General features: G+C 44.1%; 53 protein-coding genes (2 of these 53 cut by a window edge). 47 read left to right on the top strand and 6 right to left on the bottom strand.

What is annotated here, in order from left to right; all coding sequences use genetic code 11:
- The 12 genes from DXD11_RS03825 to hisF form a co-directional block, all read left to right on the top strand.
- Positions 1-52, top strand: the 3' end of a protein-coding gene (locus tag DXD11_RS03825; RefSeq protein WP_004851223.1) for a KH domain-containing protein. 176 nt of this gene lie to the left of the window's left edge; the window shows 52 of its 228 coding nt (coding positions 177-228); its start codon lies off the left edge, out of view; its stop codon occupies positions 50-52.
- Positions 53-332: 280 nt separating this feature from the next.
- Complete coding sequence (gene rimM, locus DXD11_RS03820; protein ID WP_118757789.1) at positions 333-875, top strand: ribosome maturation factor RimM; 543 nt, start codon at positions 333-335, stop codon at positions 873-875.
- A 49-nt stretch (positions 876-924) separates the two neighbouring features.
- A complete protein-coding gene (gene trmD, locus DXD11_RS03815; protein ID WP_015534852.1) occupies positions 925-1,650 on the top strand; it encodes a tRNA (guanosine(37)-N1)-methyltransferase TrmD in 726 nt (241 codons plus the stop codon).
- Positions 1,651-1,787: 137 nt separating this feature from the next.
- Positions 1,788-2,432, top strand: coding sequence for a hypothetical protein (locus DXD11_RS03810; RefSeq protein WP_022216568.1), 645 nt, complete (start codon positions 1,788-1,790; stop codon positions 2,430-2,432).
- Between the two features lie 165 nt (positions 2,433-2,597).
- Positions 2,598-3,275: a response regulator transcription factor gene (locus tag DXD11_RS03805; protein WP_055273468.1), complete on the top strand. Its 678-nt coding sequence runs from the start codon at positions 2,598-2,600 to the stop codon at positions 3,273-3,275.
- On the top strand, positions 3,275-4,885 hold the full coding sequence (locus tag DXD11_RS03800; protein WP_117874255.1) for a sensor histidine kinase: 1,611 nt from the start codon (positions 3,275-3,277) through the stop codon (positions 4,883-4,885). The genes DXD11_RS03805 and DXD11_RS03800 overlap by 1 nt, the downstream gene beginning before the upstream one ends.
- Positions 4,886-4,986: 101 nt before the next feature.
- Positions 4,987-6,888, top strand: coding sequence for a DNA gyrase/topoisomerase IV subunit B (locus DXD11_RS03795; RefSeq protein ID WP_055273466.1), 1,902 nt, complete (start codon positions 4,987-4,989; stop codon positions 6,886-6,888).
- Positions 6,889-6,951: 63 nt separating this feature from the next.
- Complete coding sequence (locus DXD11_RS03790) at positions 6,952-9,228, top strand: DNA gyrase/topoisomerase IV subunit A (RefSeq protein WP_117549035.1); 2,277 nt, start codon at positions 6,952-6,954, stop codon at positions 9,226-9,228.
- 130 nt (positions 9,229-9,358) lie between these two features.
- Positions 9,359-9,625: a type II toxin-antitoxin system Phd/YefM family antitoxin gene (locus tag DXD11_RS03785; RefSeq protein ID WP_117549034.1), complete on the top strand. Its 267-nt coding sequence runs from the start codon at positions 9,359-9,361 to the stop codon at positions 9,623-9,625.
- The gene (locus DXD11_RS03780) at positions 9,618-9,881 is read left to right on the top strand and encodes a Txe/YoeB family addiction module toxin (RefSeq protein WP_117874254.1); all 264 of its coding nucleotides are present in this window, start codon (positions 9,618-9,620) and stop codon (positions 9,879-9,881) included. The genes DXD11_RS03785 and DXD11_RS03780 overlap by 8 nt, the downstream gene beginning before the upstream one ends.
- Positions 9,882-9,950: 69 nt before the next feature.
- A complete protein-coding gene (gene hisH / locus DXD11_RS03775) occupies positions 9,951-10,562 on the top strand; it encodes an imidazole glycerol phosphate synthase subunit HisH (RefSeq protein WP_117874253.1) in 612 nt (203 codons plus the stop codon).
- A gap of 3 nt (positions 10,563-10,565) precedes the next feature.
- Positions 10,566-11,327 (top strand): imidazole glycerol phosphate synthase subunit HisF, encoded by a 762-nt coding sequence (hisF, locus tag DXD11_RS03770; RefSeq protein ID WP_004851206.1) that lies wholly within the window; start codon positions 10,566-10,568, stop codon positions 11,325-11,327.
- A gap of 249 nt (positions 11,328-11,576) precedes the next feature.
- Here hisF and DXD11_RS03765 read toward each other — a convergent pair whose 3' ends face one another.
- A complete protein-coding gene (locus DXD11_RS03765) occupies positions 11,577-12,302 on the bottom strand; it encodes a hypothetical protein (protein WP_243104957.1) in 726 nt (241 codons plus the stop codon).
- A 3-nt stretch (positions 12,303-12,305) separates the two neighbouring features.
- Positions 12,306-12,779, bottom strand: a complete 474-nt coding sequence (locus DXD11_RS03760) for an RNA polymerase sigma factor (RefSeq protein ID WP_117874252.1) — start codon at positions 12,777-12,779, stop codon at positions 12,306-12,308.
- Between the two features lie 277 nt (positions 12,780-13,056).
- Between DXD11_RS03760 and DXD11_RS03755 the strand changes: the two genes are divergently transcribed.
- From DXD11_RS03755 to DXD11_RS03745, 3 genes are all read left to right on the top strand, one after another.
- Positions 13,057-14,007 (top strand): DUF1848 domain-containing protein, encoded by a 951-nt coding sequence (locus DXD11_RS03755; protein WP_118757788.1) that lies wholly within the window; start codon positions 13,057-13,059, stop codon positions 14,005-14,007.
- 35 nt (positions 14,008-14,042) lie between these two features.
- A complete protein-coding gene (locus tag DXD11_RS03750) occupies positions 14,043-14,717 on the top strand; it encodes a hypothetical protein (RefSeq protein WP_117874250.1) in 675 nt (224 codons plus the stop codon).
- A 143-nt stretch (positions 14,718-14,860) separates the two neighbouring features.
- Positions 14,861-15,070, top strand: coding sequence for a hypothetical protein (locus tag DXD11_RS03745; protein ID WP_117874249.1), 210 nt, complete (start codon positions 14,861-14,863; stop codon positions 15,068-15,070).
- 215 nt (positions 15,071-15,285) lie between these two features.
- On the opposite strand, the gene DXD11_RS03740 is transcribed toward DXD11_RS03745, so the two are convergent.
- Positions 15,286-19,506 carry a 2-hydroxyacyl-CoA dehydratase gene (locus DXD11_RS03740; protein WP_118757787.1) on the bottom strand — a complete coding sequence of 1,407 codons (4,221 nt, stop codon included), beginning with the start codon at positions 19,504-19,506 and terminating at the stop codon, positions 15,286-15,288.
- 214 nt (positions 19,507-19,720) lie between these two features.
- Here DXD11_RS03740 and DXD11_RS03735 point away from each other — a divergent pair, with 214 nt between their 5' ends.
- From DXD11_RS03735 to DXD11_RS03710, 6 genes are all read left to right on the top strand, one after another.
- Complete coding sequence (locus DXD11_RS03735) at positions 19,721-20,056, top strand: LysM peptidoglycan-binding domain-containing protein (protein WP_022216550.1); 336 nt, start codon at positions 19,721-19,723, stop codon at positions 20,054-20,056.
- A 173-nt stretch (positions 20,057-20,229) separates the two neighbouring features.
- Entirely contained in the window at positions 20,230-21,075 is an 846-nt protein-coding gene (locus DXD11_RS03730) for a hypothetical protein (RefSeq protein WP_022216549.1), read from the top strand.
- A gap of 47 nt (positions 21,076-21,122) precedes the next feature.
- The gene (locus tag DXD11_RS03725; protein ID WP_118757786.1) at positions 21,123-22,550 is read left to right on the top strand and encodes a hypothetical protein; all 1,428 of its coding nucleotides are present in this window, start codon (positions 21,123-21,125) and stop codon (positions 22,548-22,550) included.
- A 24-nt stretch (positions 22,551-22,574) separates the two neighbouring features.
- A complete protein-coding gene (locus DXD11_RS03720) occupies positions 22,575-22,898 on the top strand; it encodes a hypothetical protein (RefSeq protein WP_015534869.1) in 324 nt (107 codons plus the stop codon).
- 32 nt (positions 22,899-22,930) lie between these two features.
- Positions 22,931-23,827, top strand: a complete 897-nt coding sequence (locus DXD11_RS03715) for a DUF2953 domain-containing protein (RefSeq protein ID WP_118757785.1) — start codon at positions 22,931-22,933, stop codon at positions 23,825-23,827.
- A 1-nt stretch (position 23,828) separates the two neighbouring features.
- Positions 23,829-24,245 (top strand): GerW family sporulation protein, encoded by a 417-nt coding sequence (locus tag DXD11_RS03710; RefSeq protein WP_117549019.1) that lies wholly within the window; start codon positions 23,829-23,831, stop codon positions 24,243-24,245.
- A gap of 320 nt (positions 24,246-24,565) precedes the next feature.
- Here the strand turns inward: DXD11_RS03710 and rpmB are convergent, their stop codons facing one another.
- Positions 24,566-24,751 (bottom strand): 50S ribosomal protein L28, encoded by a 186-nt coding sequence (gene rpmB, locus DXD11_RS03705; protein WP_022059057.1) that lies wholly within the window; start codon positions 24,749-24,751, stop codon positions 24,566-24,568.
- Positions 24,752-24,975: 224 nt separating this feature from the next.
- Here rpmB and DXD11_RS03700 point away from each other — a divergent pair, with 224 nt between their 5' ends.
- The 8 genes from DXD11_RS03700 to DXD11_RS14150 all read left to right on the top strand — a co-directional run bounded on the left by DXD11_RS03700 (position 24,976) and on the right by DXD11_RS14150 (position 33,192).
- Entirely contained in the window at positions 24,976-25,335 is a 360-nt protein-coding gene (locus DXD11_RS03700) for an Asp23/Gls24 family envelope stress response protein (protein WP_015534873.1), read from the top strand.
- An 18-nt stretch (positions 25,336-25,353) separates the two neighbouring features.
- Positions 25,354-27,045, top strand: coding sequence for a DAK2 domain-containing protein (locus DXD11_RS03695; RefSeq protein ID WP_055144575.1), 1,692 nt, complete (start codon positions 25,354-25,356; stop codon positions 27,043-27,045).
- 42 nt (positions 27,046-27,087) lie between these two features.
- Complete coding sequence (recG, locus tag DXD11_RS03690; protein WP_118757784.1) at positions 27,088-29,124, top strand: ATP-dependent DNA helicase RecG; 2,037 nt, start codon at positions 27,088-27,090, stop codon at positions 29,122-29,124.
- A gap of 21 nt (positions 29,125-29,145) precedes the next feature.
- Positions 29,146-30,738, top strand: coding sequence for a cellulase family glycosylhydrolase (locus DXD11_RS03685; protein ID WP_118757783.1), 1,593 nt, complete (start codon positions 29,146-29,148; stop codon positions 30,736-30,738).
- A gap of 104 nt (positions 30,739-30,842) precedes the next feature.
- Positions 30,843-31,409, top strand: a complete 567-nt coding sequence (gene rsmD, locus DXD11_RS03680) for a 16S rRNA (guanine(966)-N(2))-methyltransferase RsmD (RefSeq protein WP_118757782.1) — start codon at positions 30,843-30,845, stop codon at positions 31,407-31,409.
- Positions 31,402-31,890, top strand: a complete 489-nt coding sequence (coaD, locus tag DXD11_RS03675) for a pantetheine-phosphate adenylyltransferase (RefSeq protein ID WP_117549014.1) — start codon at positions 31,402-31,404, stop codon at positions 31,888-31,890. Before rsmD ends, coaD begins: the two co-directional genes overlap by 8 nt.
- Before the next feature lie 46 nt (positions 31,891-31,936).
- On the top strand, positions 31,937-32,680 hold the full coding sequence (locus DXD11_RS03670) for a hypothetical protein (protein ID WP_118757781.1): 744 nt from the start codon (positions 31,937-31,939) through the stop codon (positions 32,678-32,680).
- A gap of 47 nt (positions 32,681-32,727) precedes the next feature.
- Positions 32,728-33,192 carry a hypothetical protein gene (locus DXD11_RS14150; protein WP_117549012.1) on the top strand — a complete coding sequence of 155 codons (465 nt, stop codon included), beginning with the start codon at positions 32,728-32,730 and terminating at the stop codon, positions 33,190-33,192.
- 480 nt (positions 33,193-33,672) lie between these two features.
- On the opposite strand, the gene DXD11_RS03655 is transcribed toward DXD11_RS14150, so the two are convergent.
- Positions 33,673-34,917, bottom strand: a complete 1,245-nt coding sequence (locus DXD11_RS03655; RefSeq protein ID WP_118757779.1) for a tRNA(Met) cytidine acetate ligase — start codon at positions 34,915-34,917, stop codon at positions 33,673-33,675.
- Between the two features lie 290 nt (positions 34,918-35,207).
- Between DXD11_RS03655 and recA the strand changes: the two genes are divergently transcribed.
- From recA to DXD11_RS03625, 6 genes are all read left to right on the top strand, one after another.
- Positions 35,208-36,266, top strand: coding sequence for a recombinase RecA (gene recA / locus DXD11_RS03650; RefSeq protein ID WP_022216537.1), 1,059 nt, complete (start codon positions 35,208-35,210; stop codon positions 36,264-36,266).
- Positions 36,247-36,879, top strand: a complete 633-nt coding sequence (locus DXD11_RS03645; RefSeq protein ID WP_243105800.1) for a regulatory protein RecX — start codon at positions 36,247-36,249, stop codon at positions 36,877-36,879. Before recA ends, DXD11_RS03645 begins: the two co-directional genes overlap by 20 nt.
- Before the next feature lie 74 nt (positions 36,880-36,953).
- Positions 36,954-38,507 (top strand): ribonuclease Y, encoded by a 1,554-nt coding sequence (gene rny, locus DXD11_RS03640; protein ID WP_022216535.1) that lies wholly within the window; start codon positions 36,954-36,956, stop codon positions 38,505-38,507.
- Positions 38,508-38,664: 157 nt separating this feature from the next.
- On the top strand, positions 38,665-39,198 hold the full coding sequence (locus tag DXD11_RS03635; protein WP_118757778.1) for an NUDIX hydrolase: 534 nt from the start codon (positions 38,665-38,667) through the stop codon (positions 39,196-39,198).
- Between the two features lie 245 nt (positions 39,199-39,443).
- Complete coding sequence (xerD, locus tag DXD11_RS03630; RefSeq protein WP_117549009.1) at positions 39,444-40,322, top strand: site-specific tyrosine recombinase XerD; 879 nt, start codon at positions 39,444-39,446, stop codon at positions 40,320-40,322.
- A 34-nt stretch (positions 40,323-40,356) separates the two neighbouring features.
- A complete protein-coding gene (locus DXD11_RS03625; protein ID WP_055222574.1) occupies positions 40,357-41,205 on the top strand; it encodes a formate/nitrite transporter family protein in 849 nt (282 codons plus the stop codon).
- A gap of 195 nt (positions 41,206-41,400) precedes the next feature.
- Here the strand turns inward: DXD11_RS03625 and aroC are convergent, their stop codons facing one another.
- On the bottom strand, positions 41,401-42,498 hold the full coding sequence (gene aroC / locus DXD11_RS03620) for a chorismate synthase (protein WP_022216531.1): 1,098 nt from the start codon (positions 42,496-42,498) through the stop codon (positions 41,401-41,403).
- Between the two features lie 286 nt (positions 42,499-42,784).
- Here aroC and DXD11_RS03615 point away from each other — a divergent pair, with 286 nt between their 5' ends.
- The 12 genes from DXD11_RS03615 to DXD11_RS03560 all read left to right on the top strand — a co-directional run.
- Entirely contained in the window at positions 42,785-42,955 is a 171-nt protein-coding gene (locus DXD11_RS03615) for a chorismate--pyruvate lyase (RefSeq protein WP_117549008.1), read from the top strand.
- 128 nt (positions 42,956-43,083) lie between these two features.
- A complete protein-coding gene (rpsO, locus tag DXD11_RS03610; RefSeq protein ID WP_004851136.1) occupies positions 43,084-43,350 on the top strand; it encodes a 30S ribosomal protein S15 in 267 nt (88 codons plus the stop codon).
- A 305-nt stretch (positions 43,351-43,655) separates the two neighbouring features.
- The gene (locus tag DXD11_RS03605; RefSeq protein WP_022216529.1) at positions 43,656-45,752 is read left to right on the top strand and encodes a polyribonucleotide nucleotidyltransferase; all 2,097 of its coding nucleotides are present in this window, start codon (positions 43,656-43,658) and stop codon (positions 45,750-45,752) included.
- A gap of 158 nt (positions 45,753-45,910) precedes the next feature.
- Positions 45,911-48,313 (top strand): GH36-type glycosyl hydrolase domain-containing protein, encoded by a 2,403-nt coding sequence (locus DXD11_RS03600; protein ID WP_118757777.1) that lies wholly within the window; start codon positions 45,911-45,913, stop codon positions 48,311-48,313.
- 112 nt (positions 48,314-48,425) lie between these two features.
- Entirely contained in the window at positions 48,426-49,082 is a 657-nt protein-coding gene (locus tag DXD11_RS03595) for a ClpP family protease (protein ID WP_022216527.1), read from the top strand.
- A 59-nt stretch (positions 49,083-49,141) separates the two neighbouring features.
- Positions 49,142-50,023, top strand: a complete 882-nt coding sequence (locus DXD11_RS03590; protein ID WP_118017555.1) for an undecaprenyl-diphosphate phosphatase — start codon at positions 49,142-49,144, stop codon at positions 50,021-50,023.
- Positions 50,024-50,044: 21 nt separating this feature from the next.
- The gene (locus DXD11_RS03585) at positions 50,045-52,942 is read left to right on the top strand and encodes an FtsK/SpoIIIE family DNA translocase (RefSeq protein WP_118017557.1); all 2,898 of its coding nucleotides are present in this window, start codon (positions 50,045-50,047) and stop codon (positions 52,940-52,942) included.
- Between the two features lie 19 nt (positions 52,943-52,961).
- A complete protein-coding gene (locus DXD11_RS03580; RefSeq protein ID WP_118017559.1) occupies positions 52,962-54,632 on the top strand; it encodes a formate--tetrahydrofolate ligase in 1,671 nt (556 codons plus the stop codon).
- Between the two features lie 12 nt (positions 54,633-54,644).
- Positions 54,645-55,487: a bifunctional methylenetetrahydrofolate dehydrogenase/methenyltetrahydrofolate cyclohydrolase FolD gene (gene folD / locus DXD11_RS03575; protein ID WP_015534883.1), complete on the top strand. Its 843-nt coding sequence runs from the start codon at positions 54,645-54,647 to the stop codon at positions 55,485-55,487.
- A gap of 28 nt (positions 55,488-55,515) precedes the next feature.
- Entirely contained in the window at positions 55,516-56,829 is a 1,314-nt protein-coding gene (gene rimO / locus DXD11_RS03570; RefSeq protein WP_022216522.1) for a 30S ribosomal protein S12 methylthiotransferase RimO, read from the top strand.
- Positions 56,826-57,350 carry a CDP-diacylglycerol--glycerol-3-phosphate 3-phosphatidyltransferase gene (gene pgsA, locus DXD11_RS03565; protein WP_015534884.1) on the top strand — a complete coding sequence of 175 codons (525 nt, stop codon included), beginning with the start codon at positions 56,826-56,828 and terminating at the stop codon, positions 57,348-57,350. The genes rimO and pgsA overlap by 4 nt, the downstream gene beginning before the upstream one ends.
- 240 nt (positions 57,351-57,590) lie before the next feature.
- Positions 57,591-57,671 carry the 5' portion of an acyl-CoA carboxylase subunit beta gene (locus tag DXD11_RS03560; RefSeq protein WP_055273023.1) on the top strand. The gene runs 1,335 nt beyond the window's last position, so 81 of the gene's 1,416 nt are visible here — the first part of the coding sequence; the start codon lies at positions 57,591-57,593; the stop codon falls past the right edge of the window.

Here is a 57,671-nt window from a genome sequence, read left to right as displayed (position 1 = left end):
CAAGGCAGCTGCTTCAAAGGGTGATAAGAAGGTTGTCGTTGATATTAAGTAGAACTGCATAAGCAGGATAAGTGGTATTTCTTAATCTTCATATGACAGAGGATTTTATTACCGAGTTAAGAGGGGGAGTTTATACTCCCCCTTATATTATATGTCACAGGCGTAGGCCTGATGACCTGCGCGCGCCTCAGCGTGCTACCACTTAATATGTCACAGGCGTAGGCCTGATGACCTACGCGCGCCTCAGCGCGCTACCACTTAATATGTCACAGGCGTAGGCCTGATGACGTACGCGCGCCTCAGCGTGCTACCATATTTATATAGGAGAGAGCATGGAACATAACACAGAAGACAGACTCAGAGTGGGTGTGATAACCTCAAGCCATGGTATAAAGGGCGAGGTTAAGGTATATCCGACAACAGATGACAATGATCGTTTCAAGACCTTGAAGAAGTGCTATCTGTCAAATGGCAGAGAGACTTTGGAGGTTAATTGTACATCTTGCAAATTTTTGAAAAATATGGTTATTCTTAAGTTCAAAGAATACGATAACATAAATGATATAGAGCGTTTTAAGAACTATGACATACTTGTTGACAGGGAGGATGCAGTTCCTCTCGTGGATGGAGAGTTCTTCATCTGTGATGTCCTTGACGCTGATGTATATGATCAGAATGACGAGCACATAGGAATCCTTGACGACGTGCTGGAGACTCCGGCAAATGATGTATTTGTCGTTAAGAAGGATGATGGCAGCGAGATCCTTATACCTGTAGTACCGGATTTCGTGTTCGATGTTGACACAGAGAATAAGAAGGTCAAGGTCAGAACATTTGAGATGGTAGAAGCAGATGATTCAGATGACGAGGATTGATCGCATACAGACGTTTGGTGAGATGATGAACATATACTAGGAGCGGACTATGAATTTTTATATTTTGACACTTTTCCCCGAGATGGTTATGAATGGACTTTCAACGAGTATCACGGGAAGGGCCATAGAGTCGGGAAAACTTCATATAGAAGCTATAAATATAAGAGATTACACCCAGGATAAACACAATCATGTGGATGATTACCCATATGGGGGAGGCGCAGGCATGGTCATGCAGGCGCAGCCTGTGTATGATGCATACACGGCACTGGTGGAGAAGCTTGGCAGAAAACCATGGGTCATATATATGACTCCGCAGGGAAGAACCTTCAATCAGGGTATTGCACAGGAGCTCTCGGAGAAGGAGGACATAGTTCTTCTGTGTGGTCATTACGAGGGAATAGATGAGAGGGTTCTTGAGATGATAGTCGATGACTATATGTCTATAGGCGATTTTGTGCTGACTGGCGGAGAACTTCCAGCCATGGCTATCGTGGATGCTGTGTCTCGTCTTGTCCCAGGGGTTCTGAATAACGAGGACAGTGCTGAGATAGAGACTTTTTATAACAATCTGCTTGAGTATCCGCAGTATACCAGACCTCCTGAATTCATGGGGAAGAAGGTTCCGGATGTACTGCTTTCGGGCAACCATAAGCTCATAAATGAGTGGCGACTTGAACAGTCTATCACCAGGACGAAGGAGCACAGGCCGGACATGTACGAGAAGTATATGATCGAGAATCCTCCTAAGGAGAAAAAGAAACGAAGAAAATAGCAGGTTGCCACCTGTGGTCTTAAGGTGGTATACTAAGAGATGGCAGAATTCGAGGTTATTCGAATTCTGCCATAACCTTGTGGAGACGCGACTGCAGGGCATACACAAAACAAGGAAGAACAAGGAGACAAAAGATTATGAAACGCAGATTACTTATGACTATGATGGCTATGGTTCTGGCATTCTCATTTACAGGATGTGGAAACAAGAAGGCAGACGAGACGACGGCAACCACAGAGGCTGCATCAGAGGTGAAGGATGAGTTCATCAAGTTTGTTGGAACAGATATCCCTAAGATGGATACAGAGGAAGCGGAGATCATGAAGAAGTTCAACTCATATTTTGCTGAGGGAACTGCTGTTGATACAGATGCTCTGCTCAAGGATTTGACAGACAATCTGCTTCCAAATTATAAGACATTTCTTGACGACGTACAGGCTATAGAAGTCAAGACCGACGAGGTGAAGGCGCTCAAGGATCAGTATTATGATGCCATGAATGCACAGTATGAGGCTATGCAGAAGGTTGAGGCTGCTGTTAAGGATAAGAACAAGGACATCCAGACAGAGGCACAGAAGCTTCTCTCAGATGCCCAGAGCAAGTATACAGCATACAATGACGCGGTATATGCACTTGCCCAGAAGGAGAATGTAACGTTGAACGGCGAGATAGCAACAACTGCAACCAGTGAGGCAGGAAGCACAACAGAGGCCAACACAGAGGCTATAGATCCAAGCGAGGCCATGACAGATGAGGTTGAGACAACAGAGGCAGCGCAGTAGTATTTAAGATATAGAAGAATATTTTGAAAAGCAGTGGATACATGAGTGTGTTCACTGCTTTTTGGCTGTGGTATACTGTAAAAAATATGCTCAGTTCACATTTTTTACAAATATCAATGTTATATTGAGATAAATTGGATATTATTCTATATGTGGAGGTACGATATGGATTCAATAAAGGTTCTTATGGTTGATGATGAGAGCAGAATGAGGAAACTTGTCAAGGACTTCCTCACAAGAGAGGGGTATATGGTTCTTGAGGCCGGAGATGGTGAACAGGCCCTGGATATATTCATGAATGACAAGAATATATCTCTTGTAATACTTGATGTCATGATGCCTAAGATGGACGGATGGGAGACTCTTAAGGAGATAAGAAAGTTCTCACAGGTTCCGGTTATCATGCTTACCGCGAAGGCAGATGAGCGCGATGAGCTCCAGGGCTTTGATCTGGGAGTAGATGAGTACATAACGAAGCCGTTCAGTCCCAAGATACTTGTTGCCAGAGTTGCAGCGATACTCAGAAGAACAACGGATGCCGCTTCAGATGAGAAGCTTGTAGCCGGAGGTATTGAGATGGATCTGTCGGCTCATGTGGTGACTATAGATGGCAAGCCTGTTGAACTCAGCTTCAAGGAGTTCGAGCTGCTGCAGTATTTTATCATGAATAAAGGTGTGGCACTGTCGAGAGAGAAGATACTTAACAATGTGTGGAATTATGATTACTTTGGCGATGCCAGAACCATAGATACTCATGTCAAGAAGCTCAGAAGCAAGATGGGCGATAAGGGCGAATATATCAAGACCATATGGGGAATGGGCTATAAATTTGAGGTGGAGTGATGACCGGATCAAAGAGAACTTCTATCAGAACAAAGATAACTTTATCGCTTGCGGCGACTATACTATTTATGGTTGTCATGTCGTGTGCCATAACCATGCTTTTTATCAAGAAGTATTTCTATCACGGCATGGAACAGATGCTGCTTGATACGTACAATTCCTGCAATGAACTGTTCGGTCGGGATGAGGATATAGACAGTAAAGAGCTGGCAAATGATGTGATCAATCAGTCAGGTGCGATGATATTTATCTTCGACAGCGTGAATATGCATGTGTACACGACGGTGAACGAGGAGGCTGCGGTATATAACAACCTGTCATTTATAGCGGACTACTTCAATTACAGTGGTGGCAAAAATCCGGATAATCCGAAGATAAAGAGAAAGCAGATTGAAAAGACAGATAAATATGATATACAGATCACAAATGATAAAAATACCGGAAACAGCTATTATGATGTGGTAGGATTTCTTGACAATGGTTTTGTGGTTGTAATCAGAAAACCAATCTCCAGCGTAGACTCAACGATAATTATATCACTAAAGTTTTTCTTTTTTGTATTCTCGGTTGTTGCGATACTTGGATTTGCCGTGATCTATTTTATCAGCAATGCGGTTGCAAAGCCGATAAAGAATCTTGCGTTGGTTGCCAATCGTATGGCACAGCTTGATCTCGATGTGAAGGTGGATCACGCATCCAACGATGAGATTGGTGAGCTAGCGGACAGTATGAACGAGATGTCATATCAGCTGAGGAACACGCTGACAGAGCTTCAACAGGCAAATGCTAAGCTGCAGACGGATATTGATGAGAAGGTACAGATAGATGAGATGAGGAAGGAGTTCCTGTCCCATGTGTCCCATGAACTCAAGACTCCTATAGCTCTCATACAGGGATACGCCGAGGGCCTTAAGGACAATGTTATAGAGGATGATGAGAGCAAGGAGTTTTACTGTGATGTCATTCTGGACGAAGCTGGCAAGATGAATAAGCTTGTCAGACAGTTACTTGATCTGAATGAGCTTGAATTTGGAGTGGACAGGGTTCATCCTGTGGTATTTGACATAGATGCACTCATAAAGAATGTAGTGGATTCATCATCCATTCTGGTGGAGCAGAACCATGCGGAAGTTGAGCTGGCGGATGAGCTGAATGATGTGTGCAACGTATATGCAGATGAGTTCATGATAGAGCAGGTATTCACCAATTATTTTACAAATGCACTTCATTACTGCAACGATGGAGGCAAGGTCAGAGTGTGGACGGCGAATAAGGACTATGATCAGCCGAGAAGGACTGAGGATGGACTCGTCACAGGCAACTTGAGAGTATTTGTATATGATGAGGGACCGAACATTCCTGACGATGAGCTTGATAAGGTATTCATTAAGTTCTACAAGGTGGACAAGGCGAGGACGAGAGAGTATGGTGGAAGCGGTATTGGACTTTCTATAGTTGCGGCGTCCATGGCGGCTCACAACAAGAACTATGGTGTTTACAATGTGGAGAATGGAGTGGTATTCTACTTCGACCTTGATATTATACAGCAGGATGATGGCGAACCGGAAATGATACCGGAGAATAGCGCAGATAACACGTCAGAACAATAAATACTTTGCAAGGAGGAAACTTTTAGGCTATAATTCTAAGGGTTTCCTTTTTCTGTTGGATTCTGGCATCTGCAAATATATTTATAAAATGGGAGAAGATTATGTCATATAGTGCAAAAAACATTGAGGTGTTAAAGGGACTTGAGCCGGTAAGACTGAGACCGGGAATGTACATCGGCAACACAGGGCGAAGCGGACTGAACCACCTAATACAGGAGCTTATAGACAACTCGGTGGATGAGCATCTGGCGGGGTATTGCAACAATATATGGGTGAGCATCAACGAGGATGGCTCGGCAACCGTGTCTGACGATGGACGAGGCGTTCCTGTCGATATACATGAGCAGGAGGGAATTCCTGCGGAGCGTGTTGTATACACAGTGTTGCATGCAGGTGGCAAGTTTAACAGCTCCACCTACAAGATAAGCGGCGGACTTCACGGAGTAGGTTCTGCAGTTGTAAATGCACTGTCTAACAAGCTTATAGTAGATGTTGCCAGGGATGGCTACCTCTATCACGATACATACGAGAAGGGAATACCGACAACTGAACTTGTTGATGGTATGCTTCCAAAGACAAAACTCAAGGAAAAGAGAACAGGTACGACGGTAACACTCTATCCTGATGATACAATATTTGAGACAGTAAAGTTCAAGGCGGACGCCATCAAGCAGAGGATTAAAGAGACAGCATATCTGAATCCGAATCTTACGATCACATTCCAGAACAAGAGGGATGGCGAGGAGCCTATAGTGTTCCATCAGCCAGGGGGACTTGCAGCATTTGTTGAGGATATATCCCAGGGACTCACACATACATCACCGGTTGTCGCCATATCGGGGGAGAAGGACGGAATCGCCGCAGATATAGTATTTCTGATGACGGAGGACGGCGAGGAGAATATCATAGGATTTACCAACAATATCACGAATCCTGAAGGTGGAACCCATGTGACAGGATTCAAGTCAGCATTTGCCAAGCTTATCAATAATTATGCGAGAAATGAGCTTGGAACTCTGAAAGAGAAGGATTCCAATCTGACAGGTGCAGATATAAGATCTGGCATGCAGGCTATCATATCCGTGAAGCATCCGGATCCTCAGTTCGAGGGACAGACTAAGACAAAGCTTTCCAACACGGACGTGTCAAAGGCCGTCGACGATATCGTGAAGGAACAGCTCACAGTTTATTTTGACAGAAATTATGATGTGCTGAAGGATATAGTGGACAGGGCGGTGGCTCTCTCCAAGAGAAAGGCGCTTGAGAAGTCCAAGATCAATATAAACAAGTTTTCATTTGAGGGAAATGGCAAGCTTGCAAAGCAGGAGTCCTCAGATTCGTCTAAATGCGAGATATTCATAGTCGAGGGAGATTCGGCGGGAGGCTCAGCCAAGACCGCGAGAAACAGAAAGTATCAGGCAATACTTCCACTTAGAGGTAAGATACTCAACGTGGAGAAGAAGCCTGTTGCAAAGGTGCTTGAGAATGCCGAGATCAAAGCGCTCATCAATGCATTTGGCTGTGGCTTCATGCAAGGCTACGGCAATGATTTTGACATAAGCAAGCTGAACTATGACAAGATAATCATCATGACGGATGCCGATGTGGATGGTGCGCATATAGCGACCCTTCTGCTGACATTCTTCTACAGATTCTATCCCGACCTTATAAGCGAGGGACATATATACATAGCGATCCCACCTCTCTACAGGGTTGGCGAGGGCAAGAACATCAAATATCTGTACTCAGATGATGAGCTTGCAAAGTACAGAAAGACACACACGAACAAGTTCACGATCCAGAGATACAAGGGTCTTGGTGAGATGGATGCAGACCAGCTCTATGAGACGACCATGAACCCTGAGACAAGACTTTTAAAGCAGGTATCAGTGAACAGCCGTGTTGAGGCAAATCAGCTCACACAGACGCTCATGGGAACTGAGGTTGCGCCTAGAAGAGAGTACATAGAGACACACAGTGCGGATGCGGTGCTAGATATATAAAAGTGATATTTGGGAATGCTTAGCAGCGTGTTTTCACAGTTTGTATGATGAAAGGGATAGATCATGTCGGAAAAGATATTAAATGTAGATTATGAGAGCGAGATGGGACAGTCCTATGTGGATTATTCCATGTCGGTTATAACAGAGAGAGCGCTCCCGGATGTAAGGGATGGATTAAAGCCTGTCCAGAGAAGGATACTTTACTCACTGGATGGTCTTGCAGGCTCCGACAAGCCACACAGAAAATGTGCGAGAATAGTCGGAGATACAATGGGTAAATATCACCCACACGGAGATAGTTCCATATATGAAGGACTTGTAAATATGGCACAGAACTGGAAACTGCCGATACCACTTGTTGACCCACACGGCAACTTTGGCGCGGTGGACGGTTCCGGTGCGGCTGCCATGCGATACACTGAGGCGCGTATATCTAAGTACACAGAGGATGTGTGCATGAAGGATCTTCCGTTCTTCAAGGATCAGTTCATACCAAACTTTGACGGAACGGAGACAGAGCCGACTTTCCTGCCTTTCCAGGTGCCAAATATCCTGGTGAGCGGTTCAACCGGTATAGCAGTAGGTATGGCGACAAATATTCCTACACACAATCTCGGTGAGGTCATAGATGCCACAGTTGCATATCTGAATGATCCTGAGATACAGCTTGAGGATCTGCTTGCGCTCATGCCGGGACCAGATTTTGCCACAGGTGGAATCATCAATGCAACACCTGAGGAGCTGTATAATGTGTATGCCACAGGACTTGGCAAGATCAAGGTGCGCGGTAAGGTAGAGGTCAGGGATATCGGATACGGAAGAAAGAGTATCTGTGTCACAGAGCTTCCATATACAATGATCGGAGGCACTGCCAAGTTCCTTGATACTGTCGCAGAGCTTGTCAGAAACAGAGAGCTTCCAGCGGTCGTGGATATCGCGGACAGAGGAGACAAGAACGGTGAATGCCTGTGTATAGATGTGAAGAAGGGAACTTCTGACGAGGAGATACAGAACATCATCAATATATTATATAAGAAGGCAGCCCTTGAGGATACATTTGGCGTGAATATCAACTGCATCAACAACGGCAAGCCGGAGGTCATGGGACTCAAGAAGATACTGAAGGTATACACAGATTTCAAGTACGGTCTGTATGACACGAAGTATAGAAAGCTTCTGGCACAGCAGGAGGAGATCAGGGAGATCAAGATGGGACTTCTCACAGCGGTTGACTGCATAGACCTGATCATAGAGATACTCCGCGGAAGTACAAAGGTTGCAGATGCAAAGGCGTGCCTCATGCACGGCGATACATCGAATATCAAGTTCAGATTCAAGGGCTCAGAGGCGGACGCAAAGTTCCTGTGCTTCACAGAGAAGCAGGCGGATGCAATACTTGCCATGAGACTTCAGAAGCTCATTGGTCTGGAGATCAATGCCTTAAAGAAAGAGCTGGCAGACGCTGAGAAGCTCATCAAGAAGTACACAAGGCTTATGGAGTCCAGGGATGCCATGAAGCAGCAGATGATAGATGACATGCTTGAGATCAAGGCAAAGTATGCCATACCTAGAAGGACTCAGATCCATAACTATGGAACTGTTGTTGTGAAGAAGGCTGAGGTCGTGGCTACAGATGTGGCTGTACTTCTCGACAGATTCTATTACATCAAAGTTGTAGATGCAAATGTATACGAGAAGAACATCGACCAGATCACGAAGGATTACAGATTTGCTGTTAAGTGTCAGAATCTTGACAGGATAGCGGTATTTGCTGACAATAATCAAGTGTATACGATCAAGGTTGCAGACATCATTAAGCTTCAGGCGAAGAAGAACACCAGCAAGAAGGGTGGCGGAAGCCTCATAGGACGTCTTGCCGACAAGGGAATCCAGGTGTTCGAGTTCTGCAACATGAATGGTGACGAGAATATCCTGTTCATGGACTGCATAGAGCATTTTGTGACTGACAAGCTGCTGTTCGTCAGTAAGCAGGGGCTTGCCAAGGTTGTTGACGGCTCCGCATTTGACACCACAAGGCGTGCTGCAAATGCTTCAAAAGTCGGTGATGATATCATATATATCGGCAAAATCTCCGAGGGCGACTTCATAATCGCACAGTCAGAGAAGGGCTATTACATAAGAGTTGACGCAGCGGAGATTCCTGAGAAGGGCAAGGGCGCAGCGGGAGTCAAGCTCATCAACTTAGAGGGTGACGATGTCCTTGAGTCGGTATTTGTGGGAAGCACAAAGGATACCTTCAAGGTTGGAGATAACGAGATAATCTTTACCAGAGTTAAGCCGGGCAAGCGCGGCGGCAAGGGAAGCAAGCTGAGGTTCTAAAGAATTACATGCGAGAGCAGAATATCTATTATAACATAGGCATAAGATAATACAGGTACTTGACGTACGGTTTTCTGTACAGTACAATATAAGTACAGAAAACTGTACATGAATTTGAGGAGGTGTTCTTATGTTAGCTGTTAATTATACAAACTTACGCGACAATATGAAAAAGTATATGGATAAAGTTACAGATGATTATGAAACCATGATTGTAACCCGTAAGGATAATAAAAATGTTGTTATGCTTTCAGAAGAGGCATATAACAATCTGATGGAAAATGTATATGTGATGGGAAACAAAGCAAACTATGACTGGCTTATGGAGTCAAAGACCCAGCTTGAGAAAGGAAATTTTGCTGTTCATGATCTGACGGAGGTATCTGCCGATGAATAAAGTCTTTACTGATAATGGATGGAAAGACTATGTCTATTGGCAGACGGAGGATAGAAAGACACTAAAGAAAATAAATAGTCTGATAGAAGATATATGCAGAAATGGAAATGAAGGCATTGGGAAACCCGAACCATTAACTGGAAATCTGACTGGCTTCTGGAGTAGACGAATAAATGATAAAGACAGAATAATATACAAGATAGATGATGATAACGTATATATTCTTGCTTGTAGATATCACTACAGTGACAGATAGAAGTTGTGTGCCAGTGAGAAGAGATATAATATAGATCAAAAGATGTTAGACTTGAAAGGACAGAGACAGATGATTTCAATTTTGGATTACGATGCAGGTAACATAAAGAGTGTTGAGAAGGCAGTCCAGTATCTCGGCGAGGAGGCTGTCATCACAAGGGACAGAGATGTGATCATGGCGAGTGACAAGGTTGTCTTACCTGGAGTTGGAAGCTTTGGGGACGCTATGGGAAAGATCAGGGAGTACGGCCTTGAGAATGTCATCTATGATGTTGTGGATGCAGGCAAGCCGTTTCTTGGGATATGTCTTGGACTTCAGCTTCTGTTCAAGACCAGCGAGGAGTCGCCGGAGGCAACAGGACTTGGAATTCTTGACGGTGAGATACTCCGCATACCGGATGCACCGGGACTTAAGATACCACAGATTGGATGGAACAATCTTGAGATAAATCCTAAAGCAAGACTTTTCAAGGGACTTCCTGAGAATCCATATGTCTATTTTGTTCATTCATATTATCTGAAGGCAAAGAATCCTGAGGATGTGGCAGCGTCCACATTCTATTCAACACAGATTCATGCATCTGTGGAGCACGGCAATGTATTTGCATGTCAGTTCCATCCTGAGAAGAGCTCAGAGGTTGGACTTAAGATACTGAAGAATTTTATAGAGCTGGAGGTGTAGGACATGCATACAAAGAGAATAATACCTTGTCTTGATGTGAAGAACGGACGAGTTGTAAAGGGCGTAAATTTCGTAAATCTTATAGATGCCGGGGATCCGGTTGCCGTCGGTGCAGCGTATGACAAGGCGGGCGCTGATGAGCTTGTTTTCCTTGACATAACAGCTTCATCAGACCAGAGAAATATAGTTGTCGACATGGTAAGAAGAGTTGCTGAGACAATCTTCATTCCGTTCACAGTCGGCGGTGGAATAAGAACTGTCGATGATTTTAAGGCAATACTCCGTGAGGGTGCAGATAAGATTTCCGTAAACTCGGCAGCCATAGACAATCCGACGCTTATAGCTGATGCCGCTGACAAGTTTGGCAGCCAGTGCGTAGTTCTTGCAATAGATGCCAAGAGACGTGATGATGGTTCAGGCTGGAACATATACAAGCACGGCGGACGTATCGACTGCGGAATAGATGCGGTTGAGTGGGCTATGAAGGCCGCAGAACTTGGCGCAGGAGAGATATTACTTACCAGCATGGACTGCGATGGTACAAAGGCGGGATATGACATAGAACTCACCAGAACCATAGCAGACAACGTGAACATACCGGTTATAGCTTCAGGCGGTGCGGGAACAAAGGATCATTTCTACGATGCCCTGACAGAGGGCGGTGCGGACGCAGCACTTGCGGCATCTCTGTTCCACTATAAAGAACTTGAGATAGGAGATCTGAAGAGATACCTTCAGGACAAGGGAATTCCTATGAGACTGTAGAGAGAAATTCCTTTAGTGTATTTAGCTTGGAAGATTTTCTCTAGGAACATGATTTTCATAAAAAAGGATACATAACTATCGGCTTTTTGTTTCAAATCTTAAAAAAGATACAATTTCAAAATAAGTTGTATCTTTTTTTATTTTAACGTCAAATTGGCGATAATTTTGTGTCCTTATTTAAATAAAATACTCTTCAGGGGAAAGTTCCCCTGAAGAGTGAAATAGCTTAGATTAGACAATTTAAACTTATTACTGCTCAATATAAGTAGCATTTCCTGAGGCGTTGTCATCTACAGACTGGCCTACACTATATACGCTGTCAGAAGAATCCTCAGTTGTTGTGTCATCCAGATAAGGATTGCCGGTGTCAACACCCTCGGCATGCAGGGCGTCATTAAGCCATGGGTCGTTGTAGTCTTCAACGTTCATGTTGTTAAATACATATTTTCCATTCTTGTCGAAGAAGAGCTCGCACCAGCCGCAGCTATCAGGTGTACCTCCGATGAGGATGACGCTGTGTGAGCCGTCCGCGTTCTTGATCTCATGACGGAAATATTTGTCAGGACCGCATTTGTCGGTGATATCTTCCTTGGTATCTCCGAGAACAAGGTAGAGACGGCCGTTTTCAACTTTCGTGTAACCGTTGACATCATCTGTAGATATGGTGAACTGTATGGAGTTTCCCTCACTGTTTTCCTCGTATGTCACTTCGGTACCATTTGCCAGGTGGAAGGTCTGCTTTATGTAGTCTATGGCTGCTGAGACGGTTGTTCTTGTCGCCGGGATGCACAGAAGAACTGCGCACACGGCAGCGGCGATGGCGGCATATTTGCCGACGCGGGCGAGTCTGTGACCAGATCTGCCGGTTTGAGCCTGTTCGGCAAGCTTTGCCCTGAGATCGTCTTTGTCATCCTGGGGCATGGTCACATTATCCATGGTAGCTTTGTATAATTCGTTTATATCTTTATTATTCATGATCTATTCCTCCTTTAAAAATTCTTTTAGCTGATCCCTTCCGCGGGATATCCGCATGGAGACTGCTGAGACTGACAAATGAAGCATCTTAGCGATCTCCTTGAATGAATACCCCTCGTAGTAGTGCAGATACAGGGCCGTGCTGTATGTATCGGGCAGCCTGTTTATGGCTGCAAACATTGACTGTTCCTCCATATTGAAGCCACTTGTGAGATCATCGTTTGCCAGCTCTTCATAGCTGCTGTTCAGTCTGTTTGCCGCTGATTTCAAATGGTTTCTGCACATATTTGCGGTCATGGTGAGAATATAGGACTTCTCACATCCCTTTGATATGTGAGGACTTTTTTCTATAAGCTTGGTATATACATTCTGGACAATGTCTTCGGAATCCACTATATTGCCAAGAAAACTCATGGCCAGACGGAATGCATTGTCCGAGTAATTGTCATATAGTTCAAGCAGTTGCTGCTGCTTCAAGTGTCATCACCTCCGTGGTTTGTATGTATGAGAGAATCAGGAATCTTGTTCCTTCTCAATTGAGTTCTCATATATAAAACAAATCAAAGTATCAAAATAGCACATGGATACGAAAATTTCTATCCCAAAAATCAATATTGAAAATTGCTTCGTAATTTGTACGGGACAAAACATAATCAGGTGTAAAATCAACAAAAACATGATATTGATAACAGACGGGAAATTATATTATACTTTATTTTGTTGACAGAAAAGCTGTTGATCGGAGGAATGAAATATGATACTCAGTGCCAGTAGAAGAACGGACATACCGACATTTTACTCGGAATGGTTTTTTAATAGAATAAAGGAAGGATTTCTGTATGTGAGGAATCCTATGAATGCGCATCAGATAAGCAGGATAGACCTCTCACCTGAGGTGGTTGACTGCATTGTGTTCTGGACAAAGAATCCCATACCGATGCTTCCAAGGCTTTCGGAACTGGATGCTTACAAATACTATTTCCAGTTCACTCTGACAGGTTACGGCAAGGATATGGAGACGAATCTGCCTGATAAAAAGGGACAGCTCATTCCTGCATTTCAGGAGCTTGCCGGAAAGATAGGGAAAAAGCGGGTCATCTGGAGATATGACCCGATAGTATTCACGAAGAAATATACGCCAGATTACCACATAAGGGCATTTACACAGATTGCGGAGGCGTTAGATGGCTGCACTGAGAAATGCGTCATCAGCTTCGTCGATATATATGCCAAGAACAGGAAAAATATGCAGGTTGTGGACAGCTATGAGATGAGTCACGACGATCTGGAAGCATTTGCAAAGGCGATAGCGGACATTGCAAGATCACATGGAATGTCGATGGCTACTTGTGCAGAGGTGGTGGATCTGGAGAAGTGCGGAATTGAACACAACTGCTGCATAGACAAGAAGCTCATAGAGGATATTATAGGTTGTGACATAAAGGTGGCAAAGGATAAGTCCCAGCGCCCTGAGTGCGGCTGCATGGAGAGCGTGGAGATTGGTTCATACAACACCTGTCTGAATGGATGCAAATACTGTTATGCGAATTACTCGCCGGATGCGGTGAAGGCCAACTGCAAATGTTATGATCCCGCGTCACCGCTTCTCTGCGGTTCGGTCTGTGAGTACGACAAGATCACAGAACGAAAAGTGAAGTCACTGAAGCAGACTCAGCTCAGCTTCAGATTTGACGGTCAGGAATAACAGAACGGATAAATATAATTAGGAGGCGTAGATAATTGAGGATATCTGAAAAGGAATGGGAAAACATTGATTTCAGAAAAAAGAAATACAGACAGCTCAAGGAGGCGCTCGATGAGGCTGACAAGATGTTCGAAGATGCAGACGACAGGCATTACAGCTACATAGTCCAGAATGAACTGCTGAAGGTTCTTGAGGGTGACCTGGTCCATTTCGATGGCAATCCATCGGGCAATGAACCCACCCTTGATATAGATACATCAAATGTAAGCTTTGTATTTCTAGGATCATTTGATTCTATGGTCAGAGCAAAGAATATGGCGGTGAACAAGAGCAGACCTATAGGGTTTGAATCTGCCCCCGCTGACGAATCATTTGATGGTTATAAAAGCACATTCACTCAGGAAGACCTGGTACAGTATGCAAATGTCAGAAGTGAGGTCGCGGGACGTATAGCCACTATAGTGCAGCTGCGTGAGATGACAGAAGATGATTTCTACGCCATCTTAAATACCAAGGGTATCAGCCCGGTTGACAAGCTTGCCGACTATTACGGGGTGCGGCTGAAATTGTCGGCAAAAACAAAACACAGGCTTGCAAAGGAGGCAGCCGAAAACCGGATGGGAGTACGTTTTATCCGCTCGCAGATACAGAGAAAGCTTGATGACGAGCTTTTCAAGGATTGCAGCAGGAAGGAGTATACCATAGCATAAAATAATATATATAAATCTAGTATCAGTGGGAGAACTGCAATGTGATTATGCATTGTGTTTCTTTTTGTATAGTGTTTCATAAAATGGTCTGTAAGAAATCATATGAAAAACCTCCATTAAATGATAAGCTTAGAGATATGTTGATGATAGCTGGGGAGAAGCCGGATATATTTGCAAGGGCAGTCAGGGAATGCTTTAGATATGAAGGAGTGGTTTCTGTTTCTGATATATCTGCCAAATTCTACGACATGGGTTTCAGACAGATCAGGAGAGATGTGGGCACAGGACGTATCGATAATCACCCTGAGATAGAGAATCTGGTTCCCAGGAAAAGGATAAAAGCCTGGATCTAGTAGATCAGTTGTTCATGAACTAAGAGATTGAATAACCCCATTTACAGGAAGCTCGTGTAAAGGATCACAGCGGGATGAGAATAAGCTGGAGGAGGAGAGCGTAAAGCCTCTGGGTATAACTTGAATTAAAACGTGAAATGGCACATCGTATACGGAATATTATTCTGTATGTGATGTGCCATTTTAGCATTATATAAATTATAATATGAGATTATTTATTTCTTCATATTCTTGTTCGCAGCGGCAAGCATGAGCTTGATTCTGTTGACCTGGTTAACCTCGGATGCACCAGGATCATAGTCGACTGCCACGATGTTTGCCTCAGGATATGCTTCACGCAGATGCTTGATAACACCCTTGCCTACGATATGGTTAGGCAGACATGCAAATGGCTGAGCGCACACGATGTTAGGGGCACCGCTCTTTATGAGCTCGATCATCTCGCCTGTAAGGAACCATCCCTCACCATTCTGGTTTCCTATGGATACGATAGGCCTTGCATACTCGGCAAGTTTTTCAATATGAGCTGGGGCCTCGAAACGCTTACTCTTCTCAAGTGCATCCCTAGCAGGTTTTCTGAAAGACTCCAGAACCTTTATAACAGTGTTGCTGACTATGGCGCCCTTCTTGGTCTTGCCGAGGAACTCATAGTTGTAATTGTTGTTGTAGAAGCAGTACATGAAGAAGTCCAGAAGATCCGGCATAACTGCCTCTGCACCTTCTGCCTCGAGCAGGTCAACCAGATGGTTGTTGGCTGATGGCAGGAATTTTACTAGGATTTCTCCGACTATACCTACTCTAGGCTTTTTGATATCAAGGAGTGGAAGAGTGTCGAAGTCGTGGACGATTCCCTGTATATTTTTCTTGAAAACTGCATTGCTTCCGGTCTTTGTGAGACTTTCCAGACATATCTTCTTCCACTTCTCGTGGAGTGCATTTGCCGAGCCCTTTTCCTTCTCATAAGGTCTTGTCCTGTACAGACATCTCATGAACACATCACCGTATATCAGAGCCTGCATAGCACGCTTTACTACCTTGTAGCTTATCTTAAAGCCTGAGTTCTTCTCAAAGCCTTGGGCTGACAACGCTATTACAGGAATCTGTCCGTAACCAGCCTTTGAGAGAGCACGTCTGATAAATCCAACATAGTTGGTTGCACGGCATCCGCCTCCTGTCTGGCTCATGATGACAGCAAGCTTGTTTACATCGTACTTTCCTGATGTTATGGCGCTCATCATCTGTCCTACAACGATAAGAGATGGGTAGCATGCGTCGTTGTTTACATATTTCAGACCAACATCTATCGTCTCCTTGGTTGCATCCGGCAGGATCTCAATGTTGATTCCCATGCACTTGAATGCAGGTGCAAGAAGATCGAAATGGATAGGAGACATCTGAGGTGCAAGAACTGTATAGTCTTTCTTCATCTCCTTGGTAAATTCTATTCTGTTGATGGCACTGCTTGACGGACATGTCTTGTAGTGCTGTTCATGTCTTGAGTTGACCGCGCTTATGAGGGATCTGATTCTGATCCTTGCTGCACCTAAGTTGCTGACCTCATCGATCTTGAGGACAGTGTATATCTTGCCTGACTTGGTAAGTATATCGTTGACACAGTCAGTTGTTACAGCGTCCAGACCACAGCCGAATGAGTTGAGCTGTATGAGCTCTAAGTTGTCACAGGTCTTGACGTAGTTGGCTGCCTTGTACAGTCTTGAGTGGTACATCCACTGGTCGGAGACAATAAGAGGTCTCTCGACCTTGCCAAGGTGTGCGACTGAATCCTCGGTAAATACAGCAATCTTGTATGAGTTGATGAGCTCTGGGAGACCATGGTTGATCTCAGGGTCCAGATGATATGGACGACCAGCCAGAACTATGCCGAGCATGTCATGTTCATCAATGTATCTGAGGGTTTCTTCGCCTTTTGCACGTACATCTTCCTTGACTTTCTCTGCCTCTGCGTACGCCGCATGTATGGCGCTTCCAATCTCGTCCATTGTCACATCATAGTACTTGGACATCTCACGGTACATACGTTTTACGAGAGCTTCCTCGTTGTCCAGGGCCACAAATGGTCTGATGAATGTTATGTCGTCAGCCTTGAGTTCCTCCATGTTGTTCTTGATGTTCTCTGCATAAGAAGCAACGATAGGACAGTTGTAGTGATTGTTTGCCTCAGGAGTCTCGTTCATTTCATATGGTACACATGGGTAGAAGATGGACTTGATTCCATTTTTCAGCAGCCACATAACGTGTCCGTGTGAGATCTTGGCAGGGTAACACTCTGACTCACTAGGTATGGATTCGATACCCAGGCTGTATATGTTTCTCGATGACTTTGGAGACAGTACAACTGAGAATCCAAGCTTTGTGAGGAATGTGTGCCAGAAAGGATAGTTTTCGTACATGTTGAGTACACGTGGAACACCTATCACGCCGCGCTTTGCCTCCTCAGGCTTAAGTGACTCATAGCCAAATATTCTTCCAAGCTTATATTCAAAGAGGTTAGGGATGTTGTCTGCGTTCTTCTTCAGACCTACACCCTTCTCACATCTGTTTCCGGTGATGAACCTCTTGCCGTTTGAGAATTTGTTTATTGTAAGGAGACAGTTGTTTGTACATCCTTTACATCTTGTCATGGAGCTCTCATATGTGAGCTTTCTTATCTCCTCGATAGGGAGCATAGTCGTGACAAATCCCTCTTTGTACTTGTTCCTAGCGATGAGGGCAGCACCAAAAGCACCCATGATACCTGAGATGTCAGGTCTTATGGCTGTTCTTCCTGATATGACCTCAAAACTCTTTAAAACCGCATCGTTGTAGAAGGTACCACCCTGTACCACAATGTTCTTGCCGAGATCCTTAGGATCCGTGAGCTTTATAACCTTGAGCAGGGCGTTCTTGATAACAGAGTATGCAAGTCCGGCTGATATATCAGCCACGGATGCGCCCTCCTTCTGCGCCTGCTTAACCTTTGAATTCATGAAAACGGTACATCTTGAACCGAGGTCTATAGGTGTTCTCGCTGTGATGGCGATGTGCGCAAAATCTGCTATGTCATAGTTCAGTGACTTCGCAAATGTCTCTATGAATGATCCACATCCTGATGAACAGGCCTCGTTCAGCATAACGTTATCTACAACGCCGTTCTTGATCTTGATACACTTCATATCCTGACCGCCGATATCAAGAATGCAGTCGACCTCAGGGTCGAAGAATGCTGCGGCTGTGTAATGGGCTATTGTCTCAACCTCACCGAAATCCAGAGAGAGAGCCTGCTTGATAAGAGCCTCACCGTAACCAGTAGAACATGAGCCTGCGATCACTGCGCCCTCAGGAAGCTTGCTGTATATATCCTTTATAGCTCTGATGGTGGTGTTAAGTGGACTTCCGTTGTTGCTGCTGTAGAAGTCGTAGAGCAGTTCACCGTCAGAACCGACAAGTGCAACCTTTGTGGTGGTTGAACCGGCATCGACACCGATGAAACAGTTTCCTTTATATGTTGCGAGATCACCGCGCTTTACGGCGTACTTGTTGTGATCTGCCTTGAATTTCTCGTAATCTTCATCGCTCTCAAAGAGTGGCGCAAGTCTCTCTACACCTGAGGAGAGGTTGAGCTCCTGTGAGAGTGCATGTATAAGCTCTGAAAGTGTCATGGATACCTCAGGCTTGGAGTTCATGGCGGCACCTACGGCTGCAAACAGATGTGAGTGTCCCGGATCTATGATGGCATCACCTGTCAGGTTAAGAGTTCTGATAAATGCATTCTTCAGCTCCGGGAGGAAGTGAAGAGGACCGCCCAGGAATGCAACATTGCCCTTGATAGGTTTACCACATGCAAGACCGGATATAGTCTGGTTGACAACGGCCTGGAATATGGAAGCGGCCAGGTTTGGCTTTGTAGCTCCCTCGTTGATGAGTGGCTGTATATCTGTCTTGGCAAATACACCACATCTTGCAGCGATAGGGTAGATGGTATCGTAATCCTTTGCATAGTCGTTAAGACCTGATGCATCGGTCTGCAGAAGTGTAGCCATCTGGTCGATAAATGAGCCTGTACCTCCGGCACAGACACCATTCATACGCTGCTCTATTCCGTTTGTAAAATATATGATCTTGGCATCCTCACCGCCGAGCTCTATGGCAACGTCGGTCTGTGGTGCATAGTCCTGCAGTGCCTCTGATACACAGACTACCTCCTGTGTAAATGGCACACCGATGAGCTGGGCGAGAGCCAGTCCACCTGAACCGGTTATACATGGATTGACCTCGTTCTCGCCGAGGGCATCCTTTGCTTCCTGTACAAGATCTTTAAGTGTTTCTTTGATATTTGCAAAATGTCTTTTGTAATCGGAGAAAAGTATCTTGCCCGCCTTATCAAGGACAGCAACCTTAACTGTTGTTGATCCAATATCAATTCCTAATGTGTACATAAAACAACCCTTCCAATTTCTTTTGTGTGTTGAATGTGTTTGATTTCGACATTTCTGCCGATAAAGCTACTTTATTATAGTGTAGGGTTTAAAAAAATACAATGACTTTATAAAAACTTAACCATTACCAGAAAATGTAAAAATAAAAGTTTTTTGCAGGTAACTATATCATCGGAGGTGAATATATTATAAAAAAGCCTTTCAGGGGTAAGCTATGAATTTTGATACCTGTAACGGAGTTATCCATGTAGTGAAGAGAGGGGACACACTGTATAAGCTGTCCAGGATATACAAGGTAAAGCTCAGCGACATCATATCAGCAAACCCGTACATCAACGTATACAATATGCAGCCGGGGGATGAAGTGTGTATTCCCGTGATCATGGAGGAAGATTTTCTTATATATACAGTGCAGGATGGAGATACATTTGAGGATGTCCTTAAGAATACCGGAGTATCTCCGGATGATCTGTTCAAATTCAATCCGGATCTCTACAAGATGGCCCTTGCCGCGGACATGGAGATAAAGTATGTGGACTTTCAGAAGTAGATGGATGCACATGGCTGTATGATATCTGTCCAGGCTGCCGGTTTATAGCTGGCAGCTATTTTGCTGTTATCCGCCAGGTTAGAAAAACTTAATTATTCTACTGTTGTAAACTCATTTTTTATATTATATAATTCAAAAGGTGTAGTTTAAAAAAGTATGACAGGAGTTTTTCTATGAATATAATAAGTAAGATCGAGAAGAAGTTTGGCAGATACTCCATTCGAAACCTCACATTATACCTCATCATAGGCTACGGTATAGGATATCTGTTGTTCATGTTCCAGCCAAAGATACTGTTCATGTTGACACTTGATCCGGCGGCGGTAATGCATGGACAGGTGTGGAGACTTTTCACATGGATAATCACACCACCGGTATTCGGTGTCGATATATTCACGATAATCATGCTGATATTTTACTACAGTCTGGGATCTCTGCTGGAACGTACTATCGGAACATTCCTTTATAATCTGTACATGTTCAGCTCCATGCTGTTTACCATGATCGGTATAATGCTTGCACACATATTCTGTACCTATATCATAAGGTATGATTACGCGAGCTCGACTGGTTATTTCGCATATGCATCGACATATTATATATTGATGTCCATATTCCTTGCTATAGCGGTATGCTATCCTGACATGAGCGTGTTATACGCCATGATCATACCGATCAAGATGAAGTATCTCTCGATACTGTATATCGTCATTATAGCGTATTACTTCATCAATGAGACATTTATGGGAAGAGTGAACATAGCCATGTCACTTGTGAGCTTTGTGATATTCTATCTGAGCACGAAGAACTTCAGAAAGTTTTCGCCAAAGCAGATGAAGAGGCGGCGGAATTATAACAGGCAGGTGCGGACAGCAAAACAGGAGAATATCGGACACAGATGCGTTGTGTGTGGAAGAACGGACAAAGATTATCCTGATCTGCAGTTCAGGTACTGCTCAAAGTGTACAGGTAACAAGGAGTATTGTCAGGATCATCTGTTTACTCATACACACAACTAGGATATATGATCAAAGATTTATAAAGAAGATAAAAGAGGAAGTTTATTATGTATAATGAAGAGAAGAAGCTTATAACCGATATACAGAGAAAGAAGGATCTGGACAGGAATCTTGCACTGTTTGCAGGGGTGGCATCGAAAGCAAATTATGAATATGCATGCCACAAATTCACCTTGAATTACCTGACACTCAAGGACATGCATATGGATGGGGATGTCCCTGATGATCCATATATCGCTCAGTGCCAGGCTGTGATCGACAAGCTGATAGGCGACTTTGTTGTGGGAGATAAGACGGTGTGCGAGGATGCTGACATGAAGCTTATATCGGATGTCAGGAACACCATAACAGCCAAGATGAAGGTGCTCACATCATACACGGATGCATTTGAGATGTATGAGTATATTTTAAACAGGAAAGAATACAGTTATCCGGAGAATGTTGACGAGGAGATACAGAAGGAGCTTAAGGAGCTCGATGAGGCGGGCGTCAGTGACTTTGCAGAAGAGATATACAGATTTGTGTTCGCAGATCAGGACAAGGTTGCCATCAACTCCAAACTGCAGTCCATCATAGGACAGCTCCCGATACGTATGACAAAGAACAGATTCTATGACATTCTGGGAGAAACTCTTGATATATATAATGGAGTGGAGAAGGAGTCTCTTGACCAGTTTATTGAGATGATCGAGAATACTGCTCTCATAAGACTTCCAGAGGGATTTGAGACAGAGTACCATGAACTACATGAGGCGCTTGAGGTCTTAAAGGCCGGTGATTACACTGCTCTTGATTACGATGGTTACAGAAAGCTCACTGATGTGCTGGACAGAAGTGCAGCATTCCTGAATTCGGTTGTGACTGAATATATGCTCATCATAGAGCTTGTAAACGATCTCTATGTTATGATGCTTGCGCTGGATTCAAAGGAAGGCGTATCTGAGAGCTGTAAGAAAGCGATGACTGTCATAGAGAAGGCTGTCGCTGACGACGGAGAGCATCTTGAGGATGTATATGCACTCCTTGACGATATCGTCGGAGAACAGGAGCAGGCAGGAGAGCATAAGGTAATGCTTGAGTCCGCTGTGTACGACATATCAACCGGTTACACCGATGATATTGCCGCAAATGAGCTTCAGGATACATACAGAGATCTGGAGATCATGGATAAGCTTCTCTCGGGAAGTATGTTTGTGGATATAGACAATATAGCTGTGATGGGCGTACTCAATGTGGATGCTGATTATATAGCTGCATGTAAGGAGAAGCTGACAAATGAGTTTGCAGATCTGTTTGCTGCCAACTCAATGACAGTCAACAGAGCCATCATGGCAAAGATACTCTCCAACATACCTGTTTTCTTCAACACCACTGATGAGATAAGGGAATATGTAAACGGATCTCTTTCGAGATGCAGGGAAAAGAGTGAACTTCTTGCGGACTATATTGTTATAAAGCAGATGATGGAAGAATAAACTGTTTATTACAGGTGATTGAATATGGTCATTGATGATAAGTTTTATGTTGGTGGAGCCCGGGACCGGCAGATCATAAGGATGGTCAGAGGAATAAGGCGCTTCCACAGAGTAAAATATGTGCCTGGAGTGTTCGTTATCACACTTCCGTTGTTTGGAGATGGGATTCTGGAGATATATGAGTTGAATGAACTCAGGCAGAAGATCTACACTGACATGGGCGATGCTATACATATTGTCGGTGCAGCTCCAAGCAGATTCCAGGCTGTACTGCTTGTCAGGGATATAATAGATGATATATATAAGAAGACCGGGGATGTTGATGTGGAGAGATTTTTTGCATCGTGACCAGATAGTCTCTGGGTCTAAGGGGATGGAGCATGCATATTGTTTGGTTGATATTGAAGATACTGCTCATAGTTATCCTGTCGCTGGTGGGACTGGTAGTGCTTCTTGCACTTCTCGTATTGTTTGCGCCGGTGAGATACAGGGCGTATGTGAAGAAGGATGATGACATATTTGCGAAGTTCTCTGCCAGATGGCTTGGTTTTGTCCTGTGTTTTAAGGTTTTGTATGATTCGGACGGCCTTCGGTACAGGCTGAGGCTGTTTGGCGGAACCATCATGGGCAGCGAAAAAAGTGCCATACCGGAGCCGGAAGAAGAGGTATATTCTGAACCCGGGGAATACAGTCGGGCTGGGACAGAGGAAGAAGCTTCTGACAGTCCGGGATATGAAGACTATCCATCGGTGGAGCCGGAGGACAGGCAGTTTCTTCTTGAGGACAGCGAATTTGAGGAGCCCGTACCGGGGCCGCTCATCAGGCTGGGCAGAAGGATAGACAGTATGGCAAAGACGGTTGTATCGAAGTTCAAAGATCTGTCAGAGAAGTTTGCCAGTCTGAAAAAGAAAAAAGATGGCTATACTAAGCTTGTACACAATGTCAGAACAAAGGAAGCCATGAGAGTTTTCAAGGTTGAACTGATAAAGGTGTTAAAGCATCTTAAGCCCACAAAGCTTAAGGGGCAGATCATATATGGTGCGGATGACCCGGCAACAACAGGTGAGCGCCTGGGGTATATGAGCCTGCTTTTCCCGCTATACTATGATAATATAGATATAACACCGGATTTCTCTGAAGCCCGGTTGGAAGGAGACCTGTTCATGAAGGGCAGGATAAGACTTGGAACAATCGGCTGGAGCGTGCTGAAGGTGATCTGGAACAAGAATGTCAAGATAACTATTGCTCGATTAAAAAAGATATCAGGAGGAAATTGATATGGCAAATATGAATATTGAGGGAACACTTGGTTCTATGTTTAAGGGAATGGATGGCTTTATATCATCGAAATCGGTGGTTGGAGAGCCTGTGTATGTCGGTGACACGATCATTATTCCTCTTGTAGATGTCAATTTTGGTATGGCTGCCGGAGCGTTCAATAAGCAGGACGGCAACAAAGCTGCCGGAGGAATCGGAGCAAAGATGAGCCCGTCTGCTGTTCTTGTCGTCTCAGGAGGAAATACGAGACTTGTAAATCTCAAGAACCAGGATGCCGTAACAAAGATCATAGACATGGCCCCAGAGGTCGTAGATAAGGTCGTGGGTCTGTTCAAGAAGGACAAGACAGAGGAAGAGAAGAATGTTGACAAGGCGATAAATGATGTCGCACAGTCAGAGGAATCTGTCACAGAATAATAAATATCAGAATATATAATATAAGTAAGATTCAGTGCGTTGGGAAATGCATTATTAAAAAGTCACCACATATAATGATAATAAATCATTATGGTGGTGATTTTTTATCTGGAAAAAATTCACAGGATTTGCGTTTTTCTTCACAGCGGTGGGAGTGGTTATAGGATATTTCATAAGTGGATTTGTGGAATTTCTCATAATCGTTATATTATTGCTGTTATCTTATATATTCTCCTGCAGATAAAAAAATAAGAGTGATGATCCTTGAGGATCATCACTCTTATTTATACCAGAACTGAATCGGTGATATTATGCAAATATTATGCACGCTCGACCTTACCAGATCTTAAGCAAGATGTACAAACATAGATCTTCTTTGGTGTACCATCAACTACAGCCTTAACAGCCTTAACATTTGACTTCCACATCTTGTTTGCTCTTCTATGAGAGTGGCTCACTTTGATACCGAAATGAGCACCTTTATCACAAATTGAACATTTTGCCATAATAGCACCTCCTTCAATGAATAAACTAACTTTCTTCCTAAGTTCACAACAAGACATATAATAGCAGATTATTTTTCCATATGCAAGCAAAATATTTATTTTTTATTGGAAATGAAGAAATACTATAGAATAAAATTAGATTTATGCTATAATTGATGAGTAATTGTGTTTATAAGTCGGTAGATATGATGAACACTTGTGACTTTGTTAGAAAGGAGTCGTGTATGAAGGAATATATTAATAGCGATAACGGTAAAGTAAGTATAGATGAGAGTGTTGTTGCACAGGTTGCAGGACTTACAGCCCTTGACTGTTTTGGAATAGTAGGAATGGGAATAGTCAGTGTCAAGGACGGAATTGTAAAGCAGCTCCGCAGAGACAATGTTTCTAAGGGCGTAAATGTACGTTTTGATGAGAATGGTGATATAGTCATTGAGCTGCACATAGTTGTTGCTTATGGCGTTAGTATAAAGGCTGTCACAGACAATCTTATGCAGTCGGTAAAGTACAAGGTAGAGGATTTTACGTCGTTTAAGGTCAGCCATATCAATGTCTATGTTGAAGATGTTAAAGTACTTGATTAGTTTGGAGGATAGAGTAAAGTGAGTAATACGATTGATGCGCTTGCACTGAAGAAAGCATTTATTGCCGGTGCCAATAATCTTGATAAGAACAAGGAATATATCAATGAACTTAATGTGTTCCCTGTGCCTGACGGAGATACAGGAACTAATATGACGCTGACAATCCTGTCTGCAGTGAAGGAGGTTGAGGCGGCACCTGATGATATGAAGTCCATAGCAAAGGCCATGTCCACAGGTTCGCTCAGAGGCGCCAGAGGTAACTCAGGTGTAATTTTGTCACAGCTTTTGAGAGGATTCAGCAAGAAAGTGCAGGACGCAAGGACCATAGATGTTCACGTTATAGCAGATGCTTTTCAGAAGGCTGTGGAGACTGCATATAAGGCTGTCATGAAGCCTAAGGAGGGAACGATTCTCACAGTTGCCAAGGGCGTGGCGTCCAAGGCAAGGGAGTGTGCTGATGCAGATATGTCCCTTGCACAGTTCTGTGACGAGGTTATTGAATATGGAGATGCCGTTCTTGATTCCACTCCTGAGATGCTTCCGGTTCTGAAGGAAGCCGGCGTGGTCGATTCAGGTGGACAGGGACTCATGGTGGTGCTCAAGGGTGCTGTCGACTGTCTCATGGGCAGAGTTACAGTTGAACTCAGCAAGAACACAGGAACAGTGAATGTGGCAAGAACATCCACAGGCGCAGGCAACGATTCCATATCCACAGCGGATATAAAGTTTGGATATTGTACAGAGTTTATTATCAATCTTGAGAAGCCATATGGCGAGGCTGAGGAGGATGATCTGAAGAGCTTCCTCGAGTCTATAGGTGACTCGATAGTATGTGTATCTCTTGATGATATAGTTAAGATACATGTGCATACCAACCATCCTGGTCAGGCATTTGAAAAGGGTCTTACACTTGGATACCTTACTAATATGAAGATAGACAACATGAGGATAGAGCATCATGAGCGTGTTATCGGTCAGGCAGAGCGCGATGAGGCCGAGAAGCAGGAGGAAGAGAGACAGCACAGAAAGCAGGAGCATAAGGAGCCTCGTAAGAAGTATGGATTTATTACGGTATCCATGGGTGATGGTCTCAAGACTCTTTTTGAAGAGCTTGGAGCAGACCGTGTTATAGAAGGCGGACAGACCATGAATCCAAGCACTGAGGATATGCTCAATGCGATCGATGATGTGAATGCCGAGAATATATTTATACTTCCGAACAATAAGAATGTTGTTCTTGCGGCTAATCAGGCTGCAACTCTGTGTGAAGATAAGAATATAATTGTGATTCCAACCGCGAATGCTCCTCAGGGCATAAGCGCCATGATCGCATTCGACAGTACAGTCGATGTGGACGAGAACAGATCTGCCATGAAGTCGGCTGTCAAGAATGTCAAAAGCGGACAGGTAACTTATTCCGTAAGAGATACCTCGATCGATGGAAAGGCCATCAAGGAGGGCGATATCATGGGTATCGGCGATAAGGGGCTTGTCAGTGTTGGAAATGATATAGAGAATGTAACATTTGAACTGATCGCAGATGCGGTCGATGAGGATTCAGAGGTTATAAGCATATATAATGGTGCTGATGTGTCTGAGGAGGATGCGCAGAAGCTTGCTGGCAGAGTGGAGGAGGCATATCCGGACGTTGATGTGCAGTGCTACTATGGCGGACAGCCGATATACTATTATATAGTATCTGTGGAATAACTTTCTGTGTATCTGTGAGATCCGTTGTGAAGAGGTGTATGTATGGAATTGAATGACTCCATAAAGACAATAAAAGGCATAGGTGACAAGACTGCGTCGGCATTTGCCCGGCTTGGGATAGAGACGGTGAACGATCTGCTTCTCAATTACCCCAGGACATATGTCACCTATGAGGATCCGGTGGATATATCAGATCTGCAGGCGGGAAGCAGGCAGTCCGTGAGGGCTGTTGTGAACAGCCGTGCGGAGGTCAGAAAAGTACATGGACTGACCATAGTAATATTGTATGCAAAGGATTTCTCTGGGACAATTAAACTTACCTGGTTTAATTGTCCTTTTTTGCGTAATTTCTTTCATATAGGTCAGGAGTTTGTGTTTGTAGGAAATGTGGCTTATAAGGGCGGTATGATGACCATGACGCAGCCGGAATACTACACTGATGATAAATATGGCGAACTTACGCATGTTTGGCAGCCGGTGTACACGGTAACGCCCGGTATAACCTCAAAGACCATACAGAAGGCTGTGAGAGGCGCAGAGGAAGCCATAGACAGGCTTGAGGATTACCTGCATGACAATGTGCTTGATGAGTACCATATTATGGGTATACAAAAGGCTATCCACTCGATTCATTTTCCTCAGGATGAGCAGAAGCTCAAGGGGGCTGTGAAGAGGATGGCATTTGATGAATTTTACAGCTTTATATCAAACCTTCACAGGATAAAAGACGACAATGTGTATGCAGAAAATACATGTATAATAAACTGTGATGAGGAGGTCAGGACGTTTATTGAGAACTTGAGGTTCAGGCTTACCGGGGCGCAGATGAATGCGGTGCGTGATATGCTTGACGATATGCGCTCTGAACATGTCATGAACAGGCTGGTTCAGGGGGATGTCGGATCAGGAAAAACCATAGTTGCAGCAGCCGGATTATACGCAGTGGCTGCAAGTGGCTATCAGGGAGTGATCATGGCACCGACTGAGGTTCTGGCGGTTCAACATTACAAGGAGCTCAGTTCGCTGTTTGAGCCATACGGAATATCTGTGGGACTCCTGACGGGTTCCATGACAGCGAAAGAGAAAAGAGAGATGTACAGCCGCATCAAGAATATGGATGTGCAGGTTGTGGTCGGAACACATGCCCTCATACAGGACAAGGTGGAGTATGGAAGACTGGCGCTCGTTGTAACTGATGAGCAGCACAGATTCGGTGTAAAGCAGCGCGAGAGACTTGCGTCAAAGGGAGAAGCTCCGCACACGCTTGTTATGAGTGCCACACCTATTCCGAGAACCCTTGCGATCATCATGTATGGCGATCTTGACATTTCAGTTATAGATGAGCTCCCGGCGGGAAGAATCCCGATCAAGAACTGCGTTGTGGATGAGAGCTACAGGAAGACGGCTCTCGGCTTTATCATGAAGGAGGTCTCACAGGGGCATCAGATATATATAGTCTGCCCGATGGTGGAGGCCAGCGAAGTTCTGGACGATGTTGCAAATGTGACCGAGTATACGGAGGAGCTGAAGAAGTCCATCAGGGATGGATATGGCGCTGACACTTCGGTGGTATGTTTGCACGGTAAGATGAAGGCGGAGGAAAAGAACAGGATACTCCAGGACTTTGCGGATGGTAAGATAAGCATTCTTGTCTCAACTACGGTCATAGAGGTTGGAATAAACAATCCAAATGCCACAGTTATGATGGTGGAGAATGCAGAGCGTTTTGGCCTTGCGCAGCTCCATCAGCTCAGGGGACGTGTAGGAAGAGGAAATCTCCAGTCGTACTGTATTTTCATGAGCGGAAAAAAGGATAAGGATACTATGGAGAGACTGAATGTTCTGGAGAAGTCAAATGACGGCTTCTATATAGCCGGTGAGGATCTCAAGATGAGGGGCCCGGGCGATTTCTTTGGAATAAGACAGAGCGGGGAGCTGATGTTCAAGGTTGGGGATATATACAATCATGCTGACATGCTTAGGGCGGCGCAGGACGTATACGACCGCTATGGACAGGAGATAGATGCGAAACTGATAAACAAAGGGGATGACAGGCTGTACACTATGCCTGTATTATAAATAAAAAAAAGGGGGTATACCATGAAAAATAAGAAAACGATAGTTATGGGAATAATTATTGGCATTTTGCTGATAATTATAGCGGTTATGGGATATGTGATCGCTTCGGGAAAGAAAGGTGATTCTGTTAAGAAAGAAACGCTGCAGGAGACTTCTGCAGGCACAGAAGAAGTGAAAAGTGCTGACAATACGGGCAGTACAACTGAGTCGTCAGAAAAACAGGATGACCAATCCTTGGATATTGCAGGCGATTTCTATGCTGAGATAGGACATGATACCACGTGGGAGGCAGATGGCAAAAAGTGTGCTACAGAGAGCATCAACATATATAACAACACATCTGCGTCTGCAAAGGACTGGAAGCTTGAGATTACATATAAGGGAACTCCGGCTGTAGATCAGATATGGGGCGGAGAGTACAAGATATCAGGCAAAACAGTGTCAATAAAGGCCGTGGATTACACCCAGGAGATACCTGCTAAGGGCAGTATCAACCTCGGATATAATTTCTCTTCAGATGACCTCGCCGTTGAGAAATACGTGCTGTATGTAAATGACACACAGTACAGCGGAGATGGTCTTAAGATGGTAGCTTCAGCGCCTGAGAAGACCGACAGCAATGAAATAAGCGGAGGCGGGAAAAATACAGAATCCGCTGCCACTGAGAAGAAAAACAATACAAATGTTCCGGGAGAGATCCCATTTGAAACACATGGAAAACTTTCGGTAAAAGGAACGGATATAGTGGACATGAATGGAGACAAATATCAGCTTAAGGGTGTCAGCACCCATGGAATCACATGGTTCCCTGATTATGTGAATAAGGAAGCCTTTGAGACTCTGCGGGATGACTGGGGTGCAAATCTTATAAGACTTGCGATGTATACGGATACAGGAGACAGCTACGGATACTGCAGTGGCGGAGATAAGGACGAGATACTTGCTCTTGTTGACAAAGGAGTTAGTGCAGCGACTGAGCTTGGCATGTATGTCATAGTTGACTGGCACATACTAAGCGATAGTGATCCGAATAATCATATAGATGATGCAAAAGAATTCTTTGACAAGGTATCTAAGAAATATGCGGCACAGGAGAATGTCATATATGAGATCTGCAACGAGCCGAATGGTGGAACCCAGTGGAGCAGTGTCAAGTCGTATGCCGAGACCATAATACCGGTCATCAAGGCAAACGACAAAGATGCTCTGATAATCGTGGGAACTCCAAACTGGAGCCAGGATGTCGATATTGCGTCACAGGATCCGATAACCGGTTATGACAACATCATGTACGCAGTGCATTTTTATGCGGCTACCCACAAGGATGACCTGAGAAATAAGGTTAAGACGGCTCTGGACAACGGACTTCCTGTATTTGTGAGTGAGTTCAGCCTGTGCGATGCATCGGGCAATGGAGGTATTGATTACGATTCATCTGACGAGTGGTTCAAGCTTATAAACGAGAATAATCTCAGCTATTCATCATGGAGTCTGTGTAACAAGAATGAGACATCGGCACTTATAAAGTCCGATTCAACAGCCACGGGCAGCTTATCCGATGGAGATCTGTCTGACACCGGAAAATACGTGAGAGACAGAATAATGGGAAAATAGAGTGAAGATTGGAAGCTCTTCTTGTAATTTCGCAGAAGGCATGGTATAAGAATGTCTGGCGGAGAACGTTTACAATAAACAGTACATATAGATAGGAGATTAATATGAGGGTTATTGCCGGCAGTGCAAGAAGTCTGAAGTTGGTGACGGTTGATTCGATGGATACCAGACCGACAACGGACAGGATAAAAGAAACCTTGTTTAATATGCTCTCAAATGATATTCCGGGATGCCGGTTCCTTGATGTGTTCAGCGGAAGTGGAGCTATTGGAATAGAGGCGCTCAGCCGTGGGGCAGACATGGCAGTATTTGTTGAGAACAGCAGAAAGGCAGTAGAGTGTATCAATAAAAACCTTGCGTTTACGAAGCTTGCCGACAGGGCACAGGTCTTGTCAGCGGATGCAGTTCAGGCAGTGGGGATGCTGGAGAGACAGGGGAAGGCATTCGATGTAATATTTATGGATCCGCCATATGGAAAGCTTCTGGAAAAGGCTGTGCTTGAAAGACTTGCAGGTTCACCTCTGATGGATGATGACACAATGGTCATTGTGGAGTCTGATCTTGACACGAATTTTGATTATCTTGATGATCTGGGACTGGAGCTTTATAAGACGAAGAAATATAAGACCAATAAACATACATTTATATATAGGAGACTGGAAGATGAGTAGAGCTATTTATCCGGGAAGTTTTGATCCGGTGACACTTGGCCACCTGGATATAATTAAGAGATCTGCGGAAATGTTTGATGAGCTTATAGTCGGGGTGCTCAATAATACCGCAAAATCTCCATTGTTTTCTTTGGAAGAACGTGTTAATATGTTAAAGAATGTAGTCTCAGATATCCCGAACGTGAAAGTTATGGGTTTTGGAGGACTGCTGGTGGATTTTGCAAGACAGAACGACGTGAAGGTCATAGTGAGAGGCCTTCGGGCTGTGTCGGATTTTGAGTATGAATTACAGATTGCCCAGAGCAACAGGAAAGTTGCCCCGGATATTGACACGGTTTTTCTTGCAACCAGTATTGAGTATTCGTACCTTAGCTCAAGCGTGGTCAAGGAGTATGCGAGCTTTGGTGTGGATGTACATGATTTTATCCCGGAGGAGATCAGGGATACATTGAGAGACCGATATTCGACAGACAGAGACTGACAGACGAAGGAAGAATTTTTGGATAGATTATTAGGAGGAGAAAAACATGGCAAGAAAAGGTATTGAAGAGATGATCAGTGAGATAGAGATATTTATTGACAATTGTAAGTATCAGCCATTGTCATCCAGTAAGATTATTGTACCAAAGGAAGATCTGGAGCAGATGGTGGGCGAACTCAAGCTCAAGCTGCCTAATGAGATAGAGAGATGTAAGAAGATAATGAGAAACAAGGAGGCTATACTTGCAGATGCAAGAGCGAGAGCTGATTCTATCATCACAGAGTCTGTTGCAGAGGCAAACAGGCTGGTTGATCAGAGCCAGATAGTTGAGCTTGCCAACATCAGAGCGAATGAGATAACAGACATGGCGAGAAGTCAGGCTGAACAGATCATCGCTGAGGCGAATTCAGATGCCAGGGAAGTCAGAGCAGGTTCTATGTACTATTCAAAGGACAAGCTCACAGAGATCAGCCAGTATATAAATGCAACGCTTCAGGCAGAGAGAGCAAACTATGAGAATCTCATTAAGTCTCTTGAGGACAATGCGGCAAGAGTTGCTGACAATATGGCAGAGCTTGATTCAAGCATAGCTCAGATCAATGGCGTTCCTGAGCAGGTACAGCCAAGTGCTGACGATTCAGCATTTGCTGATGATGACAACACAGATTACAATGTATACGGCAAGACAGAGTATTCATCAGACGACTCTGACGATGAGGATTATGATGACGAGGATGATGATGAATATGACGACGAGGATGAGGATGATGAGGAGTTCCTCGACGAGTAATCACGCCAGATGATACAGGATGTATTTACAGAAACATCATATAGAAAATGAAACACAGGAAGGCACATACTGTTTTCCCTGTTGTGTATTTTATGAATGACAGCCCGGATATTCTTATCATATCACGGCTTTGGAACAAGGCTGATAGCCCTCCAAAGGCAGTGAGTGAGAGAATGAGGGCTGTCTTTATTTTTGTGGAAATATCCATGCCGTATAATATTGGAACACCGCTGCCTATCTCCAGATATGCGGATATGATGGTGCATGCATCGCCTGAAAAGTATCTGCACATAAGATTTCCTGCAATGGCAAATATGACCATGTACACACCGATCACAGTTATATTGTGTACCGAGCTGCTTATTATGTCAGAATACGTATTTTCTGGATTCCCTGAATTGGGGCTCTGGTTGTCTGATGATACCTGGACTGTTGCGGCAGTAAGCAGCTCCGTGGAAGTGCTGGAGCGGTGGGATGACATACATGACAGAGTAAGCGCTATTACAGTATAAATGATCTGTGGAAGATATACAGCCTCGATCAGCCGTGCAAACGATATATATTCCATCAAATGATCCCTGTATATGTAATTGTAAAGAAACATCGGACTTATATTGTTGCACATCGGGAGTAGGCTCTGACATACGTTTTCAGAGATGATCCTCTTTCGGTAAAAGAAAGCTATGATGATCGTGCCTGTGGGAAAACCGCATAGCAGGCCTATTATAAAGATGATCGCATATGCGCAGCATTTTGATACCTGTATCGATCTGAGAAAGCTGGTTATAACACCGGTCAGCAGCATAAAGGGGAGCAGAATAGGCACAATGGATGAGTACCATAGCTGTAACCCCTGGGTGCATCCGGATCTGATGATGTCTGAATTTAAACATGCAAATATTATAATTGAAGCTGTTAGAATTATATAACATACGTTCTTCATATGCCAATTGTATTCATTTTATAGAGCAAATATGATAAATAAGAATATGTCATATAACTATGACAGGTTGTTCAAAATCGGTCTTTATACTGATTTTGTATTTGTTGTATACCATGTTTCTGTATATGTCTGCGGCTTTTATGTCGTATGAGAACATGGACAGACCTGTGGAATCTGTATTTTTGTATATCTCGGCTGAACGGGTTATGATCGGTACCTGCGAAGCCTTTTTCATGCTTTTTATCACGGTACCTGCATCTTTTTTTAGTCCAAGAAGCTTGATGTAGGCTATCCAGCCGTTTTCTTTAAAATGGGAATAGTCATCACATCTCAGGTCTGTGATGGTGTGCAGCAGACCTCTCTGAATGTGCGTGAGAGTATAATTCCTGCATTTAAGTGCTGTTGCGGTCTCAGTAAAGGATAGATTTGCGTCAAGCCTGGAGAGACGGTTGCAGAGATCTCTATCCATGTCAACGATGTCATCCGTGCACGGAGCAAGTATCCTTCGTGCTGACAGGAGATGAGACAGGTCGTCGTCGAACATCGGAAATGACTTTCTGTACGCGTTTTGCAGGATGTTGTAGCAACTGTCAGGAATGTGGCGCCTTAAGCTTTCAACATCACTTGACCGGAGTAGCTCACGTATGGCTGAGGCCGAACAGATGTCGTTGTCGGTGGCAGTGCTGTTGTATTCTGATAAGATCCTTCTGATCGGGACAGTTTTGATCCTGGAGTCTGTCTGTATAAGAGTAGCAATATACTCTATGGCCAGAATGTTGTTCGGGCTTGCCAGGATACGGTCAAGATCAGCGCTGGTATAACCGGTAAGGTTCTGGTTCTGCAGATACTCGGAGATGGCGGCTGCTCTGGCTGATCCATATGAGATGCCCGAAGATACGGATTTTTTTATGGATTCCGATACCTGTGGCGGTTCATTGACGGTGAGTTCGGCAATTTTTTGCAGAAGATCAATGTCATCACATTCTGCGCCGAATGAGATATAGTCTATGCCATCAAGAGCGTTCATCATGCAGACTGCGGCATGTGCATAGTCTCTGGCACTTGATGATGCGTATACAAATGGAATCTCGAACACAGCGTCTACACCGCATCTCAAAGCGATCTCGGTTCTTGTGTGCTTATCTGCTATGGCAGGAACGCCTCTCTGAAGAAAATTGCCGCTCATAAAGCATATGACATGTTCGGCACCAGTTAGAAGCTTCGCCTGCTGTATCTGATATTCGTGTCCCTTGTGAAATGGATTGTATTCGCAAACTATGCCTACTGTGCTCATGGCTCCTCCTTGAAATGCGTGTTTTATAACCTGTCACGATTTATAATGCCTTTGTCGGTAAAGTTTATTCTATCTTAATAATTAATGGCTGTAAAGTGTGTTATAATGACGGACATAAAGATGTTAAGTGAAAAATTCAAGATGCGGCATTGTTCTGATGCCGATGATCCCCACATACCAGACAGATATTGATTAATTAAGTGAAGGCAGCCAATTTATGGTTGACAAAGTGGCAATAATCTAATATTATATTAAAAGATAATCGAACATATGTTTAGGAGGAAGATACAATGGCGAATAATTCCGGTAATGTAAATATTGATGATAAGAGAAAGGCATTGGATGCCGCTATAGCACAGATAGAGAAGCAGTATGGTAAGGGTTCGGTGATGAAGCTTGGCGATTCCAATGCGAATATGAATATAGATGTGATCCCTACAGGATCCCTCAGCCTTGATATAGCACTTGGACTTGGCGGTGTGCCTAGAGGAAGAATCATAGAGGTGTTCGGACCTGAGTCGAGTGGTAAGACGACGGTAGCACTTCACATTGTTGCTGAGATACAGAAGAGAGGCGGAATCGCAGGCTTTATAGATGCCGAGCATGCACTTGATCCGACATATGCCAAGAACATAGGTGTAGATATAGACAATCTTTACATATCACAGCCTGACTGCGGAGAGCAGGCGCTTGAGATCACAGAGACCATGGTCAGATCGGGAGCGGTTGATGTCGTTATCGTGGACTCTGTTGCTGCACTTGTACCAAAGGCAGAGATAGACGGAGAGATGGGCGATTCGCATATGGGACTTCATGCCAGACTTATGTCACAGGCGCTCAGAAAGCTCACTGCTGTTGTCAGCAAGACCAACTGTGTTGTCATATTTATCAATCAGCTTAGAGAGAAGGTTGGAGTTGTGTTCGGTAACCCTGAGGTTACAACAGGTGGTCGTGCACTTAAGTTCTATGCTTCCGTAAGACTTGACGTAAGAAGAATTGATACGCTCAGACAGGGCGGTGAGATCGTAGGTAACAGAACAAGAGTTAAGATAGTTAAGAACAAGGTGGCTCCTCCATTCAAGGAGGCTGAGTTCGATATCGTGTTCGGCAAGGGTATATCTAAGGTTGGAGATATTCTTGATCTTGCTGTTGCGAACGACATAGTGGATAAGTCCGGTGCCTGGTACGCATACAACGGCAATAAGATAGGTCAGGGAAGAGAGAATGCGAAGGCATATCTTGAGAACAATACAGCTATCTGTGATGAGATAGAGCAGAAGGTAAGAGAGGCGGTTGGTGTTGCCGGAGAGTCTGCCGAGAACACTGTAGATGATGGAGCAGATGAGTAGGATCGCAACTGTCACTGATATCAGGAAGATCGATGATAAAAGGTTTTGTCTGTTTGTGGACTATGAGCCTTTTTCATCGGTCTATGCATCGGATATACGAAGATTACATCTTGCCTGTGACGGTGAGATAGAATGGAGTAAACTTGAGGAATTCAGACGGGACTATCTGTTCAAACGTGCCATGAACAAGGCTGTGAACTCCATAAAATTTTCGGACAAGTGTGAATACGATATCAGGCAGAAGCTTAAGGATCTGTATTACGACGAAGAGATCGTGGATCAGACCATCGACAAACTGAAGTCGTATGGATATATAGATGATTACAGGTATGCATGTGGATATATACGCAGAAACTCCGCTAAAAAAGGCATTCGTGTCATACGATTTGAATTGCAGGCAAAGCATATAGGCCAGGATATTATCGATCTGGCTGTGGAAGACTCAGACATATCAGACGAAAGCAACAGGATAACACACATTTTACAAAAAAAATACACTGTGGAAGAACTGACTGAAAAGCGTGATAAAGTCTATGCATACATGTACAGCAAGGGCTTTGACAGGCGTAAGGTTTCCGAGTGTATACGAAATATTGTCTCTGATATTACTTGACATAACATCTTAAAAATATTAAACTTAAATAGTTGTATTCTTGTACAATGAAAACTTAATAAGGAGGTGCTCCTGTGAATTCACCAATAGTATGGGGAATAATCGCTGTTGTTGTAGTTGCACTGCTTGTTGCTACATGGTTTATCGCTATTGCATATCGCAAGAACATAGTAGAGACCAAGATAGGAAGAGCAGAGTCACAGGCAAGAGAGATTATTGACGAAGCTCAGAAGACCGCCGAGGCTAAGAAGCGCGAGATACTGCTTGAGGCAAAGGAAGATTCCCTTAAGACACGTAATGACCTTGAAAAGGAAGTAAAGGACAGACGTGGAGAACTTTCACGTATGGAGAAGAGAATTCTTGCACGTGAAGAGAATCTTGATAAGAAGACTGAGGCAGTTGAGAAGAAGGAAGCTAGTTTAGCTAACAAGGAAAGCGCGCTGGACAAGCAGAAGGCTAAGGTTGAAGAGTTACAGGCGAAACGTTTACAGGAACTTGAAAGAATTTCAGGTTTGACCTCTGAACAAGCAAAAGAATACTTATTAAAGACTGTTGAAGATGAAGTAAAGCATGAAACAGCAGTTATGGTCAAGGAATTAGAAACCAGAGCTAAAGAAGAAGCGAACAAGAAGGCGAAGGAGTATGTTGTCAATGCAATACAGAGATGTGCGGTTGATCATATCTCAGAGACAACGATCTCATTAGTTCAGTTACCTAACGACGAGATGAAGGGTAGGATAATTGGTAGAGAGGGTAGAAATATTCGTACCCTTGAAACTCTCACAGGTGTAGATCTTATCATAGACGATACTCCTGAGGCAGTTATCTTATCAAGCTTTGATCCGGTAAGACGTGAGGTAGCAAGAATTGCACTTGAGAAACTCATCGTGGATGGTAGAATCCATCCAGCCAGAATCGAAGAGATGGTTGAGAAAGCGCAGAAGGAAGTTGAAAACATGATGCGCGAGGAAGGTGAAGCTGCTACTCTTGAGGTAGGAATTCACGGAATCCATCCAGAGCTGGTAAGACTTCTTGGAAAGTTGAAATTTAGAACAAGCTACGGACAGAACGCATTGAAGCACTCTGTTGAGGTAGCTCAGTTGTGTGGTTTGTTGGCCGGAGAGATAGGTGTCGATATCAAGGTTGCAAAGCGTGCTGGATTACTCCATGATATAGGTAAATCACTTGATCATGAGATGGAGGGTTCACATGTTCAGATCGGTGCAGATCTTTGTAGAAAGTACAAAGAGTCAGCGCTTGTTGTCAATGCGGTAGAATCACATCACGGTGATGTTGAGCCTGAGTCATTGATAGCACTTCTGGTACAGGCTGCAGATACAATTTCTGCTGCAAGACCGGGAGCAAGAAGAGAGACCTTGGAGACTTATACTACAAGACTTAAGAAGTTAGAGGATATTGCTAATTCTCATAAGGGTGTAGATAAGACATTTGCTATTCAGGCAGGTAGAGAAATTCGTGTAATGGTAGTTCCTGAGCATGTAAGCGATTCTGATATGGTATTGCTGGCTAGAGATATTGCAAAGCAGATCGAAGACGAGCTTGAGTATCCTGGACAGATTAAGGTAAATATTATAAGAGAGTCACGCGTGACAGATTACGCAAAATAAAAATTAGGGTTTGTAGAGATGATCTACAAACCCTTTTTATGATTTGTCATATAATGAAGATAACATCAAGCCGGTGCTTGAAGATAATTGAGGTGTATATGTTTCGTAATTTGTATGCATGATGAACTATGAAAACGGGAAGATAGGTGATCGATAAATGGAAAAATTTAAGAAAATAAAAACTGAAGTGGCTTACAGGGCGCATGTGTTTGATGTATATAACGACTATCTTGAACTGCCTGACGGCAGAAATGTTGTATATGATCTGATAAAGCACCATCCGGGAGCGTGCATCCTTCCGGTGAAAGACGATGGATCGATCATATTGATAAAACAGTACAGGAATTCTATTGATGATATAACCTACGAGGTTCCGGCTGGTTTTATCGATGAGGGAGAGTCTCCTGAAGATGCAGCCAGAAGAGAACTCAGGGAAGAGACAGGGTTTACCGCGAAGGTTGTGGAGTATGTGACTAGAACAGTTCTGGCTATCGGTACAAGTGATGAACAGACTTGCGTGTATATAGGCAGGAAACTTACCAGAGGAACATGTGCATTGGACGAGAATGAATTTATAGAGACCGAGGAGATAGGCCTTGACGATGCACTCGATATGATAAGAGATGGCAGGATAGTGGATTCCAAAACTATAATTGCAATCTACGCATATTGGGGTAAGAAATGCTCATAAACACGCAATCACATAATTTGAAACATAGAAAATTTGCAGGAATATTGTCAGAATTAAAAAATGTGAAATATTTTTGAAAAGAATTATGTCAATATGTAGTATACATAATTAGATTGCGTACCGCATTTTGTACTTTTGCTAAAAATGCCGTGAAGCCTTGATTTTACTTGTTAAAATAGTGTTTGATTTTATTTACATTTATATTTATAATATAATTCAGTCTACATAACTAAGGGGATAAATTAGTGGAACAATACATAGACAGATATGTTGATTATTTAAGAAATGTAAAAAAATCCAGTGAGAATACTGTTGCATCATATCGGAGAGATCTGATAAAATTCTACAGGTATTTTGACGAGAAGGGCATAACGAGGATTGATGATATTAATGAAACTTATATCACTTCGTATGTGTTGGAAATGGAAAAACAGGGGATGTCCATGGCTACGGTGTCACGTAACATTGCATCCATAAAGTCATTCTATGCCTATCTCATGAGGGAGAGGATTGTGAATGAGGATCCAACGGAGAATATCAAGCCTCCGAAGATCGTGAAGAAGGTTCCTGAGACGCTTACCATAAGTGAGGTGAACAAGCTTCTCGACCAGCCTACCAACAAGACTCCAAAGGAGATCAGGGATAAGGCGATGCTGGAGCTGTTGTATGCTACAGGAATACGTGTTACAGAGCTTGTGACATTGAAACTCACGGATGTCAACATAAAGCTTGGGTTCATTGAGTGCCACGACGGCGACAGGGTGAGGACTGTTCCGGTTGCGGAGGTTGCTCAGAGAGCCCTCAGCAGATATATTACTGAGGTGCGCGATGATATGAGTGGAGGCAGTGATTATCTATTCTTCAACTGCAAGGGTGCACCTATGACGAGACAGGGATTCTGGAAGATAATAAAGTATTATGCGGCTAAGGCCGGCATAGATAAGGATATAACACCTCATATGATAAGGCATTCATTTGCCTCGCATATGTTGGGGAATGGAGCGGATATAAAGTCTGTTCAAGAGATGCTTGGACATGTGGATATTGCGACAACCCAGATATATCTTACAAATAAGCAGAGTAAGCTCAAGGAAGAATATGCAAAGGCATATCCGAGGGCCTAACAAATAACTTATAAACTAAGGAGACAATTAAATCATGGAAAACAATTACTACGTTCCGGCACAGATCATTGAGAATAATCTCAAGGGTGCTGTTGGAAAGGCAAATCTCAAGCTGTACAAGATGATTATGATGGGATTCTTTGCAGGAATGTTCATTGCGATAGGAGCTGAGGGATCAAACCTTGCGGTGCATACGGTGGACAATTTCGGACTTGCGAAGACTCTTGCAGGATGTATATTCCCTGTAGGACTCATGATGTTATCGATTATCGGTGCAGAGCTGTTTACCGGAAACTGTATGATGATAACAGCGGTTATTGATGGTAGGATAAAGCTTGTGCAGATGCTCAAGAATTGGGTTATTGTATATCTCAGCAATATGCTTGGATCAGTTGTGACTGCAGCTCTTATATATGGAAGCGGTCAGTTTGATAATTCAGCAGGCGGCCTTGGCGCTTATACCATCAAGGTGGCTATGGGTAAGACAGGCCTTGATTTTTGCAATGCGTTCATGTCGGGAATAATGTGTAATGTTCTCGTGTGTATCGCGGTTCTCATGTCATCTTCGGCTAAGGATATAATTGGAAAGCTGTTTGCATGCTTCTTCCCGATAATGGTATTCGTCGTGTCAGGTTTTGAGCACTGCGTTGCAAATATGTACTATATACCTGCAGGTCTGATGGCTGCATCAAACAGCAAGTACGTGGACAAGGCATGCGAGCTCTATGGATATACCGCACAGCAGATAAGTGACCAGCTCACAGTGGGACATTTCTTCAGTAAAAATCTCCTCCCTGTAACGCTTGGTAATATCATCGGCGGTGGTCTGATAGTGGGAATTGGACTTTACATCATCAACAAGCCTAAAAAGGTGGAAGAGTAGAATTTGGCGCCAGACTTATAGGCAACAAGGTCAGAATGATGGACTGAATAAATGATGGATTGAAAAATAAGATAGATAAATAAAAAACAGATGTGGCATGATTTGAGGAATCACCCTGGATCATATCACATCTGTTTTTTATTACTTACATTTTATCGCATTATTGTTTGTCGCAATTTTCAGTTTGTTTGACAATTACTTATAAAAGTCAATTATCTTGTCCATTCTGGATGACATATTCTCAAATATAAGATCAAGGATCGTCAGGGCGGTCATGGCCTCGACGACCACAACAGCTCTCGGCCCAATGATAGGATCGTGGCGGCCTCTGATCGAGACCTCTATGTTATCCCTGGACTTGTTAACGGTTTTCTGTGTGGATGCGATGGATGGGGTCGGCTTGAAATGCGCCTTGATGATTATGTCTGAACCATCGCTCATTCCGCCGAGAATACCTCCGGCGTGATTGGTCTCCTTGTCTACGTTATAACCGTTCATGACAAATGCATCATTGTTATATGAGCCTCTTGCAGTGGATACCTCGGTGCCGTCGCCAATCTCGACAGCTTTCACAGCTCCGATGGACATAACTGCCTTTGCGAGGCATGCATCCAGTTTGTCAAATACCGGTTCACCGATACCTGCCGGCATTCCATGCACGATACATTCAACACCAGAGCCTATGGAATCGTTCTCCGCCATGCAGTCTTGAAGAAGGATTGATGCCTTCTCGTAGGCATCCGGGTCCGGCATGTTGAGGTCGTTCTTAAGTATATAGTCAGCGTCAAAATTGTTCCTGTCTATATGTACATCACCGATGGAAGATACGTAGGTAGTTATGGTGATACCGAGTTCCTTCAGTATCTTTGAGGCGATCGCACCGGCTGCAACTCTGCCGATGGTCTCTCGTCCCGATGAACGGCCGCCGCCTCTGTAATCCCTGAAGCCATATTTTTCATCAAATGTATAATCTGCGTGGCCTGGTCTGTAATATGTGGCGATATCTCCGTAATCCCCGGAGCGCTGGGATGTATTTCTCACCATCATGGATATAGGAGTTCCGGTTGTCTTTCCCTCGAAAATTCCTGACAGTATCTCTATGGTATCGGATTCCTTTCTAGGCGTTGAGAACTGTGAAAATCCGGGTTTTCTGCGATCCAGAAATACCTGTATATCTTCCTCACACAGTGGAAGACCGGCAGGGCAGCCGTCAACGACAACTCCCAGAGCCTTTCCGTGGGATTCTCCCCATGTGGTGATGGTAAATTTATTTCCTATGGTGGAACCTGCCATAATATATCTCCTTTCAAATGCGGCGAAACCTGCCGCTCTCTATTCGGCAAATGAACTGCAGAATCCTGCAGCGCAAATGTCCGCGCGCACTATTATAGCATAGATAAGTTTGTGATAACAAGAAATAAGTTGGGATGCTGTAAAGTGTGAAAGCGTATAAGGTGAATGTCAAACTGGGAATATTACCGGCCGGGGTTGTAATGAAATATGTTATATATTAAAATATCTATGAAATGAATGAAAGAACACGGCTGAAAGCACAGCCGGACATAAGGTGGTCAAGAAAATGGAGAAATATTATATAGTAAAATCGATAGACGGAGATTACGCAAATCTTGCTGATGAGAATGATCTTGGCGGTGAGACAAAGCTCGTTGCAAGGGCGCTGCTTCCGGAAAGTATAGCGGAAGGAACAAGGCTGCACTATGCATTTTTGCAGTATGAAATTGCGGATTAATTTCCTCTTTACAAAACCAGACACATATGTTATCCTACACAAGGTCAACTGACACTTAGTTTGAGGACACCTCTAGGCCTTTTGCCCGGTGTCAGTCATGTATATTATTTTATAGGAGGATTGTTATTATGATAACAAAAGAGCAGAAGCAGGAAATCGTAGCTAAGTACGGCAAGGATGCAAACGACACAGGTTCAACAGAGGTTCAGATCGCACTTCTTACAGCAAGAATCAACGATCTCAACGGACATTTCAAGGCTAATCCAAAGGATCATCACTCAAACCGTGGTCTTCTTAAGATGGTTGGTCAGAGAAGAAACCTTCTTGCATACCTCAAGAGCAAGGATATCGAGGCATACAGAAAGCTCATCGAGAGCCTTGGACTTAGAAAGTAATTTCTATTCGAGCCTTAATACAATAACAATTATGGGAATCATGTGTACACGCATGATTCCTTTTTATTTGCCCGGACACATTTTTATGGTATCAAATAGTGTAAACAGAGGTGTTTGGATATTGTATTTTTTATATTCGTATGATAAAATTTAAAAGATTGTGGAATGACATATCGAGACTTCTATAAAGAATATCATGGATCATCGCTGAAAGATGGCAAAAAGGTTATAAGACATGGTGTTTTTTATAGTTGTTTCGACGTCTTCCACAATACAAATAAATATTAAATCAAGGAGATTTTGAGATGAGTAAGGAATTCAAGAGATACCAGAAAGAGATCGCTGGCAGAATGCTCACTGTTGATATCAACAGAGTAGCTGCACAGGCAAATGGTGCTGCATTTATCAAGTACGGTGACACAACAGTGCTTTCAACATGTACAGCTTCAGAGAAGCCAAGAGACGGAATCGATTTCTTCCCACTTTCAGTAGAGTATGAGGAGAAGTTATATTCAGTAGGAAAGATACCTGGAGGATTCAATAAGAGAGAGGGTAAGGCATCAGAGAACGCTGTCCTCACATCACGAGTAATCGACAGACCTATGAGACCTCTTTTCCCTAAGGATTATAGAAATGACGTAACACTCAACAACCTTGTTATGTCAGTAGATCCAGAGTGCAGACCGGAGCTGGTTGCAATGCTCGGATCATCTATCGCAACATGTATATCAGACGTTCCATTTGACGGACCATGTGCCATGACACAGGTAGGTCTCATCGACGGAGAGTTCATCATCAACCCAACACAGAAGCAGTGGGATGAGGGTGATCTGAAGCTCACAGTTGCATCTACATCACAGAAGGTTATCATGATCGAGGCCGGTGCAAATATTGTACCTGAGGCTAAGATGATCGAAGCTATCTACATGGCTCATGATATCAACCAGGACATCATCGCATTTATCAATGAGATAGTAGCTGAGGTTGGAAAGCCAAAGCATTCATATGTAAGCTGTGCAGTTCCAGAGGAGCTCTTTGCAGCGATCAAGGAGATCGTTCCTCCAGAGGCTATGGAGGAGGCTGTATTCTCAGACGAGAAGCAGGTTCGTGAGGAGAACATCAGACAGATCACAGAGAAGCTTGAGGAGGCATTTGCAGACAACGAGGAGTGGCTTGCAGTCCTTCCAGACGCTATATACCAGTATCAGAAGAAGACAGTAAGAAAGATGATCCTCAAGGATCACAAGAGACCTGATGGACGAGCTATCAACCAGATCAGACCACTTGCTGCTGAGGTTGACATCATTCCTAGAGTCCACGGCTCAGCTATGTTTACAAGAGGACAGACACAGATCTGTAACGTATGTACACTTGCTCCACTTTCTGAGATCCAGAGAGTTGACGGACTTGACGAGAACGTTACATCCAAGAGATATATGCACCACTACAACTTCCCTTCATACTCAGTAGGAGAGACAAAGGTTTCAAGAGGACCTGGACGTAGAGAGATTGGACACGGTGCACTTGCTGAGAGAGCACTTCTTCCTGTACTTCCAAGTGAGGAAGAGTTCCCATATGCGATCAGAACCGTATCAGAGACATTTGAGTCAAATGGTTCAACATCAATGGCATCAACATGTTCATCATGTATGTCACTCATGGCTGCCGGTGTTCCTATCAAGGCTATGGTTGCCGGAATCTCATGCGGACTTGTAACAGGTGATACAGACGACGATTACATCGTACTCACAGATATCCAGGGACTTGAGGACTTCTTCGGAGATATGGACTTCAAGGTAACAGGTACAACAGAGGGTATTACAGCTATCCAGATGGATATCAAGATTCACGGACTTACAAGACCTATCGTTGAGGAGGCTATCGCAAGAACACGTGAGGCAAGACTCTTCATCATGGAGACATGTATGAAGCCGGCCATCGCAGCTCCAAGACCAACGGTCAATGAGTTCGCGCCAAAGATCAAGCAGATCAAGATAGATCCAGAGAAGATCGGTGAGGTTATCGGACAGAGAGGTAAGACTATCAACACTATCATAGAGGAGACAGGTGTTAAGATTGATATCGATGATGAGGGAAGAATCTCTATCTGTGGCGTAGAGCAGGCAGGTATGGACAAGGCTATCGAGATGATCAACATGATCGTAGAGCCTCTTGAGGTTGGCAAGAACTACCATGGTAAGGTTGTAAAAGTTATCGACTGTGGAGCTATCGTATCGCTTGCACCTAACAAGGATGGACTCATCCACATCTCAAAGCTTTCAGACAAGAGAGTTGCAAAGGTTGAGGATGTTGTAAATGTAGGTGATGAGGTTGACGTTAAGGTCATCAAGATCGACGAGAGAGCAGGAAGAATAAGCCTGAGTCTCAAGGATGTACAGTAAATAACAGTTCTGAGCTAAACTATAATAAGGATATTTTTTATAAGGGTAAATTTGATGTCTCGAAGCCGGTCTGTCATATGGCCGGTTCCGGGGCATTGTAGTAAATAAAGGCATACATGAACAAACTAAAAAATAAATGCAGATTTAAGGGGGAACATATGAGATACGGTTATTTTGACGAACAGAACAAAGAGTATGTAATTGACAGACCAGACACCCCGGCACCTTGGGCAAACTACCTTGGTTCACCGGAATACGGAGCTATAATCTCCAACAACGCAGGAGGCTACAGCTTTGAGAAGTCAGGAGCAAACGGAAGAATACTGAGATACATATTTAACAGCTTTGATCAGCCTGGAAGATATGTATATCTTCGCGATGATGACACAAAGGATTACTGGTCAGCATCATGGCAGCCGGTAGGCAAGAGTCTTGATGTGTATAAGAGTGAATGTCACCATGGAACGGCATATACAAAGATGTATGCAGATTATTCTGATATCAAGTCAGAGGTGCTGTATTATGTTCCACTTAACAAGACACATGAAGTGTGGAAGGTGAGAGTTACCAACAACTCTGATAAGCCTCGTAACCTTTCAGCTATCGGATACTGTGAGTTTACCAATGACTGCAATTATGAGCAGGATCAGGTAAATCTCCAGTATACACTGTTCATAACCAGAACATATTTCATGGACAACAACAAGATCCTTCAGGTCATCAATGAGAATGTTGAGAAGGCTGAGATCAATGGAAGTAAGGCAAACAGAAGATTCTTTGCACTTGCCGGAAGTGATGTTGCATCATACTGTGGTGACAAGGAGGAGTTCCTTGGAAGATATCACGGCTACGGCAATCCAATCGGAGTTATAAATGGAGATCTTGGCAACAAGCTCAACTACAACAGCAATGCCTGCGGTGGACTCCAGACAAAGTTCACACTTGCTCCGGGCGAGTCAAAGGATTTTGCATTCATAGTCGGAATGAAGGACAATGACGCTGCAAATGCTGTCATAGCCGGATACACAGATCCTGCCGCAGCATGTCAGAAGGAGCTTGACGAGCTGATCGAGTATTGGCATTCAAAGCTCAACAACTTCCAGGTGCACACACCTAGTGATTCATTCAACAACATGGTAAATACATGGAATGCATACCAGTGTTTCATGACATTCATATGGTCAAGAGCTGCATCGTTCTCATACTGTGGTCTGAGAAACGGATATGGATACAGAGATACAGTTCAGGATATCCAGGGCGTTATCCACCTTGCACCTGAGATGGCTCTTGAGAAGATCAGATTCATGCTGTCAGCACAGGTTGACAACGGCGGTGGACTTCCACTTGTAAAGTTCACACATAACGCAGGTCATGAGGATACACCGGATGATCCTTCATATGTACAGGAGACAGGACATCCTGCATACCGTGCAGACGATGCACTTTGGCTGTTCCCAACTGTATATAAGTATATTGCTGAGTCAGGCAACCTTGACTTCATAGACGAGGTTATTCCATTTGCCAACAAGGATGAGGGTACAGTTTATGAGCATCTTAAGAGAGCGATAGATTTCTCCATGAACAGACTTGGAGATAATGGTATGCCGGCAGGACTCTGGGCAGACTGGAATGACTGCCTGAGACTTGGAAAGAGAGGCGAGTCAACATTTGTTGCAATGCAGCTCTACTATGCGATGACAGTTATCAAGTATTTTGCTGAGATGAAGGATGATGCAGAGTACATAGATTATATCAACAGCATTCAGTACAAGATGGGCGAGACCATTCAGGAGAAGTGCTGGGAGGATGACAGATTCATCCGTGGATACAAGGAAGGCGGACAGGTCATCGGTTCAAAGAATGATCCTGAGGCAAGCATGTGGCTGAATCCTCAGTCATGGGCAGTTATAAGCGGACTTGCCACAAGAAAGCAGTCTGAGATCGCCCTTGAGTCTGTTCACAGGGAGCTTAACACAGAGTACGGTGTGAGACTTATGTTCCCACCATACAGAGAGCATGCATTTGACGGAGCACTCATGCTTCTGTTCAATGCAGGAACAAAGGAGAATGCGGGTATATTCTCACAGCCACAGGGCTGGATAATACTTGCCGAGGCGCTCATGGGACATGGAAACAGAGCGTTTGAGTATTTCAACGAGAGCTCTCCTGCATCCATGAATGATAAGGCAGAGATCAGAAAGCTTGAGCCATACTGCCATGGACAGTTCACAGAGTCTGTTGGAAGTCCATTTGAGGGTCGCGCTCATGTACACTGGCTCACAGGTACAGCATCCACATGCATGGTTGGCTGCGTTGAGGGTATCATGGGTATGAGACCAGACTTTGGCGGAATCAAGATCGCGCCTTCAGTCCCATCAGACTGGAAGGAGTTTGAGATCGAGAAGATGTTCAGGGGTAAGAAGCTCTCAATCAAGGTTCAGAATCCTGATGGACATGAGAGCGGTTTCCAGAGCCTCACATTAAATGGTGAGAAACTTGAGACCAATTATATCCCTGCTGACAAGCTTGCTGATACAAACGATATCGTGCTTGTAATGTAATGAATATAAATACATTATTTATACCATATTAAGTTAAGAAGGGCTCAGCCCTTCTTAATTTTTGCCCTGATGCGGAATGAGTGGATTGGGGTTGGAAGGTGGTGCAGGCGAAGTGGAATCGGTATCGATCGCTGAGAGGTTAAAACTCACTGACAACATACATGTTATGGATGTTCCAGGTGGAGGTTATATTCTGTTATGTGGAATATATGGAGAGATTGAGGGGCATGATAAGCTTCCTGCCGGTATGAAGAGTACAAGCTACGAGAAGCTGCTTCCGGTGATAGCCCAGGCAGAAAACTGCGGAGATGTAAAGGGAGTCCTGACTCTGATTAATACGGTCGGAGGCGATGTTGAGTCCGGACTTGCCATATCTGAGATGTTGTCCAGCCTGTCAAAGCCGGTCGTCAATATCGTGCTTGGCGGCGGACATTCCATAGGAGTTCCTCTGGCGGTGTCGGGAAATGTGTCTTTTATAGTGCCGACCGCAACGATGATAGTTCATCCAATAAGGACAAATACGGCGGTGCTTGGAGTTAAGCAGAACTTTGAATATATAGAGAAGATGCAGGAGAGGATCATACAGTTCACAGTGGATCACTCATCTATAGACAGGAAAGAACTGGAGAAACTTATGTTTAACACGACAGAGCTGACCAAGGATGTGGGCTCGGTCCTGATAGGAAAACAGGCTGTCGAAAAAAGGGTTATAGACAGGATCGGTGGTATGTCGGCGGCTTTAAAAACGCTGTATGACTTGATTAATTAAGAAAATGATAGTAAAATTCCATAGGATATTGTATAAACATCGATCAAGGGAGGTCGGTCATGAGCTTATTACAGGCAATTTTGATGGGAATAATACAGGGAGCTACAGAATTTCTTCCAGTCAGCAGTTCGGGACATCTGGCTATTTTCAAGAATATTTTTGGAGTGGAGACCGATACGGGTATATTATTTGACATACTGCTCCATTTTGGCACGCTGGTTGCCATATTTATAGTCTACTGGGCAGATATAAAGAAGCTCGTTATAGAGGGATTAAAGATAGTTGGAGACTGCTGTGTCAATCTGGTAAATTTCATAAAGAACAAGACCTCGAATGAGGGAAAGATATATCCGTATAGGAAGATCGTGTGTACGGCATACAGAAAGTTTGTTATGCTCATACTCGTGTCAACTCTTACGACGACGGTGATCGCAGTTCCATTTGACAAAGCTATAGGACATGCGGGAGATACACTTTTGATACCGGGTATCTGTCTGTGTATAACATCTGTTATCCTGTATTTTGCGGACAGACTGCCGGCTGGTAAGAAAAGTGTAGCAAAGGCTACATACAGAAATGCCATATTTGTTGGACTGGCACAGGCTGTTGCCACACTTCCCGGAATATCCAGATCCGGAAGTACGATAACTGCAGGTATGGCGTGCGGCTACACAAGAAAATTTACAGTAAAGTATTCGTTTATAATGTCCATACCGGCTGTTCTTGGCGCTGTCATACTGGAGATACCTGATCTGTTTAAGGCATCAATCTCAGGGGCGGATGTCGTTAATTACATAGTTGGTATGATCGTTGCCGGCATTGTCGGATACATATGTATAAAATTTATGCTTTATACGGTCAAGAAAAAGAATTTTAAGGGATTTTCCATATATTGTATGATCGCGGGAATCGTGTCTGTAATATGGTATTTTGTTGCTTAAGATTTAGAATAGAGGTAGAAAATGGCTGCTGGTAATAAAAAGTCATACAAGAACAATACATCAAAGAATGGCACGTCCAAAAACGCTGCGTCTAAAAAGACTGTGGCAAAGAACTCTTCAAAAGGCGGATCAAATAACAGGACATCTGCGAAGAAGAATACTGCATCGAAAAAAACATCTGCCAGATCAAAGGCTGCCATAGAACGCAAAGCCCGGGAAGAGGAACTGGCAAGGCAGAAGCAGATGAGAAGTGAGATCATACTCATAGTTCTCTTTGCATTTTCGGTATTTCTGCTGCTTGCAAACTTCAGGATCTGCGGAATAGTGGGAGATACCGTATCGGGATTTTTCTTTGGAATAATCGGTTTCAGCGAGTACATATTCCCGGTATATCTGTTTGTGTCGGCTGCCTATCTTATATCAAATGATTTCAGGAGGAAGATCGTCAAAAAGGTTGTATATTTTGGCGTTGTGCTCATCCTGTTGTCCATGGTATTTCAGGCTATATATTCATCGACCTTTGAGTCGGTCAAGGTTCTGTACATGGATGGGTATAAGGACAGATCAGGCGGAGGAGTTATATGCGGAGGAATATTCTTTGCGATAAGGACACTGCTTGGAGTTCCGGGTGCGTGCATAGTAATATTTATAGCTGCGGTTATCATGTTCATTCTCATAACGGAGATATCAGTTATAGACGAGATCAAACTTTTCATAGCATCTATCCGTGAGCGCAGAGAAAGTGATGATGACGAACAGTATGAAGATGAGGAGTATCAAAGTGACAGATATGACGATGGTTATTACTCACATGATGTAAATGATACTCCGGTTCGCAGAGTGAGACCATCGATGGCAAATCTCAATGTGTACAGCAGCGATAAGACCAAGGATGACAGAGCTTCCGACAGGACTGCTGCAACGCAGGTCAAGCCAAGGAAGACTAAGACACAGAAGGGTGTAGAGAGGGAGCCTGCCAGGGATTTCTTTGCCATGGAGGATGTCCACGAGCTCACTCCTGGCGATGGCGCTGTGGATATGTCCTATGATGAATTTAACAATGATATAGAGAAGATCGTCATGACCGACAGAGAGGAGATCGTCAATCCAGTTCAGATAGACAGAGAGGATCCTGTGCATAAACCGGTGCGGAAGCCTGCACCTGTGAAGAGAAGAAAGCCGGTGGTCGTAACTCCTGAAGAACCAAAGCTGGCTGCTGTGGACACTGATATGGAGGATGCAGAGATACTTTCATTTACTGATGATGCGGAGGATGTCCTTGCGGGAGCGGTAAATGGCAATATGCATCCAGAGAGTGTGTCAGATTACAATCCGCTCTACGACTCTGCATTTGCGGAGGAGGAGAAGACGGATACCGCGGCTCAAAGCAAAAAGAAGCCGGCGGTACAGACTGAGAGCTCAAAGCAGTATCAGGAGGGAAGAAAGTATAAATTCCCAACGGCAGATCTGCTGTCCCAGCCTAAAAAGGCGAACAATTCCAACAGGGATGCCCATGTCAGGGAGACAGCCATCAAGCTTAAGAATACCCTCGAGACATTTGGTGTTAATGTAACCATAACAAACTATAGCTGCGGTCCTGCTGTAACGAGATTTGAGATGCAGCCGGAGCAGGGTGTCAAGGTCAGCAAGATACTGAACCTTGCGGACGACATAAAGCTCAACCTTGCGGCTGCGGATATACGTATAGAGGCACCGATACCTGGCAAGGCAGCCATAGGAATAGAGGTCCCTAACAAGGAGAACTCAATTGTGGCGTTCCGGGAGCTTATAGAATCAGATAATTTCAAGAACCTCAAGTCCAAAGTGGCATTTGCGGTTGGTAAGGATATAAGTGGACAGGTCATCGCAACGGATATTGCCAAGATGCCGCATCTTCTGATCGCCGGAGCCACAGGTTCGGGTAAATCAGTGTGTATCAATACACTTATAATGAGTATACTGTACAAAGCCACACCGGAGGAGGTAAAGCTCATAATGATAGATCCTAAGATGGTTGAGCTTGCATGCTACAATGGCATACCACACCTCCTGATACCGGTCGTAACAGATCCAAAGAAGGCGGCAGGGGCACTCAACTGGGCTGTCATGGAGATGACAAGAAGATACCAGCTTTTTGCTGAGCACAGTGTACGTAATATACAGGGATATAATGACAAGGTTGAAAATGCCGTTATAGCGGGAGCTGATGGAGAAAAGCTGACCAAGATGCCACAGATAGTGGTCATAGTGGATGAGCTTGCAGATCTTATGATGGTTGCCCACGGCGAAGTCGAGGATGCTATAGTGAGACTTTCACAGCTTGCCAGAGCAGCGGGTATACATCTTGTCATAGCAACACAGAGACCGTCGGTTGATGTCATAACAGGTCTCATAAAAGCAAATGTTCCATCGAGAATAGCATTTGCAGTTTCGTCGGGAGTTGATTCCAGAACCATACTTGATATGGTAGGAGCAGAGAAACTTCTTGGAAAGGGAGATATGCTGTTCTATCCGACAGGCTATCCTAAGCCGGTCAGAGTACAGGGCGCATTTGTGTCGGATGATGAGGTTACAGCGGTTGTTGATTTCCTCAAGAAGAACAATGGCGTGGGAACATATGATGATGAGATATCCAAATCAATATCCGGAAATGGTGGATCAGGCGCCACAGCGATAGGTGGGGCTTCAGCCAGTGATAAGGATGAATATTTCGTGGAAGCGGGAAGATTCATTATAGAGAAAGAAAAAGCTTCTATAGGTATGCTTCAGAGAACGTTCAAGATAGGCTTTAACAGAGCCGCAAGGATCATGGATCAGTTGATGGCCGCGGGAGTAGTTGGCCCGGAGGAGGGCACAAAGGCCAGAAAGATCCTGATGACTCAGGAACAGTTTGATGAATATATAGACACTAATTTATAAAAAGCGGAGGATAAGAGCTATGATGACAGACATTGAAATTGCACAGAAGGCTGAGATGAAGCACATAAGGGAGGTTGCTGCAAAGCTCGGAATATCAGAGGATGACCTCGATCTCTATGGAAAGTATAAGGCAAAGCTCTCAGATGAGCTTATAAAGAAGGTTGAGGGCAACGAGAACGGAAAGCTTATCCTCGTTACAGCCATCAATCCAACACCTGCAGGAGAGGGAAAGACGACAATCACTGTAGGACTTGGTGAGGCTATGGGACAGCTTGGAAAGAAGGCGGTTATCGCACTTCGTGAGCCATCACTTGGACCATGTTTTGGAATCAAGGGTGGTGCAGCCGGCGGCGGATATGCACAGGTAGTACCTATGGAGGATCTCAACCTCCACTTTACAGGAGATTTTCATGCTATAACATCTGCAAACAATCTCCTTGCAGCCATGATGGATAACCATATCCAGCAGGGAAATGCACTGAGAATAGATGTGAACAGAATAGTGTTCAAGAGATGTATGGATATGAACGACAGAGTTCTCAGACACACAGTTGTCGGACTTGGAAAGCGTGTCGACGGAGTGCCTAGAGAGGACGGATTTGTCATCACAGTTGCATCGGAGATCATGGCTATTCTCTGTCTTGCAAGTGATATGAAGGATCTTCAGGAGAGACTTGGCAGAATAATCGTTGCATACAACATGGACAATGAGCCTGTGACAGCGGCTGATCTCAAGGCTGTAGGAGCTATGGCAGCGCTCTTAAAGGATGCCATCAAGCCAAACCTTATCCAGACACTTGAGCATACACCGGCAATCGTACACGGCGGACCATTTGCAAATATAGCACATGGATGTAACAGTGTAATGGCTACAAAGACAGCATTAAAGCTTGCAGATTATGTAATAACAGAGGCAGGATTTGGCGCAGATCTCGGAGCTGAGAAGTTCTTCGATATCAAGTGCCGAATGAACAACCTTAAGCCGGATGCGGTGGTTCTGGTTGCTACAGTAAGAGCACTCAAGTACAATGGCGGAGTTGCAAAGGCAGATCTCGGCGAGGAGAATCTCGGCGCGCTTAAGGCTGGTATAGTAAACCTTGAAAAGCATATTGAGAATCTTCAGAAGTATGGCGTTCCTGTTGTTGTTACACTGAACAGATTTGTCACAGACAGCCAGGCAGAGCTTGACTTTGTCAAGAAGTTCTGCGAGGACAGAGACTGTGATTTTGCCCTTGCAAATGTATGGGAGCAGGGAGGCAAGGGTGGTATAGACCTTGCAAATGCGGTGCTCAACACGCTGGAGAACAAGAAGAGCAACTTCAAGGTGCTCTACAATGACAGCCTTTCAATAAAGGATAAGATAAACTGTATCGCTACAGAGATATATGGCGCGGATGGTGTTACATACAGTGCAGAGGCCAGCAAGGCCATCGCCAAGATCGAGGAGATGGGATTTGGTAACTTCCCTGTATGTATGGCAAAGAACCAGTATTCTCTGTCAGATGATCCAAAGAAGCTTGGAAGACCTACAGGATTCGATATAAATATCCGTGAGGTTTATGTCAGTGCAGGAGCAGGATTTGTGGTAGCGATTACCGGAACGATCATGACCATGCCTGGACTTCCAAAGGCTCCGGCTGCAGAGAGAATTTATGTGGATGATGACGGCAAGATCGTCGGATTATTCTAGGAGGACAGATAAATGTATAAGCTTATAGATGGTAAGGTTATATCAAAACAGATAAAGGATGAGCTCAAGGAGAAGGTTGCAGGGCTTAAGGCAGAGGGTGTAGAGATATGCCTTGCTGTTATTCAGGTCGGCAATGATCCTGCTTCATCAGTATATGTTGGCAACAAGAAGAAGGCATGTGAGTATATAGGAATAGGTTCACTGTCATACGAGCTCCCAGAGGAGACAACTGAGGAGGAGCTTCTTGCACTTATAGAGAAGCTCAATTCTGACGACAAGGTGAACGGAATACTTGTACAGCTCCCGCTTCCAAAGCATATAGATGAGGATAAGGTCATAAAGACCATATCTCCAAAGAAGGATGTGGACGGCTTCCATCCGATGAGTGTTGGTGCGCTCAGCATAGGACAGCCGGGCTTTGTGTCATGTACACCAGCCGGAGTTATCCAGCTCATCAAGAGATCAGGAATAGAGATAGAGGGTAAGGAGTGCGTGGTACTCGGCAGAAGCAATATAGTAGGCAAGCCTATGAGCATGCTGCTGCTCCGCGAGAACGGAACCGTAACCGTGTGCCATTCCAGAACAAAGAATCTCAAGGAAGTGTGCAGACGTGCTGATATACTCGTGGTGGCAATAGGAAAGCCAGAAATGATCGATGCATCTTACATCAAGGAAGGCGCAACAGTTATAGATGTGGGAATCCACAGGGATGAGAATAATAAGCTCTGCGGTGATGTGGATTTTGAATCAGCCAAGGAGGTTGCCGGAGCGATAACTCCTGTACCTGGCGGAGTCGGCCCTATGACCATAGCCATGCTCATGTCAAACTGCGTGGAATCAATAAATATAAACTAAGAACAAGTGCAAAATTATTGGAGAACAGATGAAAGTATTACTCATATCACTAGGCTGTGATAAAAATCTGGTGGACAGCGAGGTCATGCTCGGTTTGCTGAACAAAGCCGGCCACCAGCTTACAAATGATGAGACAGAGGCAGATGTAGTAGTTGTAAATACCTGTGCGTTCATCAGCGATGCGAAAGAGGAAAGCATCAACACCATCATCGAGATGGGAGAACTGAAGAAAACCGGAAAACTAAAAAAGCTTATCGTTGCGGGATGTCTGTCCCAGAGATACAAGGACGAGATAATGAAGGAGCTTCCGGAGATCGATGTCATTATTGGTGCGACCAATTACGATAAGATAGTTGAGGCAATAGGAACCGACGAGGAGTCGATCGTAGATGATATAAATTATACTCCAAGGCCGATTGCCGAGAGAATAGTAACGACAAATGCGTCGATGGCGTATTTTAAGATCGCAGAAGGTTGTAATAAACTGTGCACTTATTGTATAATACCTCACATACGAGGCAGATACAGAAGCATGCCGATGGACAGCCTGATCGCATCCGCTGAAAAGCTTGCGTCTGATGGTATAAAGGAGCTTGTCCTTGTGGCACAGGAGACTACGCTGTACGGAGTTGATCTGTATGGTGAGAAGAAGCTTCCAGAGCTTCTCACAAAACTCAGTGAGATAGAAGGCATAGAGTGGATAAGACTTCTGTACTGTTATCCGGAGGAGATAACAGATGAACTAATAGAGGTTATGGCCACGAATCCGAAGATCTGCCATTATGTCGATATACCTATCCAGCATTCTGAGAATGCGATACTTAAGAGAATGGGCAGACGGACCAGCAGAGAGGACATTGTGGAGCTTGTCGGCAGACTGAGGACAGCCATGCCGGATATAGCCATCAGAACCACGCTCATATCTGGTTTTCCAGGTGAGACACAGGAACTGCACGATGGTCTGGTCGACTTTGTTGACGAGTGCGAGTTTGACAGGCTTGGAGTATTCACTTATTCGCCTGAGGAGGGCACTCCGGCTGCGGAGTACGAGGATCAGGTGGATGGAGAGCTGGCTGTAAAGTGGCGCGATGAGATCATGGAGCTTCAGCAGGAAATTTCCTATGAGAAGAACCAGCAGATGATCGGAAGCACCCAGAAGGTTCTCATTGAGGGATATCTGGTCGACGATGATGTATATGTGGGAAGAACCTACAGAGATGCTCCGGGGGTTGACGGAATAGTATTCGTCAGCGCACCATATGAATTGATATCCGGTTCATTTGTGGATGTGAAGATAACCGAGGCAAATGAATATGACTTGACAGGAGTGATAGTAGAATGAATTTACCAAACAAATTGACAATACTAAGAGCTATAATGATTCCATTCTTTCTCGTGTTTTTATATATGTCACCGGGATGGTCGAAGTGGGTGGCACTTGGAATATTCATAGCCGCATCACTTACGGATATGCTTGACGGAAAGATTGCAAGAAAATACAATCTGGTAACCAATTTTGGAAAATTCATGGATCCTCTGGCAGATAAGCTGCTGGTATGTTCGGCACTCATAGCACTGTCGGATCTGAACAGGATCCCGGCATGGATCGTTATAGTGATCATAGCGCGTGATTTCATAATAAGCGGATTCAGACTTATTGCGGCAGAAAAGGGAATTGTTATTGCTGCCGGATGGTGGGGAAAGATCAAGACAACGGTTCAGATGATCATGGTAGGATTTCTGATAGCTGATCTCAAGGTGTTCTACATCTTTGATCAGGTGCTCATCTACCTTGCACTTGCACTGACACTTATATCTCTTGGAGATTATCTGTATCACAACAGAGAAGTTCTCAAGGACTAAAACAGTAAAAAATAAAACAGATTTTATAATTCAACGGGGAATTTGGGGTATACTTTTGTTTGAGGGTATATTTTACACAGATTCCCTGTTTTATTTTGAAAAATAATCGCTTACAACGCCGATAAACCTTTGGTGGTTTTTTCGATTTTACTTGAAATATGACGACAAAGGCTTTACAATTATACTCGGCGAAAATTGGACTATATATAGTCCTAAAATAAATTAAACGGAGGGCTAAAAATGAGCAACACACCAAGCTTGTCAGCAAGTGACAGAATTTCAATGTTACTTGATGACTCAAGTTTTGTTGAAATCGGCGCA

Origin of the sequence: Coprococcus sp. TF11-13 (assembly GCF_003481085.1) — a bacterium.
GTDB classification, from domain to species: Bacteria; Bacillota; Clostridia; order Lachnospirales; family Lachnospiraceae; genus Coprococcus; species Coprococcus aceti.
Note: the sequence above shows the minus strand (reverse complement) of the source record. Positions and strands in the feature narration are given on the sequence as shown.

Bases quoted from the DNA above. Each gene is read 5' to 3' on its own strand.
- rimM (WP_118757789.1), top strand. From the start codon at position 333: ATGGAACATAACACAGAAGACAGACTCAGAGTGGGTGTGATAACCTCA.
- trmD (WP_015534852.1), top strand. From the start codon at position 925: ATGAATTTTTATATTTTGACACTTTTCCCCGAGATGGTTATGAATGGA.
- DXD11_RS03810 (WP_022216568.1), top strand. From the start codon at position 1,788: ATGAAACGCAGATTACTTATGACTATGATGGCTATGGTTCTGGCATTC.
- DXD11_RS03805 (WP_055273468.1), top strand. From the start codon at position 2,598: ATGGATTCAATAAAGGTTCTTATGGTTGATGATGAGAGCAGAATGAGG.
- DXD11_RS03800 (WP_117874255.1), top strand. From the start codon at position 3,275: ATGACCGGATCAAAGAGAACTTCTATCAGAACAAAGATAACTTTATCG.
- DXD11_RS03795 (WP_055273466.1), top strand. From the start codon at position 4,987: ATGTCATATAGTGCAAAAAACATTGAGGTGTTAAAGGGACTTGAGCCG.
- DXD11_RS03790 (WP_117549035.1), top strand. From the start codon at position 6,952: ATGTCGGAAAAGATATTAAATGTAGATTATGAGAGCGAGATGGGACAG.
- DXD11_RS03785 (WP_117549034.1), top strand. From the start codon at position 9,359: ATGTTAGCTGTTAATTATACAAACTTACGCGACAATATGAAAAAGTAT.
- DXD11_RS03780 (WP_117874254.1), top strand. From the start codon at position 9,618: ATGAATAAAGTCTTTACTGATAATGGATGGAAAGACTATGTCTATTGG.
- hisH (WP_117874253.1), top strand. From the start codon at position 9,951: ATGATTTCAATTTTGGATTACGATGCAGGTAACATAAAGAGTGTTGAG.
- hisF (WP_004851206.1), top strand. From the start codon at position 10,566: ATGCATACAAAGAGAATAATACCTTGTCTTGATGTGAAGAACGGACGA.
- DXD11_RS03765 (WP_243104957.1), bottom strand. From the start codon at position 12,302: ATGAATAATAAAGATATAAACGAATTATACAAAGCTACCATGGATAAT.
- DXD11_RS03755 (WP_118757788.1), top strand. From the start codon at position 13,057: ATGATACTCAGTGCCAGTAGAAGAACGGACATACCGACATTTTACTCG.
- DXD11_RS03745 (WP_117874249.1), top strand. From the start codon at position 14,861: ATGATAGCTGGGGAGAAGCCGGATATATTTGCAAGGGCAGTCAGGGAA.
- DXD11_RS03740 (WP_118757787.1), bottom strand. From the start codon at position 19,506: ATGTACACATTAGGAATTGATATTGGATCAACAACAGTTAAGGTTGCT.
- DXD11_RS03735 (WP_022216550.1), top strand. From the start codon at position 19,721: ATGAATTTTGATACCTGTAACGGAGTTATCCATGTAGTGAAGAGAGGG.
- DXD11_RS03730 (WP_022216549.1), top strand. From the start codon at position 20,230: ATGAATATAATAAGTAAGATCGAGAAGAAGTTTGGCAGATACTCCATT.
- DXD11_RS03725 (WP_118757786.1), top strand. From the start codon at position 21,123: ATGTATAATGAAGAGAAGAAGCTTATAACCGATATACAGAGAAAGAAG.
- DXD11_RS03720 (WP_015534869.1), top strand. From the start codon at position 22,575: ATGGTCATTGATGATAAGTTTTATGTTGGTGGAGCCCGGGACCGGCAG.
- DXD11_RS03715 (WP_118757785.1), top strand. From the start codon at position 22,931: ATGCATATTGTTTGGTTGATATTGAAGATACTGCTCATAGTTATCCTG.
- DXD11_RS03710 (WP_117549019.1), top strand. From the start codon at position 23,829: ATGGCAAATATGAATATTGAGGGAACACTTGGTTCTATGTTTAAGGGA.
- rpmB (WP_022059057.1), bottom strand. From the start codon at position 24,751: ATGGCAAAATGTTCAATTTGTGATAAAGGTGCTCATTTCGGTATCAAA.
- DXD11_RS03700 (WP_015534873.1), top strand. From the start codon at position 24,976: ATGAAGGAATATATTAATAGCGATAACGGTAAAGTAAGTATAGATGAG.
- recG (WP_118757784.1), top strand. From the start codon at position 27,088: ATGGAATTGAATGACTCCATAAAGACAATAAAAGGCATAGGTGACAAG.
- DXD11_RS03685 (WP_118757783.1), top strand. From the start codon at position 29,146: ATGAAAAATAAGAAAACGATAGTTATGGGAATAATTATTGGCATTTTG.
- rsmD (WP_118757782.1), top strand. From the start codon at position 30,843: ATGAGGGTTATTGCCGGCAGTGCAAGAAGTCTGAAGTTGGTGACGGTT.
- coaD (WP_117549014.1), top strand. From the start codon at position 31,402: ATGAGTAGAGCTATTTATCCGGGAAGTTTTGATCCGGTGACACTTGGC.
- DXD11_RS03670 (WP_118757781.1), top strand. From the start codon at position 31,937: ATGGCAAGAAAAGGTATTGAAGAGATGATCAGTGAGATAGAGATATTT.
- DXD11_RS14150 (WP_117549012.1), top strand. From the start codon at position 32,728: ATGAAACACAGGAAGGCACATACTGTTTTCCCTGTTGTGTATTTTATG.
- DXD11_RS03655 (WP_118757779.1), bottom strand. From the start codon at position 34,917: ATGAGCACAGTAGGCATAGTTTGCGAATACAATCCATTTCACAAGGGA.
- recA (WP_022216537.1), top strand. From the start codon at position 35,208: ATGGCGAATAATTCCGGTAATGTAAATATTGATGATAAGAGAAAGGCA.
- DXD11_RS03645 (WP_243105800.1), top strand. From the start codon at position 36,247: ATGATGGAGCAGATGAGTAGGATCGCAACTGTCACTGATATCAGGAAG.
- DXD11_RS03635 (WP_118757778.1), top strand. From the start codon at position 38,665: ATGGAAAAATTTAAGAAAATAAAAACTGAAGTGGCTTACAGGGCGCAT.
- DXD11_RS03625 (WP_055222574.1), top strand. From the start codon at position 40,357: ATGGAAAACAATTACTACGTTCCGGCACAGATCATTGAGAATAATCTC.
- aroC (WP_022216531.1), bottom strand. From the start codon at position 42,498: ATGGCAGGTTCCACCATAGGAAATAAATTTACCATCACCACATGGGGA.
- DXD11_RS03615 (WP_117549008.1), top strand. From the start codon at position 42,785: ATGGAGAAATATTATATAGTAAAATCGATAGACGGAGATTACGCAAAT.
- rpsO (WP_004851136.1), top strand. From the start codon at position 43,084: ATGATAACAAAAGAGCAGAAGCAGGAAATCGTAGCTAAGTACGGCAAG.
- DXD11_RS03605 (WP_022216529.1), top strand. From the start codon at position 43,656: ATGAGTAAGGAATTCAAGAGATACCAGAAAGAGATCGCTGGCAGAATG.
- DXD11_RS03600 (WP_118757777.1), top strand. From the start codon at position 45,911: ATGAGATACGGTTATTTTGACGAACAGAACAAAGAGTATGTAATTGAC.
- DXD11_RS03590 (WP_118017555.1), top strand. From the start codon at position 49,142: ATGAGCTTATTACAGGCAATTTTGATGGGAATAATACAGGGAGCTACA.
- DXD11_RS03585 (WP_118017557.1), top strand. From the start codon at position 50,045: ATGGCTGCTGGTAATAAAAAGTCATACAAGAACAATACATCAAAGAAT.
- DXD11_RS03580 (WP_118017559.1), top strand. From the start codon at position 52,962: ATGATGACAGACATTGAAATTGCACAGAAGGCTGAGATGAAGCACATA.
- folD (WP_015534883.1), top strand. From the start codon at position 54,645: ATGTATAAGCTTATAGATGGTAAGGTTATATCAAAACAGATAAAGGAT.
- rimO (WP_022216522.1), top strand. From the start codon at position 55,516: ATGAAAGTATTACTCATATCACTAGGCTGTGATAAAAATCTGGTGGAC.
- pgsA (WP_015534884.1), top strand. From the start codon at position 56,826: ATGAATTTACCAAACAAATTGACAATACTAAGAGCTATAATGATTCCA.